This window comes from Isoptericola luteus (genome assembly GCF_020297055.1).
GTDB classification, from domain to species: domain Bacteria; phylum Actinomycetota; class Actinomycetes; order Actinomycetales; family Cellulomonadaceae; genus Isoptericola; species Isoptericola luteus.
The window spans coordinates 1-57,671 of sequence record NZ_JAIXCQ010000016.1 but is presented as its reverse complement, the minus strand read 5'-3'; the positions used below and the strand labels follow the sequence as shown (position 1 = coordinate 57,671).

The following is a 57,671-nucleotide window of genomic DNA, read 5'->3' as shown; positions in this document are numbered from 1 at the left end:
GTCTCCACGCTGATGCCGACGAGCTCGAGGCCCTTCGGGTCGAACGGGTCGACGTCGTTGGCCAGCACCGGCACGGACACCGGCTTGCCCTGGTGCGCGTCCGGGACGGTGTCCGGGTTCGCCTTGGCGAGCGGACGGGTCGACGCGACGACGGTCACCCGCAGCACGCCGTCCACGGCCGGGTTCTCGCCGTCGCTCACCGTGTAGGCGAGGTCGAACCCGGTGCCCTTGACGACGTCGGGTGAGGCCTGCAGGGTCACGACTCCGCCTGACTGCCCGAGCGTCAGCCCCTCGGGCGCGGCGCCCATGGAGAAGGTCAGCGGGTCGTCGTCGACGTCCGTCGCGAACCGCGACAGGTCGACCGTGCTCTCCTCGCCCGCCGCGACGCTCGCCGTCGGCGTGCCGGGGGTGGGCGGCAGGTTCTCGGGCGGCAGCACGGTGATCGGCACCTGCACGGTGACGACCCGCTGTGCCGCGTCCTTCTTCTCCCCGAGGCCGTCGGTGACCTGGACGCTCACGGCGGCCGGGCCGACGTAGTCGGGCGTGGACGTGTACACGAGGTGCTGCGCGTCGCGGACCACGACGCTGCCGGCGACGGCGCGGGCGCTGCCCGCGTCGGCGATGGCGACCTTGCCGCCCTCGGCGACGGTGACGGCGTTGCGCAGGTCGACCGTGAGCGGCTCGCCCGAGATCACCTCGAGCGGCACGAAGCTGGACTTGAGCAGCGGGGGCGGGCCGAGCAGCTCGTCCTCTTCCTCCTCCGGCTGCTCCGCCTGCGGCGTCTCGAGCTTCTTGGACGCCGGCACCTGGAGGAACGCCTTGCCCACCAGCCCGTCGACGTCGGTGACCGTGTACGTGAGGATCTGGCGCGCGTCCGTCAGGCGCACCTTCACCTCGCCCTCGTCGCCGACGGTGGCCGTGCTGCCCTCGACCTCGACCGTGAGCTCGGTCGCGGCGCCGTCCGGGTCCTCGTCGTTGCGCAGCACCGGCACGGTCAGGCTCGTCATCTGGGGCGTGACCTCGGCCGGCGCGACGATGTCGTCGCGCGCGATCGGCGGCAGCAGCGGTGCGTCGGCCGAGACCTCCAGGGTCACGGTGCCCGTGGCGCGGGCCGCCCACACGTCCTCGATGCCGTAGTAGAAGCTCGAGGTCCCCTCGTCGGAGGGGGTCTGGAGCACGATCCGGTCCTCGACGACCTCCGGGTCCAGCGGCTTCGTCGCCTCGATGGCGCCGGGAACCAGCCCGATCTGGTCGCCGTCGGCGTCGGAGTCGTTGCGCAGCGCAGGCACGGAGACCATGCGGTCCGGGCGCGCGGTGACGATGTCGTCCGCCGCCACCGGCGGGTGGTTCTCCGCGCTCGGCGGGGAGATGCCGATGCGCACCGTCCCCGTCGCGGTCTCGCCACGGGAGTCGACCACCGCGTACTTCAGGGTGTCCTGCCCGGTCGCGCCGGCGGTCGACCGGAAGTCGATGTACTGCCCCTCGGCGATCTCCGCGATGCCCTTCACGGGCGGCTGCACGATGTTGACGAGCTGGACGGAGTCGCCGTCCGGGTCGATGCCGTCGAGCGGCACCTGGACGCGCACCTTGCCGCCGGAGAGCACGCGGGCCTGGACGTCGCCCGGCATCGGTGCCCGGTTCTTCTCCCCGTCGCGGACGTGGATCGTGACCTGGGCGGAGTCCTCCTGCCCGTTCGGGTCCTGGACCTTGTAGATCGCGTAGGCGGTGGTCGCCTCGGCACCCGCCCGGAAGCGCAGCCGCCCCTCGGAGACGAACAGGTCGCCCTGACCCGCCTCGACCGTCTGCTCGAGCTCGTCGTCGAGCGTGAGCTCCAGGCCGTCCGGGTGGGAGTCGTTCGCCAGCACGGGGATGTTCACGTAGTCGCCGGCGTGCACCACGACCTCGTCGGCGACGGCGTTCGGCGGCCGCAGCCGGTCCGGCGCCGGGACGGGCAGGACGCGGACCTCGCCGGTCGCCGTGTCGTCGCCGTTCGAGACGGTGTACGTCAGGGTGACGGGCTCGGCGAGCCGCCGGGTCTCGGTGATGCGGAGCATCTGGTGCCCGAGCGTCGCCACGGTCACGCCCGCGTCGTCCGGCACGTCCACCGACTGCACGACGAGCACGCCGCCCGCCGGGTCGGAGTCGTTGGCGAGCACGTCCACCAGGACGGAGCCGCCCGCCGGCAGCAGCGCCGTGTCCGAGACCGCCACCGGCGGCCCCTTCGCGTCGTCCGGGTCGACGACGTCCACCCGCACGACGCCGGTCGTGGCGCTGGGACCGTCGGTGACGCGGTACAGCACGTCGTACGACCGGGCCTCGGTCGCCACGAACGTGAAGGTGCCGGCCTCGACGTTCTCGGTGATCTCCGCCGGCTTGGCCTCGCTCACGTCGGCGAGACGCAGCTCGTCGCCGTTCGGGTCCGAGTCGTTCTTCAGGGGCTTGACGGTCACCGGCTCGCCGGCGGTCACGACGACGTGGTCGCCGACGGCGATCGGCGCCTCCTGGGTGTCGCCGACGACGTCGACCCACAGGGTGCCCTCGGTGGTCGCGCGGCCGTCGCTCACCGTCAGCGTCACCTTCTTGCGCCCGGTGGCCGTGCCCTCGTCGCGGAACTCGATGCGACCGTCGGGGGTGGCGCGGACCTCGTCGCCCTTGGACGTGGAGGTGGCCGTCGCCAGGTAGAGGTCGTCACCCTCGGGGTCGCGGAAGAACGGGAGCACCCGGATCTCCGCGCTGCGGCCCAGGCCCACCTTCAGCACCGGCTCGCCCGTCGCCTCGGGGCCGGAGTTCTCCGCCCACGGGACGACGCGCACGTCGACGGTCGCGTCGTCCTCGCCGCCGCGCCCGTCGGTCACCGTGTAGCCGAAGGTGACCTTGCCCGTGGCGTCGTCCGGCACGACGGCCTGCAGCGCACGGCCGCCGACCACGCTCTGGATCGCCATCTCGGTCGGGGCGTCGTCGCCCAGCTCGGCCGTGATGACGTCGCCGTCCGGGTCCAGGTCGTTGGCGAGCACGTCCAGCACCGTCGAGCGGCCCGCACGCACGCCGAAGGAGTCGTCCTTGGCCTCCGGCGGGTCCTGCTTCTCGCGGTCCACGACCGTCTGGTCGACGAGCTCGGGGGTGTCGTCGTCGGCGTTCTCGTCCTCGCCGTCACCCTCGGCGGGGAGCTGGACGTCCCAGTCGTCGACCTTCTCGTACTCGTCGAGCGCCATCCAGACCGTGCCCGCCGACAGGTCGTTGAGCACGACGGCGTCCCGGTTGGTGCGGTACTCGAGCTGGGTGCGGTCGTCGATGCCCTCGAGCACCCGGTCGACGTCGCGGTCGGTGCCCTCGCAGTCGCGCACGATCTGGCCAGACGTCGACCAGGCGCCGTACAGGCAGCCGCCGAGCTGGACCGGCGCGGCAGGCACGCCGGTCGCGCGCCGCGAGACCTGGGCGCCGCCGTCGAGCGGCTGGCGCACCAGCGCGCTGCCCGTCGCGTACGCGACCATGGCCGAGTCCTGGCCCGGATGCTGCAGGCGCGCGCCCTGCGCGTCGGCCACGTCGACGACGTCGCCGCCGGGCAGGCGCATCTCGCCGCTGCTGCGGTCGAGGATCACCAGGTCGTCGCCGACGGTCGTCAGCACGACGTCGTCGCCCTCGTCGAGAAGCTCCAGCGTGGCGTGCTCGGGCTTCTCGCCCGGGCGCACCGTCCACAGCATGTCGGTGCTCGGCACCACCGCGTAGACCGTGCCCTCCTGCGACGTCACGACCTGCGCCTCGTCGCCGAGCTCGAGCGTGGGTTCGTCCTTCTCGACGTCGAGGCCGGGGAGCAGCTCCACGCTGCGCACCCACAGGAAGCCGGACTCGTCGTCGAGCACCGCCACCCGGCCACCGCCCAGGGAGAGCTCCGCACCGGCCGGCACGGACGTGCCCGAGGAGAACTTCAGCCGCGCCACGTCGACGAGGTTCGCGGTGCTCGTCCCGTCGTCCGCGACGAGCACCTGGCTCGCCTGCTGGTCGACGTCGAAGTCGGCGCTGCCCGCGAGCAGCGTGCCGTCCAGCGCCTTGGCCTCGGTGTTGAACCGGCCGACCAGCGCCGCGGAGGACTTGGTGACCCACACCCCGGAGTCGTCGAGGTCGGCGTCGGCCGTCGCCTCGCCGTCGTAGAGCACGGCCGCGGCCACCAGACCGAGGGACAGCGACAGCACGACCGTCGTCGAGACAGCCGTACGACGGTCGCGTCGCAGGCGCGAGAGCAGGCCCAATGGTCCCCCAGTAGTGTTCGCGACCGGCAGCCGGGCTGCTCCTCGCCCGACGTCAACGGCGCGGTCGCAGGGCACAGGATAGCCAGAATTCCCTCTGGCAGGGGAGACGTTCACACCAGGGGGGCATGGGGAGAGGTCCCCATGCCCCCCGGTGAGCCCCCTGGTCGGGCCCTCACCAGGTGATGCGGTTGGTGGTCCCGATGCTCGTCCTGATGTAGGCCTGGTTGCCGGGCTGGCCGTAGTAGCACCAGGCCTCGAGCTCACCGAGGTTGCCGTTCGCGTCGGTCCGCGCCGCGCTGCCGTTGTGCATGTTGGTCTGCGTGTAGTTCGAGAACTGCCCGTCCTGGTCGTGGCACGTGTACGTGAACGAGGTGTTCGGCGGCGCGTCCCGGATCGTGAGCGTCAGCCACTTGCACGACGAGTGGCTGCACCCCGACTCCCCGTTGGCACTGCTGCCCTTGCCCACCGTGAACACCGGCTGCGGCCGGGCGGCCGAGGTACCCGACGCGCACCGCTGCGCCGACTGGCCCTCGCTGTCGGTGGCGGTGACGCAGATCTGCTTCGTGTCCGAGTAGCCCGCGGACACGGCCTGCCCGCCGCTGCTCGCGGCGCTGCTGCTGATCGCACCCGACACCTTGACGGTGATCGGACGCCCGTTGGTGCTGGTCGACCAGGAGAACGTCACTTTCTGGTCCTGTCCGCTCGCCGCGCTGACGCTCGGCGCCGGCACCGGGCCGAACGGCGTCACCGCGTTCGACCAGGCCGTCCAGTCGGAGCAGCCCGCGGCGTTGCACGCCTGCACGTGGAACCGGTACGCCGTCCCGTTCGACAGGCCTCCGTAGGTCGCCGAGGTCGCCGTGGTGGTGGTCGAACCGCCCCGGTCGGTGGCGACGGTGTACGTCACCGGGTTGCCGTTGTCGTCCGCAGCCCCCCACGAGACGTTCGCCGCGCCGCTCATGCCCTTGCCGACGCTCGCCGACGGCGCACCCGGCACGGTCGGCTTGCCGTACGGGGTCACCGCGGCGGACTGCGGGCTCGTGCCGCCCTTCCCGGCCTTGTTCTCCGCCGTTACCGCGTAGGTGTAGGACGACTTCGTGTCGAGGCCCTCGAGGTCGAGCGAGGCGGTCGTCGTCGTCAGCGTCCGGGACCTGGTCCCGTTGACGAACTCGTCGACGTCGTACGTCTTGACCGCGTCGCCGTTGTCCGCGGGCGGAGCCCACTCGACGTGCACCTGGCCGCCCAGGGCGGACTCGACGCGCGTCGCGCTGGGCGCGGCGGGCGCGTCCGGCGGGCCGGCCGGGATCTCGCTCGTCGACCAGGCGCCCCACTCGGACGGGTCGGGCGCACGGTTGGTCGCCTGGATCCGGACCTTGTAGGCCGTGCCGTTGGTCAGGCCCTCCCACACGATCCGCTGGTCCGTGACACCTGCCTTGAGGGACTCGCCGTTCACCGGGGTGGGCGAGATCTCGAGGTCCACCGACTCGATCGCGGACCGGTCGGTGTACGTCGCGTTCTTCCAGGTGACCGTGAGCTGGCCGTCGCCGAACGTCAGCGTCGGGGCCGCGGGCGGCTCCGGCTTCTCGTCCGGGCGTGCCTCGGCCGACGCCGGCGAGGCCTTCGAGTCACCGACGACGTTCGTGGCCTGCACCGTGAACGTGTAGGTCACGTCGTTGGTGAGCCCTTCGAGGGTGCACGTCGTGGTCGCGCACTCGAACGTGTCCCCCATCGACGAGGTCACGGTATAGCCCGTGATCTCGGCGCCGTTGTTCTGCGGCGGTGTCCAGGACAGCACGACCGTCTGGGAGCGCACCTCCTCGACCGCCGGCGTCGCCGGGGCCTCGGGCGCGCCCAGCACGTTGATCGTCACCCGGCCCTCGACCTCGCGGTCGGGGTCCTGGGTGGCGTCCTGCACCGTGTAGCGCACCACCATCGTGCCGACGAAGTCGTCCTTCGGGGTGACGACGACCTGGTCGCCGTCCACGACCGTGCCGCCCCGCCCCGTCTCGATGATCGGCTGCCCCACGATCTTCAGCGGAGCGCGGTCGGCGAACGGGTTGGAGTCGTTGGCCAGCACCGGCACGGAGACGGCCTCGCCCTGGTGGGCGCCGTCGACCCGGTCGTCCACGGCGCGGGCCAGCGGCCGCGTGGAGGCGACGACCTCGACGCTGACCTCGCCGTCGACCGGGGCGTGCTCGTCGTCGGTGACCGTGTAGGGCACGCGCAGGACCGTGCCCTGGGGCACGTCCGGCTGGGCCTCGAACGTCACGCGGGAGCCCGCGAGCGTCGCGCCGAGCCCGCCGGGGAGCGTCCCGAGCTCGAACCGCAGGTCGTCCTCGTCGGGGTCCGTGGCGAAGCGGCCCAGGTCGACGGTGTTCTCCTCGCCGGCCGCGACCTGGCCCGAGGGGCTGCCCGGCGTGGGCGGCAGGTTCTCCGGCGGCAGCACGGTGATCGGCAGCGTGAGCAGCGCGACCGCGCCCTCGGGGTCGTCGACGGAGGTGCCGTCCGTGACCTCGAAGGTGACGGCGGCGGGGCCGTCGTAGTCCGCCCGCGGGGTGTAGGTCATCGTCGTGGTGCCGGTGACCTCCACCCTCCCCTCGGTCGCGCTGACCTGGTCCTCGGTGGTCAGGCGCGGGGTGCGGCCCTCCACCACGAGCACGTGGTCGGTGATGTCGATGTCGAGCGACTCGCCCGCCAGCACCTCGAGCGGCGCCTGGCCGGGCTTGAGGATCGGCTCGGCCGACTCCATGCCGGGCACGACGACGAACGCCTTGGCCGCGAGCCCGTCCTGGTCGGTGACCGTGTAGGTCAGCACCTGGCGGGACGGGGCCAGGGTGACGGTGAGCTCGCCGTCCGGCGTCACCGTGGCCGCGTCGCCCGCCACCGTGACGGCGAGGTCGTCGGCGGCGCCGTCCGGGTCCTCGTCGTTGTCGAGCACGGGCACCGTGACCGTCGTCGCGCCGAGGATGTCGGCCACGGGGACGGAGTCGTCCCGCGCGACCGGCGGGAGCAGGGGCGCGTCCTCCGCGACGGTGACGCTCACCGACCCCGACGCACGGGCGGCGTAGGTGTCCTCGATCGCGTAGAAGAACGTGGTGGTGCCGTCGTCGCCCGGCGTCTGCACCACGATGCGGTCCTGCGACACCGAGGCGTCCAGGTCGTCGCCGCCCTCGATCGCCCCGGCGACGAGGCCGATCGTGTCCCCGTCGGGGTCCGAGTCGTTCGCGAGCGCGGGCACCGCGACGCGGCGGTCGGGGCGCACCGTGACCTCGTCGTCGCCGGTCACGGGCGGCTGGTTCGTCGCCGGCGGGCGGGCGATGCCGACCCGCACCAGGCCGGTGGCGACCTCGCCGCGGGCGTCCTGCACCGTGTAGCGGAAGGAGTCCGCCCCTCGCGCGTTCTTGCCCGCCTCGTAGTCGACGAAGCCGTCGACCACCTCGGCGCGGCCCTTGGCCGGTCCCGTCGCCAGGCCGGTGAGCTGCACCGAGTCGCCGTCCGGGTCGATGCCGTCCAGCGGGATCGGGATGCGCGCGGTCGCGCCGGACAGGACGCGGGCGTCGACGTCGTGCGGCACCGGGGCCGAGTTCTCCTTGCCGCCGCGGACGTGGATCGTGACCTGGGCGGAGTCCTCCTGCCCGTTCGGGTCCTGCACCCGGTAGATCGCGTACGCCGTGCCGGGCTCCGCGCCCGCCCGGAAGCGCAGCCTGCCCTCCGAGACGAAGAGGTCGCCCTGGGCAGGGTCGACGGTCTGCTCGAGCTCGTCGTCCACCGAGAGCTCGAGGCCGTCAGGGTGGGTGTCGTTCGCCAGCACGTCGATGTTCACGATGTCGCCCACGCGCACCGTCACCTCGTCGGCGGCGGCGTTCGGCGGCTGCAGCCGGTCCGGCGGGGGCACGGGGAGCACGCGGACCTCCCCGGTGGAGTTCTCCGTGCCGTTCGACACCGTGTACCGCAAGGTCACCGCCTCGGCGATGCGGCGCGTCTCCGTGATCCGCAGCATCTGGTGGCCCAGCACCGCGACGCTCACCCCGGCGTCGTCCGGCACCTCGACGGACTGCACCACGAGCACCCCGCCCGCGGGGTCGGTGTCGTTGGCGAGCACGTCCACGAGCGTCGACCCGCCCGCGGGCAGCAGCGCGGTGTCGGCGACGACGACCGGGGCGCCGGCGGCGGAGTCCTCGTCCTGCACGTCGACGCGCACCACGCCCGTCGTCGTGCCGGGCCCGTCCGTGACCTGGTAGAGCACGTCGTAGGAGCCCGCCTCGTGCGCCAGGAACGTGAACGTCCCCGCGTCGTAGTTGCGGACGATCTCGGCCGGGGAGGCGTCGTTGACCTTCGACAGCCGCAGGTCGTCGCCGTTCGGGTCCGTGTCGTTCTTCAGCGGCTCGACCGTGACGGGCTGGCCGGCGGTCACGGTGACGTGGTCGCCCACGGCGACCGGCGGCTCCTGGTCGCCCACCACGTACACCTTGAGGGTGCCCTCGACCACCTCGCCGAGGCCGTCCCCGACGGTCAGCGTCACCTTCTTGAGCCCCGTGGACGACCCGCCGTCGCGGAACTCCACCGTCCCGTCCGGGTAGGCGCGCGCCTCGTCGCCCTGCACCGTCGGGGACGCCGTGGCCAGGTAGAGGTCGTCGCCGTCCGGGTCCCGGAAATACGGCAGCACCTTGATCCGCGCGCTCTTGCCCTGCTCCACCCGCAGCACCGGGTCGCCCGTCTGCTCGGGCTTCTCGTTGCTGGTGGGCGCCACGACCTTCAGGGTCACCGTGCCCTCGTCGTGGTTGTCGAAGCCGTCCGTCACGTCGTAGGTGAACCGCACGGTGCCCGACGCGTCGGCGGGCACGACCGCCTGCAGCGCCCGGCCGTCCAGCACGCGCTCGACGCGGAGGTCGTCCGGCTGGTCGCCCGCGAGCGTCACGGTCATGACGTCGCCGTCCGGGTCCATGTCGTTGGACAGCACGTCGAGCAACGTCGCGCGGCCAGGTCGTACGCCGAACGAGTCGTCGGCCGCCTTCGGCGGGTCCTGCTTGTCCCGGTCCACGACCGTGTTGTCGACGAGCTCCGGCTTCGCGTCCTCCGCGTCCTCGTCGTCGCCCTCGGCCTGCTCCGGGAGCTTGATGTCCCAGTCGTCGACCTTCTCGTACTCGTCGAGCGCCATCCACAGCGTCCCGGCCGTGAGGTCGTTGAGCACGACGGCGTCGCGGTTGGTGCGGTACTCCAGCCGGGTCGACTGGTCGATGCCCTCGAGCACCCGGTCGACGTCACGGTCCGTGCCCTCGCAGTCGCGCACGATCTGGCCCGACGTCGACCACGCACCGTACAGGCACCCACCGAGCTGCACCGGCGCGGCCGGCGACCCCGACGCCTGCCGCGACGTGGCCGCCCCGCCCTCGATCGGCTGGCGCACCAGTGCCTCGGACGTCGCGTACGCCACCGTGTCGGAACGCTCCCCGGGCTGCTGCAGCCTGGCGCTCTGCGCGTCCGCGACGCGCACCACGTCGCCGCCCGGCAGCCGCAGCTCGCCGCTCGTGCGGTTCAGGACCACCACGTCGTCGCCCACCGTGGTGAGCACGACGTCGTCCTCGGCCGCGAGCATGTCGAGCCCGGTGGTGTCCGGGTCCGCTCCCGGCGCGACCGTGTACATCGTCCGGCGCGACGGGACGACGGCGAACACCGTGCCCTGCGGGGACACGACCACCGTGCCGGCGCCGTGGAGCTCCACCGTCGGGTCGACCTCGTCGGTGTCGAGGAGGGGCAGACGGTCGACCGTCGTGACCCACAGCGAGCCCGACTCGTCGTCGAGCACCGCGGCACGGCCACCGCCGGCCGCCACCGTCGCCCCCGCGGGCACCTTCGTCGTGGCGAGGAACTTGGACCGCGCGACGTCCACCACGCTCGCCTGGCTGTTCCCGTCGTCCAGGACGAGCACCTGGCCGGCCTGCTGGGCGACGTCGAACGCCGAGCTCCCCGCCAGCAACGTCGCGTCGAGCGCCTTCGCCTCCGTGTTGAACCGCCCCACGAGGCCCGCCGACTGCTTGGTGACCCACACCCCGGAGTCGTCGAGGTCCACGTCCGCGGTGGCCTCGCCGTCGTACAGCACGGCGGCCAGCGCCACCGCTGCCGACAACGAGAGCACGACCGACGTCGAGACGGCCGAGCGGCGGTTCGTACGCAGGCGCGAGAGCAGGCGCAAGGAGGTCTCCCGGAGGACGGCGACCGGCGTCCCGGCCGTGCCCGGCAGGCGACGGCGGTGCGGCCGCCACACACCCTAGCCAGATTTCACCCGCTCCAGGGGCGGCTTCGCCGCCCGGACATGGGGAGATGTCCCCATGCCCGGGCAGGACCGGCGCCGGTGCGCTCGGGCGGACGTCACCAGGTCGAGGCCCCGTACCTCTTGCCGTCGATCACCACGGCCACGCTCGTGCCCGGGTAGCCGTAGTAGCAGTCGAGCTGGAACGAGGTGTCACCCCCGAAGGACTTGTTGAACCCCGGCCCACCGGGGCTGGTCCACACCTTGCCCCCCGACATGATGATGTTGTGCCAGCCGTACTCCGTCGAGGCGGGGTTGTTGGCCGACCAGCACTCCACCCGGTGGCTGCCGCTCGGGAAGTTCTTCACCGTGACCCGGAAGTAGTTGCAGTTGCCCGACTGGCAGCCGTCCTGCACGCCCGTGGCGCCGCCACGGCTCACCGTCGCCGTCGGCGTCGGCGTCGTCCCGGACCCGCTGCGCCACGCGCCGCAGCCGGCGGCGTTGCACGCGCGGGCCTGCAGCGTGAACGTGGTGCCCGACGCCTTCTTCGTGGTGATCGTGAACGGCGTGGAGCTCTTGCTGCCGCTGCCGCTGTCGCCGGCGGTGAACCTCCACTCGATGCGCTGGACGGCCCGACCCCCGTTCGACGACGGCGCGGTGACCTTGAACTGCCCCTGGTCGGCGCTCGTGCGCGTCCACGCGACCCCGGGCGCGCTGGGGGTCGTGTACGGGGTGACCTTGCCCGACGGGCCCGCCCACGCGGAGCACCCGGCCTGGTTGCACGCGCGGACCTGGAACGTGTACCCGGTGCCGTTGCTCAGCCCCGTGTAGACCATGGAGGTGCTCGTGGTCGTCTTGGTCCCGGCGTTGTTGGCCTGCACCTGGTAGGTGACCGGGTTGCCGTTGGGGTCGGCGGCGCCCCAGCTGACCGTGGCCCGGCCGCTGGTGTTCGACCCGAGCTTCGCCGTCGGCGTGCCGGGACTCCCGGGCTTGCCGAACGGCGTGACCTCGTTCGACGCGGGGCTGGTGTCGCCCTTGCCCGCCTTGTTCTCCGCCGTGACCCGGTAGGTGTACGTGGACTTGGTGTCCAGGCCCTCGAGGTCGAGCGACGTCTGCGCCGTCTCGAGCGTCCGGGACCTGTTCCCGTTGACGTACTCGTCGACGTGATAGGTGGCCACGGCGTCGCCGTTGTCCACGGGCGCCTTCCACTCGACGTGGATCTGGCCGCCCAGCTCGGTGTCCACCCGCGCCGCACTCGGCGCCGCCGGCGCGTCCGGCGGGCCGGCCGGGATCTCGCTCGTCGACCAGGCGCCCCAGTCCGACGGGTCCGGGGCGAGGTTGATCGCCCGGATCCGCACCTTGTAGGCGGTGCCGTTGGTCAGGCCCTCCCACTCGATGCGCTGGCCAGTGACGCCCGCCTTGAGTGACTCCCCGTTGGCGGGAGCCGGCGAGATCTCGAGGTCGACCGACTGGATCGCGGACCGGTCGGAGTACACCGCGTTCTTCCACGTCACGGTGAGCGAGGAGTCCCCGAAGGCGAGGGTCGGCGCAGCCGGCGGGTCCGGCTTCTCGTCCGGGCGCGCCTCGGGCGACGCCGGAGACGCCTTGGAGTCCCCGACGACGTTCGTGGCCTGCACCGTGAACGTGTACGTCACGTCGTTCGTCAGGCCGTCCAGCGTGCAGGTGGTGGTCGCGCACCCGACGACGTCGCCCTGGCTGGAGGTCACCGTGTACCCGGTGATCTCGGCGCCGTTGTTCTGCGGCGGCGTCCAGGACAGCACGACCGTCTCGGAGCGCACCTCCTCCACCACCGGCCTGGCAGGGGCCTCGGGCACGCCGAGCACGTTCACGGTGATACGGCCCTCGACCTGCCGGTCCGGGTCCTGCGTGGCGTCCTGCACCGTGTAGCGCACCACCATCGTGCCGACGAAGTCACCCTTCGGTGTGACGACGACCTGGTCGCCGTCCGAGACCGCGCTGCCGACGCCGGTCTCCACGATCGGCTCGCCCACGACGGTCAGCGGCTCGCGCTCGGCGAACGGGTTGGAGTCGTTGGCCAGCACCGGCACGGCGACCGCCTTGCCCTGGTGGGCGTCGTCCACGACGTCGTCCACCGCGCGCGCCAGCGGCCGCGTCGAGGCCACGACCTCGACGGCGAGCGTTCCGTCGACCGGCGCGTGCTCGTCGTCGGTGACGGTGTACGGAACCGTGAGCGCGGTGCCCTTCGGGACGTCCGGCGACGCCTCGAGGGTCACCGTCGACCCGGAGAGCGTGGCGCCCACGCCGCCCGGCAGGGCGCCCAGCTCGAAGCGCAGGGCGTCGTCGTCCGGGTCCCGCGCGAAGCGGCCCAGGTCGACCGAGCTCTCCTCGCCGGCCGCGACCTCGGCCGACGGCTTGCCCGGCGTGGGCGGCAGGTTCTCCGGCGGCAGCACCGTGATCGGCAGCGTGAGCACGGCGACGTTCCCCTCGGGGTCGTCGACGGAGGTGCCGTCCGTGACCTCGAACGTCACGCCTGCGGGCCCCTCGTAGCCGGTCCGCGCCGTGTAGGTCATGGTCGTGGCGTCCGTGACCTCGACGTCGCCCTCGAGCGCCGTCACCTGGTCCGTCGTCGTGAGGCGCGGCGTGCGGCCCTCCACCACGAGCACGTGGTCGGTGATGTCGATGTCGATCGACTCGCCCGCCAGCACCTCGAGCGGCGCCTGGCCGGGCTTGAGGATCGGCTCGGCCGACTCCACGCCGGGCACGACCACGAAGGCCTTCGCGCTCTGGCCGTCCATGTCCGTGACCGTGTAGGTGATGACCTGGCGGGACCGGGTGAGGGTCACCGCCAGCTCGCCGTCCGACGTCACCGTCGCCGTGGTCGCGGACGCACCCTCGACGGCCACCTCGAGGTCGTCGGCGGCGCCGTCCGGGTCCTCGTCGTTGTCCAGCACGGGCACCGTGACCGTCGTCGCGCCGAGGATGTCGGCCACGGGGACGGAGTCGTCCCGCGCGATCGGCGGCAGCAGCGGGGCGTCGGCGGACACGGTCACGCTCACCGCGGCCGACGCCCGCGCACCGTAGGTGTCCTCGATCGCGTAGAAGAACGTGGAGGTCCCCTCGTCGCCCGGCGTCTGCACGACGATCCGGTCCTGGTCGACCTCCGCGTCGATGTCGCCGTCGCCGTCGTCCAGCCCTTCGAGCGCGCCCGCCACCAGGCCCACCCGGTCGCCGTCGGGGTCGGTGTCGTTCGCCAGCGCACGCACCGCGACGCGGCGGTCGGGGCGCACGGTCACCTCGTCGTCGGCCGCGACCGGGGACTGGTTCGTCGCAGGCGGCTGGGCGATGCCCACCCGCACGAGGCCCGTGGCGACCTCGCCGCGGGCGTCCTGCACCGTGTAGCGGAAGGAGTCGGCACCGCTGGCGTTCTTGCCCGCCTCGTAGTCGACGAAGCCGTCGACCACCTCGGCGCGGCCCTTCGCCGGTCCCGTCGCCAGGCCGGTGAGCTGCACCGAGTCGCCGTCCGGGTCGATGCCGTCCAGCGGCACCGGGATGCGGACCGTGCCCCCGGACAGGACGCGGGCATCGACGTCGAGGGGCACCGGGGCGGAGTTCTCCTTGCCGCCGCGGACGTGGATCGTGACCTGGGCCGAGTCCTCCTGCCCGTTCGGGTCGCGCACCGTGTAGATCGCGTACGCCGTGCCGGGCTCCGCGCCGGCCCGGAAGCGCAGCCGGCCCTCCGAGGCGAAGAGCTCGCCCTGCCCCTCGTCGACGGTCTGCTCGAGCTCGTCGTCCAGCGTCAGCTCGAGGCCGTCGGGGTGGGAGTCGTTGTCGAGCACGTCGATGTTGACGTAGTCGCCGGCACGCACCGTCACCTCGTCGGCCGCGGCGTTCGGCGGCTGCAACCGGTCGGGCGCGGGCACCGGGAGCACCCGCACCTGGCCCGTCGCGGTCTCGTTGCCGTTCGAGACGGTGTACTCGAGCGTCACGGCGTCGGAGATCCGTCGCGTCTCGGTGATCCGCAGCATCTGGTGGCCCAGCACCGCGACGCTCACCCCGGCGTCGTCCGGCACGTCCACCGACTGGACCACGAGCACCCCGCCCGCGGGGTCGGTGTCGTTGGCGAGCACGTCGACCAGCGTCGACCCGCCCGCGGGCAGCAGCGCGGTGTCGGCGACGACGATCGGCGCGCCGGCAGCCTCGTCGGCGTCCTGGACGTCGACGCGCACCACGCCCGTCGTCGTGCCGGGCCCGTCCGTGACCTGGTAGAGCACGTCGTAGGAGCCCGCCTCGTGCGCCAGGAACGTGAACGTCCCCGCGTCGAGGTTCCGGGTGATCTCGGCGGGCGAGGCGTCGTTGACCTTCGACAGCCGCAGGTCGTCGCCGTTCGGGTCCGTGTCGTTCTTCAGCGGCTCGACCGTCACCGGCTGCCCCGCGGTGGCCACCACGTGGTCGCCGACGGCGACCGGCGGCTCCGGCGTGTCGGCGAAGACGTCGACCCACAGGGTGCCCTCGACCACCTCGCCGAGGCCGTCCCCGACGGTGAGCGACACCTTCTTGCGGCCCGTGGCCGACCCTCCGTCGCGGAACTCCACCGTGCCGTCCGGGTAGGCGCGCACCTCGTCGCCCTGGACGGTCGCGGCGGCGGTCGCGAGGTAGACGTCGTCCCCGTCCGGGTCCAGGAAGTACGGCAGCACCTTGATGCTGGCGCTCTTGCCCTGCTCCACCCGCAGCACCGGGGTGCCGGACTGCTCGGGTGCCGCGTTCTCCTCCCACGGGACGACGGTCACCTCCACCGACCCCTGGTCCGTGCCCCCGCGGCCGTCGCTCACCTCGTAGGCGAAGGTGGCGCTGCCGCTCGCGTCCTCGGAGGTGACCGCCTGGAGCGCCTTGCCGCCCAGGACCCGCTGCACGTCGAACGCGTCCGGCGACTCGCCCTCGAGCGCCGCGGTCATGACGTCCCCGTCCTGGTCCGTGTCGTTGGACAGCACGTCCAGCACCGTCGCACGGCCGGGCCGCACGCCGTAGCGGTCGTCGACCGCCTCCGGCGGGTCCTGCTTCTCGCGGTCGAGCACGGTCTGGTCGACGAGCTCGGGCTCCGCGTCCTCCGCGTCCTCGTCGTCGCCCTTCTCCTGCTCGGGGAGCTTGATGTCCCAGTCGTCGACCTTCTCGTAGTCGTCGAGGGCCATCCACAGGATCCCGGACGTCAGGTCGTTGAGGACCACCGCGTCCCGGTTGGTCCGGTACTCGAGCTGCGTGCTCTGGTCGACGCCCTCGAGCACCCGGTCGACGTCACGGTCCGTGCCCTCGCAGTCGCGCACGATCTGGCCGGTCGTCGACCAGGCCCCGTACAGGCACCCGCCGAGCTGTACCGGAGCCGCGGCAGACCCCGACGCCTTGCGCGTCGTGGCCGCGCCGCCGTCGAGCGGCTGGCGCACCAGGGCGGCCGCCGTCGCGTACGCCACCGTGTCCGAGGACTCGCCCGGCTGCTGCAGCCGCGCGCCCTGCGCACCGGAGACGGGGACGACGTCGCCGCCCGGCAGCCGCAGCTCACCGTCCGTGCGGTCCAGGACCACCACGTCGTCGCCCACGGTCGTGAGCTCGACCTCGTCGCCCTCGTCGAGCAGCCCGAGCTCCGTCGTCACGGGCTCCGTGCCGGGCTCGACGGTCCAGAGCAGGTCACGCGCCGGGACGACGACGAACGTCGTGCCGCCCTGCGACACCACGACCTGTGCCGCCCCGTCCAGGTCGGCCGCCGGGTCGGTCTCCTCGGTGTCGAGCGTCGCCAGGCGCTCGGTCGACGTGACCCACAACGAGCCCGACTCGTCGTCGACGACGGCGACCCTGCCGCCGCCCATCGAGACCTCGGCGCCCGCGGGCAGCCGGGTCGTGGAGCGGAACTTGAGCCGGGCGACGTCCACGACGTTGGCCGCGCTGCTCCCGGTGTCCGCCACGAGCACCTGGCTCGCCTGCTGGTCGACGTCGAAGTCGGCGCTGCCCGCGAGCAGCGTGCCGTCCAGCGCCTTGGCCTCCGTGTTGAACCGGCCGACCATGCCCGCGGACTCCTTGGTGACCCACACCCCGGAGTCGTCGAGGTCCACGTCCGCGGTGGCCTCGCCGTCGTACAGCACGGCCGCGAGCACCACCCCAGCCGACAACGAGAGCACGACCGACGTCGAGACGGCCGTGCGACGGTCTGTACGCAGGCGCGTGAACAGGCCCAAGAGATCCCCCGGTGCGGTGGTCGGCGTCGACCCCCCGGCACTGACGGCGCCCGCCGCCGGAGGGCGGAGGAGGGTCGGGTCGTCTGCCAGGGTGCCAGACTCGCCCGCCCCGGGCAACGGTGGAACCACAGTTCGGGCGGAGCCCGCCGCGCGCCGCCCGCCGGGATCAGCGGGCCAGGCGCTCCACCACGGCCCCGTACACCCGGGGCAGGCGGGCCGCCGCGGGCACCACGGCGCGCCGCAGGGGGGACGTCGCGGCCGCGACCAGGCCGCCGGTGAGCAGCCGGTAGTCCCGGGTCAGGTGCGTCCAGGCGCGCTCGTACGCCCTCGCGTCGTCCAGGTGGACGACGGCGGCCCGCGCCTGCGCGAGCCCGACGCGCAGGCCCTCCCCCGTCAGGGCGTCGACATACCCCGAGGCGTCGCCGACGAGCCGCACCCGGCCCGCCGTGCGCGCCGTCGTGACCCGGCGGAGCGGGCCCGCGCCACGGACCGGGCCGTCCGGGGCGGCGCCCGCCAGCCGCGTCGCGAGCTCCGGCAGCGTCGCGAGCTCGGCGTCGAAGTCCGCCCCTGGCGGGCCCAGCAGCGCCACCCCCACCAGGTCCGGCGCCACCGGGGTCACGTACGCCTCGACCCGCGGCCCCCAGTGCACCTCGACGAGGTCGGACCACGGCGCCGCACAGTAGTGCCGGCGCATTCCGAACCGCCGCCCCCGGCCGGGACGCGGCGGGGCGTCGAGGCCGACGTCCCGCCGCACGCGCGAGTGGAGGCCGTCGCACGCCAGCAGCCAGCGTGCCCGCAGCCCGCCCGCCGTCACGCCGCCCGCGTCCTGGTCGACGGCGTCCGCCCGCCGGGCCAGGACCGTCGCCCCGGCGTCGAGGGCCGCCGCGTGCAGCGCGGCGTGCAGGCGGGTGCGCCGCACCCCGCGCCCCGGCCCGGACACGAACCGGTGGTCGGCCGTGCGCCCGTCCTGCCGGTAGGAGATCCCGGCCAGCGGCCATCCCTCGGGGTCGGCGCCGAGCCGGCGCACCGCGGCGAGCGTGCCCGGCATGAGCCCCTCGCCGCACGCCTTGTCGACCGGCGCCGACCGCGGCTCCAGGACGACGACGTCGAGACCCGCGCGCCGCGCCTCGATCGCGGCGGCCAGACCCACGGGACCGCCGCCGACGACGAGGACGTCGGCGTCGGTCATCAGCGGTCGCCGGTCCCCGCGCGGCCACCGGGGTGCGCGTCGGCGAGGCGCAGCGCACGCTCCTCGGCGGGGATGCGGAAGCCGAGCAGCAGCCACGCGTTGAGCACCGTGAAGGCGAGCGCCGTGACCCACGCCGAGTGCACGAGCGGCAGCGCGAACCCCTCGACCACCACCGCCACGTAGTTGGGGTGCGGGATCCAGCGGTACGGGCCCCGGCGCACCAGCGCCAGCCCGGGCACGACGATCACCCGGGTGTTCCACCGCCGGCCGAGGGTCGCGATGCACCACCACCGCAACGCCTGGCTCCCGAGCACGAGCGCCAGCATCGGCCACCCGAGCCACGCCAGGAACGGCCGGTCCGCGACCAGCACCTCGACGACGCACGCGACCAGCAGGCCGGAGTGCAGCGCCACCATGGGCCCGAAGTGCCCGCGCCCGGACTCCACAGCGCCGCGGGCGAACGACCAGCGGGCGTTGCGGGCCGAGACCACCAGCTCCGCCAGCCGCTCGACGCCCGTCGCCAGCACGAGCGCGACGTACAGCGCCACGCTCATGCCGGATCCCCCGCCGTCGCCGGGTCCGGTGCAGCGCCCCGGGTGTTCCCTGGCACAGGCGCCGGTACCGGCTCGGGCCCGCCGCGCAGGAGCGCCAGCTCGACGCCCACGCCCGGGCCGAACGCCATGAGCACCGCCCACCCGCCGGGCGGAGGGTCGCCGTCGGCCAGCGTCGCGGCCAGCACGTGCAGCACGGACGACGACGAGAGGTTTCCCTGCGCGGCGAGCGTCGCGCGCGTCCGCGCCAGCGCTGGCTCGTCCAGCCCGAGCGCGTCGCGGACGGCGTCCACGATCTTGGGCCCGCCGGCGTGCACCACCCAGGTGCCGACGTCGTCCGGACCCAGGTCGTGGGCGGCGAGCAGGTCCTTGACGTCCCCCGCGAGGTGCGCGCGCAGGAGCTGCGGCAGCTCGGGCGAGAGCACGATGGCGAACCCGCTGTCCCGCACGTCCCAGCCCAGGTGCTGCGCCGTGCCCGGGTACAGGCGGCTGCGCGAGCCCACGACCTGCGGCACCCGGCTGCCCGGTGGCGCGGCGACGTCGTCCCCCGCCACCACGACCGCGGTCGCGCCGTCGCCGAACAGACCGGACGACACGAGGTTCGCCGTCGAGGAGTCGTCCCGCTGGAACGTCAGCGAGCACAGCTCGACCGACACCAGCAGCGCGACCTGGTCCGGGTGGCCCACCAGGTGCTCGTGCAGGTGCGCCAGCCCGGCCGCGCCGCCCGCGCACCCGAGCCCGAACGACGGCAGGCGCCGCACGTCGGCGCGCAGGCCAAGGCGGTCCGTCAGGGTGGCGTCCAGCGACGGCGCCCCCACCCCCGTCACCGACGTGAAGAAGACGAGGTCCACGTCCAGCGGTGCGACCCCGGCGTCCGCGAGCGCCCGGCGGCACGCCCGCTCGGCGAGCGCCGCCCCCTCGCGGGCGAAGTCGGCGTTGGCGGCGCCGAACCCGGAGCGGCCCCGGTAGGCGCCGAGCGGGAGCACGAGGTGGCGGGTGCGCACCCCCGACGCCGCGTGCAGACGGCGGGTCAGGGCGCGACGCGGCCCGTCCGGGGCGAGCAGCGGGGCGATGACGTCGGCGATCCGGTCCTGGGGGTGCGCCGGCCCCGGCAGCACGGGGGCGACGGCGAGGACACGAGACATGCTCCGCATCGTGGCACCCCGCGACCGATCCCGCCCGGCCACCCACCGACCCCAGCCCTGCCGCCAGTCCTGCCGCCAGTCCTGCCGCGGCCGTGCTCGACGGCGACGGCGTGGCGCGGGGGCCAGGCGTGGGTGGCGGGGTGGGGCGGCGGCCGGGCGGCTAGGTTGCGGACATGGACGACGGACGCGGGGCCCGGACGCACGTCGGCGCGCGGGTGGGCGGGATGCTCGCCGCCACGCACCCCGCGCCCGCGGCGGTCGTCACCGCGCTGGCGCTGGTGTTCGCGGTCGGGGTCGGGCTCTCCGCAGGGCGCGCGGTGCTCGTCACGGCGGCGGTCGCCGCGGGGCAGCTCTCCATCGGATGGAGCAACGACTGGCTCGACGCCGGCCGCGACCGAAGGGCCGCACGCGCGGACAAGCCGACGGTGACCGGTGCCGTCACGGCCGGTGCACTCCGCGCGGGGGCGCTCGCCGCGCTGGCCGTGTGCGTGCTGCTGTCGCTCGCGACGGGTGTCGTGCCCGGGCTGCTGCACCTCGCCGCGGTGGCCGGCGGCTGGTCGTACAACGCCTGGCTCAAGGGCACCGCGTGGTCGTGGCTGCCCTACGCCACGAGCTTCGGGCTGCTGCCCGCGTTCGTGGTCGCCGCCGCCGGCGACGGCCGCGTCGTCGCCGGGTGGACGGTGCTGGCGGCCGCGCTGCTCGGCGTCGGAGCGCACGTGGCGAACGTACTGCCAGACCTCGAGGACGACCACGCCACCGGCATCCGCGGCCTGCCCCACCGCCTGGGGCGTCGCGGGTCGAGCGTCCTCGCGCCGGTGGTGCTGGCGGCGGGGAGCGTCGTCGTGCTGCTGGGCCCGGCGGGCGCCCCTGGGATCGCGACCGCGGTGCTCACCGGCGTCGCCCTCGTCCTCGCCGGCGGCGCGGGCGTGATCGGCGTCCTGCGCCCGCACAGCCGTGCGCCGTTCGCGCTCAGCATGGCCGTGGCCGCGGTGTGCGTCGCGCAGCTCGTGCTCGCGGCTGGTGCCGTGGCCGTCCCGGCCTGACACCGGCACGATCAGCGCCCCTGGTCGGGTCTTCCCCGGCCGCTTGTCAGGTCTGCCCAAGCCGCTGGTCAGACCGCTGGTCAGGCCGCGCGGTCCGCGAGCGCCTCGGCGAGGTCGCCGAACGCCTGCTTCACGGGTCCGTCGGGCAGAGGTGCCAGCTCGGCGGCCGCCTCGCGCGCCCAGCGCCCGGCCAGCTCGCGGGTCTCGCCGAGCACCTCGTGCGCGCGCAGGTCGGCAACGACGGCGGCCAGCGCCCCGTCGCCCGACAGGTCGCCGTCGAGCCGCTCGACGAGGGCGACGTCGGCCGCGGTGCCCTCGCCGCGCGCGACCCGCTGGCGCAGCAGCAGCACCGGCATGGTGGGCACGTGCTCCCGCAGGTCGGTCCCCGGCGTCTTGCCGGACTCGTCCCCGCTCGAGGCGATGTCGAGGACGTCGTCGGCGAGCTGGAACGCGACGCCCACCTTCTCCCCGTAGGCGCCGACGGCGTCCACGACCTCGGACCGGCAGCCGCCGAACATCGCGCCCAGGCGGGCCGACGTCGCGAGCAGGGACGCCGTCTTGTCGCTGAGCACCTGCAGGTAGTGCTCCACCGGGTCCTCGCCGTCGCGCGGGCCGACCGTCTCGTGCAGCTGGCCGAGGCACATCCGCTCGAAGGTGCGCGACTGCAGCACCACCGCCTCCGGGCCGAGCCCCGCGACGAGGGCGGACGCGCGCGCGAACAGCAGGTCACCCACGAGGATGGCCACCGAGTTGCCCCACACCATGTGCGCCGACGGTGCGCCGCGGCGCAGCGGCGCGGAGTCCATGACGTCGTCGTGGTAGAGCGACGCGACCTGGGTGAGCTCGACGACGACGGCGGCGTCGACCAGCTCCGGCCGCGCACCGTCCCCGAGCTCGCCCGCGAGCAGCGTCAGCAGGGGACGGAACCGCTTGCCGCCCGCAGCCACCAGGTGGCGCGACGCGTCGTCGGCGAGGGTGTCGGCGGAGGCCACGGCCTCGTCGAGGGCAGCGTCCACCAGGGCCATGCGCGCCGACAACCGGTCGGAGAGCGCGGGGTCGTTCAACGGGATCGCCGTGGACAACGGCGACGGCGGCGAGGGCTCCGGCCCGGAGGTCGACGCGAAGGGTGCGCGGGTCACTGTCCGAACCTATCTTTCCGTGCCCCCGAACACGGAACCGAAACGGCTCCCGGGCACGTCGCGTGTCTCACCGCACGGTGGGCGGGCCGCGGCCGCGCCCCCGGACCGGCACCCAGGGGCGCCGGTCCGGGACGAGGTGCGGTCCCCGGCGTCAGGGGCGGAACTGCGCTGCCTGCCCGGCGAGGTCCAGCGCGCCGGCGGGCAGGATGCCGAGCAGCAGCACGCCGACGGCGCACAGCGCGATGGCGACCGCCGCAGGCCCCCGGGAGCCGACGACGGTCACCACGGTGCGCGCCACCACGGCGCGGGTGGCGGTGCCGGTGAGCGCCGGCGCTCCCCCGGCCGGGCCCGTCACCGAGCCCGCGTCCTCCGCAGCCTCCACGACCGCGCCGGGCTCGTCGTCGGACGGCGGCGTGAGCACCATGAACACGATGATGCGCACGTAGAAGAACACCGACACCGCCGACCCGAGCACGCCCAGCAGGGCGAGCGGCCAGGCGCCGGCCTCGACCGCGGCGGAGAACACCCCGAACTTGGCGATGAACCCGGCGGTGAGCGGGATGCCCGCCATCGACAGCAGGAACAGGGAGAACGCTGCGGTGAGCCAGGGCGCGCGGCGGCCCAGCCCGGCCCACTGCGCCAGCGCGGTCGCCTCGCCGAGCACCACGCCGTCGTCCGTCGTGTCACCGAGCGCGCCGGCGCGGTCGTCCGACGACACGGTGCGCTCGCGCACCAGCGTGACCACGGCGAACGCCCCGATCGTGGCGAGGCCGTAGGCGAGCAGGTAGAACACCACGGCGCTCGACCCGACCTCGTCCAGCCCGACCACGCCGACCAGCACGAAGCCGGCATGGGCGATCGAGGAGTAGGCGAGCAGACGCTTGACGTCGGTCTGCACGGCTCCCACCACGCTGCCGATCACCATCGTGAGGATCGCGACCACCCACAGCGCCACCTGCACGTCGTGCCGGGTGTCGGCGTCCAACCCGTGAGCCAGGGTGAAGAGCACCCGTACCAGCGCCCCCACGGCCGCCGTCTTCGTGCACGCGGCCATGAAGCCGGTGATGGGCGTGGGCGCCCCCTGGTACACGTCCGGCGTCCACGTGTGGAACGGCGCGGCGCCGATCTTGAACAGGAGCCCGGACAGGACCAGCAGCAGCCCGACGACGACGAGCCCTCGCATCGTGCCCAGCGGCGACGTCCCAGGGTCGGCGAGCACCTGGACGACGCCCTGCAGGCGGACCGTCCCGGCGAACCCGTAGACGAGGGCGACGCCGAAGACGAACAGCGCGGACGCGAACGCACCCAGCACGAAGTACTTGAACGCGGCCTCCTGGCTGAGCAGGCGCCGACGGCGCGCCGTCGCGCACAGCACGTACAGGGGCAGCGACAGCACCTCGAGGGCCACGAACATGACGATGAGGTCGTCGGTGGCGGGGAAGAGCAGCATGCCACCGGTCGAGAACAGCAGCAGCGGATAGATCTCGGTCTGCTGCAGGCCCGCGCGGCGGGCCTCGTCCTCGTACGTGGTGCCCGGCACGGCCGCGGCCGCGGGGGCGAAGGAGTCCTGCCCGGTGGTGGTGCGGTCGGCGATCACCAGCACGCCGAGGAGCGCGCTGATCGCGATGACGGCCTGGATGCCCAGTCCGAACGGGGTAAGCAGGTATGACCCGCCCACCACGGACACGGCGCCCTCGGACACCCGCTCCCAGAGCAGCCCGACCGCGACGAGCGAGGCCACCAGGGCGGCGAGGGTGAGGGTGATCTGGGTGGTGCGGCGTGCCCGGGCCGGGACGAACGCCTCCAGCAGGACGCCGAGCACCCCCGCGCCCAGCACGACGAGCACGGGCGAGACGGCCGCCCAGTCGATGGTCGGTGCGACGAAGTCGTTCACAGCGCGCTCCCCTCGGTCGCGGGTTCGTCGGTGGAGCCTGTCGGGGCCTGCGCGGGTGGGTCGGTCTCGCCCACCAGCTCGACGGAGACCGCCCCCGGTTCCCGCACGTAGTCGAGCACCGGTCCAGGCGCGACGCCGAGCACGACGAGCGCGGCGACCAGGACGCCGGCCACCGTCTTCTCCCGGACGTCGAGGTCGCGGGCTGCGGCGAGCTCGGTGGTGAGCGCGCCCGTGAACATGCGCTGGTAGGTGAGCAGCACGTACACGGCGGCGAGCACGACGGCGGGCACCGCCACCAGCACGGCCGCGGGCCAGCGGGCGAAGGAGCCGATGAACACCATGATCTCGGAGACGAACGTCGACAGGCCGGGCAGCGACGCGGCCGACAGTCCCGCCACGAGGAACGTGCCGCCCAGCACCGGCGCGACGGCGCGCAGGCCGCCGAAGTCGCCGATGAGCTGGCTCGAGCGCGGGTGCCGCGCGATGGCGAAGCCCGCGATGAGGAACAGCGCACCCGTCGAGATCCCGTGGTTGAGCATCATCAGGCCCGAGCCGGAGACACCCAGCGACGTGAACGTGAAGATGCCCAGCACGATGAACCCGAAGTGGGACACCGACGTGTAGCCGATGAGGCGCAGCAGGTCACGCTGCCCGATCGCCAGGATCGCGCCGTAGAGGATCGAGACCACGGCGAGCACCACGACGAACGGCGCCGCCCAGCGGCTCGCCCCGGGGAACAGCGGCAGGCACAGCGTGAGCATCCCGAACGTGCCGACCTTGTCCAGGACGCAGATGAGCAGCGTCGACGTGCCGGGCGTGGCGTTCTGCGTGACGTCGGGCAGCCACGAGTGCACGCCGAACACGGGCGCCTTGATCGCGAACGCGAGGAAGAACGCGCAGAACATCAGCTTCTCGGCCGTCGGGTCGAGCGCGATGCCGGTGAGGTTCTCGGTGAGGAACGTCTGCGGGCCGCGGTCGGCCGCGGGCACCTGCAGGTACAGCGCGATGACGGCCACCAGCATGACCAGGCCGCCGGCGAGCGAGAAGAGCAGGAACTTCACCGCGGCGTACCGCCGCTGCGCCCCCTGCCCGAACGACCCGATCAGGAAGTAGGCCGGGATGAGCATGGCCTCGAAGAGCACGTAGAACAGGAAGACGTCGCGGGCCGCGAACACGGCCACCATGAACGCCTCCAGCACGAGCACGGTGGCGAGGTAGCGGCGCAGCCGCACGTGGTCCCCGCCCTGCTCGCGCCAGGCGGCCAGGATCACCAGGGGCACCAGGCCGACCGACAGCGCGACCAGCAGCAGCCCCACGCCGTCGACCCCGAGCGCGTAGCTCGCGCCGAGCGCGGGGATCCAGGCATGCGTCTCCGCGAGCTGGTGGGTGCCCGCCGCGCCGGTGTCGAAGGCGGTGAACGCCCCGACCACCAGCACGACCTCGACGAGCGCTCCGACCAGTGCGACGGTGCGGGCCACGCCCGCACCGAACCGCCCACCGCCCGTGACCGGCCCTGCGGCGGGCCGCCCGCGGCCGAGGCCGGTGAGCGCCGTCGCCGCGGCCGCCACGAGCGGCCACACGATGAGGACCGTGAGCCAGGGGAATCCTGTGGACATCGTCATCCTTCCGTCCTCAGCTCGCCAGGATCGCCACGACGAGCGCCACGAGGCCGAGGCCGCCCAGCATCGTCGCCGCGTAGGTGCGTACGTAACCGTTCTGCGTCTTGCGCAGCAGTGCGCCGAGCCTCCCGACGGCCCCCGCGAGACCCAGCCAGCCGCCGTCGACGGCGGTCCTGTCCAGGTACACGAGCGAGCGCGTGAGGTACTGGCCCGGCAGCATGACGACGGCCTCGTTCACCGTGTCCTGGTGCAGGTCGGCCCGGGCGGCCCGGACCAGCACGTTCGCCGCGGGCGCGTCGGTGGGCACGGCCGCCATCGCGTACTGCCGGAACGCGAGCGCCGCGCCGAGCAGGACGAGCACCAGGGTCAGGGTCATGAGCAGCCAGACCGGCAGGATCGGCTCGTGGTGCTCGACGTGCCCGGTCACCGGCTCGAGCCACGTGACGAAGCGGTTCCCGACGGCGAGGATGCCGCCCAGGGCCACCGACCCGACGGCGAGGATGATCATCGGCCACTGCATGAGCAGCGGCGACTCGTGCGGGTGCCGCTCGACCCGGCCCTCGTCGTCCGACCTGTCGGTGCTCCAGCGCCGACGCCCGGCGAACGTCATGAAGAACAGGCGGGACATGTAGTACGCCGTGATCCCCGCGCCGAGCAGCGCGGCCAGGCCGAAGACCCACGGCCGCCAGCCCTCGCCGACGAACGCCGCCTCGATGATCTTGTCCTTCGACCAGAAGCCCGAGAACGGTGGGACGCCCAGGATGGCGAGCCAGCCCAGGCCCATCGTGATCGCGGTGACGGGCAGCAGCCGGGCGAGGCCGCCGAAGCGGCGCATGTTCACGTCGTCGTCCATCGCGTGCATCACGGACCCGGCGCCGAGGAACAGCCCCGCCTTGAAGAAGCCGTGCGTGAGCAGGTGGAAGATCGCGAACGCGTACCCGATCGGGCCGAGACCGGCCGCGAGCATCATGTAGCCGATCTGCGACATCGTCGAGGCGGCGAGCGCCTTCTTGATGTCGTCCTTCGCGGTACCGACGATCGCCCCGAACAGCAGGGTGAGCGCACCGACGATCGCGACGACGAGCTGCGCGTCCGGTGCGGCCTCGAGGACGGGGCCCGACCGCACCAGCAGGTAGACGCCGGCGGTGACCATCGTGGCCGCGTGGATGAGCGCCGACACCGGCGTCGGGCCGGCCATCGCGTCCCCGAGCCACGCCTGCAGCGGGAGCTGCGCGCTCTTGCCGCACGCCGCGAGCAGCAGCATGAGGCCGATCGCCGTCCACGTGCCCTCGGACAGGCCGGCCCCCGCGACCGCGCCGGAGCCCGTGCTGCCGAGCACCGTGGCGAAGTCGACGGCGCCCACGCCCGCGAACATGAGCATCATCGCGGCGACGAGCCCCATGTCGCCCACGCGGTTCATCACGAACGCCTTCTTGCCGGCCACCGCGTTCTCGCGCTTGCCGTCCCAGAAGCCGATGAGCAGGAACGAGGCCAGGCCCACGCCCTCCCAGCCGACGAACAGCAGCAGGTAGGAGTCGGCCAGGACCAGCAGCAGCATCGCCGCGACGAACAGGTTGAGGTAGGCGAAGAACCGGCGGCGGTCGACGTCGTGGCTCATGTAGGCCACGGAGTACACGTGGATCAGCGTCCCGACGAACGTCACCAGCATGACGAACGTCAGCGACAGCGGGTCCACCTGGAAGCCGAGGTCCACGTGCAGCCCGCCGGCGTCGAGCCAGGTGCCCACGGTGTGCTGCGCCACGCGGTCCGCGGCCGGGGTGCCGAGCATGTCGAGCAGCATCACGAGGCCGACGACGAACGTCGCGGCGCTGGCGAGCACGCCCAGCCAGTGCCCCCAGCGGTCGCTGCGCCGGCCGGCGAGCAGCAGCAGCGCTGCGCCGATCAGCGGCAGGGCCACCAGCCAGGGGGCGAGGGAGAGAGTCTGCATCGTCGGAGGCCTCTCAGCTCTGCAGCAGGTTGACGTCGTCGACCGAGGCCGACCGGCGGGCTCGGAAGATCATGACGATGATGGCGAGGCCGACCACGACCTCCGCGGCGGCCACCACCATGACGAAGAACGCGAGCACCTGGCCCGTGACGTCGCCGTGGATGCGGGCGAACGTGACGAAGGCGAGGTTCGTGGCGTTGAGCATGAGCTCCACGCCCATGAACACCACGATCGCGTTGCGGCGCAGCAGCACGGTCGCGGCTCCCACCGCGAACAGGACCGCCGCGAGCCCGAGGTAGTTGGTGAGCTCCATCAGCGCTCCTCCCCCTGGTGTGCGTCGCGGGCGCCGTCGGCGCGAGCACCGTCGTCGTCGGCATCGGCGTCGGCGGTGAGCAGGCCGGCGTCGGCGAGCTCCCGGGCGACGAGCGACTCCTCGGCCGCGAGCACGGCGGTCGCCGAGCGGGCCTGGCCCCGGATCCGCAGCACGCGCGGGACGGAGTGCTCCAGCGGCGCGCCGTCCGGCCCCAGCGCCGGGGTGTCCATCGCGTTGTTCTGCGCGTACACGCCGGGTGCCGGCAGCGGCGTGAGGGTGCGGCCCTGCGGCAAGGCCGCCACGCGTTCCCGGGCGAGGTCACGCTGGGTCACCTTGGGGCTGATCCGGCGTCGGTGCGTGAGCACCAGCCCGGCGAGCGCCGCCGTCACCAGCAGCACGCCGACCACCTCCATCGCGAGCACGTAGTCGGCGAGGAGCACCCGCGCCAGCGCCACGGGGTTCGTGACGGCGTTGGCCTCCGCGAGCCCGACGGCGGGCGGGAACGTCGCGGCGGAGATCACACCGAGCAGCACCGCCGCCAGCCCGAGGCCGAGCAGCACCCCGAGCCACCGCTGGCCGCGGATGGTCTCCGTGAGCGAGTCGGCGGCGTCGATGCCCACCAGCATGAGCACGAACAGGAAGAGCATCATCACGGCGCCCGTGTACACGACGACCTGCACGACACCGAGGAACGACGCCTCCTGCGCCACGTACAGGATCGCCATCCCCACCATCACGAACATCACGCAGATCGCGGCGTGCACCGCGCGGCGCACGAAGATCAGGCCGAGCGCGGCCAGCGTCATGAGCGGCGCGAGCACCCAGAACAGGGCGGTCTCGCCGCCCGAGACGGTCATGCCCGCCCCCCCGCGCTGCCCGTGCCGACGTGGCCGCCGGTCGCGGCCTCACGCGTCGCGACGGCCGCCTTCGTGGCGCTGCCCCGCAGCCGGTGCCGGCTCGGGGTGGGCGGCGGCGCCTCCCCGTGCACGACGCGCTCGGCGCCCGAGAGGGTCGCGTCGTCGGGACGACGGTCGCGCACCCAGTCGAGCTGCTCCGCCGTCGGCGCGGCGACCTCCCCGCGGTAGTACTCGGTGTCGGTCGTGCCCTCCACCATGGGGTGCGGGGCGGCGAGCATGCCCTCGGCCAGCGGCGCCAGGAGGTCCTTCTTCTCGTAGATCATCCCGGCGCGCTCCGGGCCCGCGAGCTCGTAGTCGTTCGTCATGGTGAGCGCGCGGGTGGGGCACGCCTCGATGCACAGCCCGCAGAAGATGCAGCGCAGGTAGTTGATCTGGTAGACGCGGCCGTACCGCTCGCCCGGCGACATGTGGCCGCCGTCGGGCAGGTCGGCGTTGTCCGCCCCCTCGACGTAGATCGCGTCGGCGGGGCACGCCCAGGCGCACAGCTCGCACCCGATGCACTTCTCCAGGCCGTCGGCGTACCGGTTGAGCTGGTGGCGGCCGTGGTAGCGCCGCTGCGGCGGCGTCTTCGTGCGCGGGTACTGCTCGGTCACGGTGGGCCGGAACATCGACGAGAACGTCACGCCGAAGCCTGCGACCGGGGCGAGCAGCTCCCCCAGCGGGCCCTTCTTCGGGCGCAGCGGCTCGTACGGCTTGTCGGTCATCGCGTCTCCTCGGATCGGTCGACGGCGGTGGTGTCTGTGGCGCTCCCGGTGTCGGTGGCGCCCACGGCGGCGGGCGGGACCCGGCGCCGGGCCCGCGGCGACGGCGGCAGGGTCTGCCCCGGCAGCGGGGGCACGGGGTAGCCCCCGGCGAAGGCGTCGAAGCCCGCGCCGTCGGCCCCCGAGGCGCCGTCGGCGCCCTCCTCGGCGCCGGGCGGCGCGCCCCGCCGGTCCGGCCACAACCACAGCAGGCCGACCACGAGGGCTCCCGCGACGACGACGCCGGTGATGAGCTGGGTGCGGGTCACGCCCGCCAGGCCGAGGTACTGGAAGACGCTGAGCACCACGACCCAGGCGAGGGCGACCGGGATGAGCACCTTCCAGCCGAACACCATGAACTGGTCGTAGCGCAGCCGCAGCAGCGTGCCGCGCACCCACACGAACACGAACATGACGGCCCAGAGCTTGACGAGGAACCACAGCACCGGCCACCAGCCGGTGTTGAGCGCGCCGTCGGCGACCGCGGACAGCGGCCACGGAGCCCGCCAGCCGCCGAGGAACAGGGTGGTCGCCACGGCGGAGACGTTGAGCATGTTGATGTACTCCGCCAGGAAGAACCAGGCGAACTTCATCGACGAGTACTCGGTCATGTAGCCGGAGACGAGCTCGCCCTCGGCCTCGGGCAGGTCGAACGGCAGGCGGTTCGTCTCGCCGATCATCGAGATCACGTAGACCACGAACGCAGGCAGCAGCGGCAGGAACCACCAGATGCCCGCCTGCGAGGCGACGATCTGCGACGTCGACATCGAGCCGGCCATGATGAAGACGCTCACCAGGGACAGGCCCATCGCCAGCTCGTAGGAGATCACCTGCGCCGTCGAGCGCACCGCGCCGAGCAGCGGGTAGGTGGAGCCCGACGACCAGCCGCCGAGCACGATCCCGTAGACGCCCAGGGACGCGCACGCCAGCACGTACAGCACGGCGACCGGGAAGTCGGTGAGCTGGGCGGGGGTCGAGTAGTCGGTGAACGGGATGGTCACCTCGGGCCCGAACGGCACGACGGCGAACACCAGCAGCGAGCAGAACACCGAGATCATCGGTGCCAGGAGGTAGACCACCCGGTCCGCCCGCGTGACGTTCACGTCCTCCTTGAGCAGCAGCTTCATGGCGTCCGCGAGCGACTGGAGCAGGCCGAACGGCCCGTGCCAGTTGGGGCCGGGACGCACCTGCATGCGTGCCACGACCTTGCGCTCGAACCAGATCGCGAACAGCACGCTGGTCAGCAGGAAGACGACGATGAGCACGGCCTTGATGGCCGAGACCCAGAGCCAGTCGTTGCTGAAGTCGGCAGCGACCCCGGGGATCATGCGACACCTCCGTCGTCGTCGCGTGCGGTGGTCCCGAGCGGCCCGGCGGCGCCCACCGGCGACGGCGGGGAGATGCGCACCAGGTCGCCGGGCACCGCGCCGAGCTCCTCGTGCACCCGGCACCCGCGCGACGCCAGCGGCAGCCACACCACGTGGTCGACCATCTCGGTGATCGCCACCGGCACCGTGATCGTGCCGCGCTCCGTCGACACGGCGACGTGGTCGCCGTCGTACACGTCGACGCTCGCCGCGGTGGCCGCGGACATGCGGGCCACGGGACGCTTCGCGGTGCCGGCGAGGAACTGTTCGCCGTCCTGCAGGGCGCCGTCGTCGAGCTGCAGGTGCCAGCTCGCGAGCACCGCCGAGCCCACGGGGACCGACGGTGGCTCGTGCCTGTCGCCGTCCGGCTCCGCGGCGCGCGGCCCACGGAACGCGGGCAGGGCGCCGATCGCCTGGTGCGCCGCGAGCGGCGTCGCGGCACCGAGGTCCACCCCGGCCTGCGCGGCGAGCGCGTCGAGCACCCGGTGGTCGGGCAGCGCGGCGGACTCGAGCGCCTGCCCGAACGCACGCACGCGTCCCTCCCAGTTCCAGTACGACCCGGCGCGCTCGACGGGCGGCGCGACGGGCAGGACGACGTCCGCGAGCTCGGTCGCGGCGGTGCGCCGCACCTCGAGGGAGACGACGAACCGAGCCGCGCCGAGGGCGCGGCGCGCGTGCACGGGGTCGGGCAGGTCGGCGAGCTCCAGGCCGCCGACCAGTGCCCCCGCGAGCTGGCCCACGGACAGGGCGTCGAGGATCTCCCCGGCGTCGCGGCCCGCCTCGGCGCCCAGCGCCTCGGCGTCCATGCCCCAGGCCGCGGCGACCTCGCGGCGTGCCGCGGCGTCGGTGACCGGACGACCACCGGGCAGCAGGCCCGGGAGCAGGCCGGCCTCCACGCCGCCGCGCTCTCCGGCGCGGCGCGGGATCCACGCGAGCCGTGCGCCGGTCGCCGCCGCGAGCCGCACGGCGGCGGAGTACGCGCCCGGCGAGGACGCGAGCCGCTCACCCACGAGGACGACAGCGCCCGGCTCCGCCAGCGCGCCGGCCACGGTACCGAGCATCTCGGCGTCCGCGGCCGCGGGGACGAGCCCGCCGCCGGCCTGCGTGGCGAGCGTGCCGAGCCACTCGGCCTCGGTGCCCGGTGCGGCCGGCAGCAGCGTGCCGTCCAGCCGGGCCAGGCCTCGGCTGGCGAACGGCGCCACGGAGAACACCCGCAGCCCGTGCGCGCGCACCGCCTTGCGGAGCCGCAGGTAGGTGACCCCGGCCTCCTCCTCGGCCTCGAGGCCCGCGAGCAGCACGGCCGGCGCCTGCTCGAGGTCGGTGAACGTCACGCCCATCCCCGTACCCGCGACGGCGTGGGCGAGGAAGGCTGCCTCCTCGCCGGAGTGCACCCGGGCGCGCTGGTCGACGTCGTGCGTGTGCAGCACCGTCCGGGCGAACCGCGACCACGCGAACGCGTCCTCGACGGTGAGACGCCCGCCGGGCAGCACCCCGACACCGCCCGCGGCCCGCGCCTCGGCGAGCCCTTCGGCCGCGAGCTCGAGAGCCTCCGCCCACGAGGCGGGCCGCAGCTCGCCGCGGTGCACGACCTGGCCCTCCTCGTCCAGCGTCCGGTCGCGGACCAGCGGCGTCGTCAGCCGGTCGGGCGCGGACTGCCAGGTGAACGCGAAGCGGTCCTTGTCGGTGATCCACTCCTCGTTCACCACCGGGTCGTCGCCCGACAGCCGTCGCAGCACCACGCCCCGACGGTGGTCGACGCGGATCGCCGAGCCGCACGAGTCGTGCTCGGAGACGGCCGGCGTCGACACCAGGTCGAACGGGCGGGACCGGAAGCGGTACGCCGCACCGGTGAGCGCCCCGACCGGGCAGATCTGCACCGTGTTCCCCGAGTAGTACGACGCGAACGGCTGCCCCGACGTGTCGGGCAGCGCCCCGCCGACGGTCGCCTCCGCGGCGGCGCCCTGGGACGTCGGCGGCGCGAAGTCCAGCACCGACTCGTCGAACCGCCCGATCTGCTGGTGCGACCCGCGCTCCTGCAGGGCGATGAACGCGTCGCCCGCGATCTCCTCGCTGAACCGCGTGCAGCGCTGGCACAGCACGCAGCGCTCGCGGTCGAGCAGGATCTGGGTCGACACCGCGATGGGCTTGGGGAACGTGCGCTTGACGTCCTCGAACCGCGTGTCCGGGCGGCCGTTGCTCATCGCCTGGTTCTGCAGCGGGCACTCACCGCCCTTGTCGCACACCGGGCAGTCGAGCGGGTGGTTCATGAGCAGCAGCTCCATGACCCCGTGCTGCGCCTTGTCCGCCACGGGCGACGTGCGCTGGGTCTTGACCACCATGCCGGGCGTGACCGTCATCGTGCACGAGGCCTGCGGCTTGGGCATCGCCCGCACGTTGCCCTCGCGGTCCGGCATCGCGACCTCGACGAGGCACTGCCGGCACGCGCCCGCGGGCTCGAGCAGCGGGTGGTCGCAGAACCGTGGGATCTCGATCCCGACCTGTTCCGCGGCGCGGATGATCAGCGTGCCCTTGGGCACGGTGACCTCGAGCTCGTCGATGGTGAGCGTGACCGTCTCGACGGGCTTGTCGACCGGGCCGCCCGTGGCCGACGTGTCCGTGGTCGCCGTCATCAGTGACCTCCCACACCGGCGAGGGCCGGGGTCCGGGGCTGCTTGGGTGTGTACGCGAACAGCGCGCTGGCACTCGGGTCGAACGGGCACCCGCGCCCGCCGAGGTGCGCCTCGTACTCGTCGCGGAAGAGCTGGATCGAGCTCGTCACCGGCGACGTCGCACCGTCGCCGAGGGCGCAGAACGCGCGGCCGAGGATGTTGTCGCACAGGTCGAGCAGCAGGTCGATGTCCCGCTCCTCGCCCTGGCCGGCCTCGATCCGTCGCAGCACCTGCTTGAGCCAGTAGGTGCCCTCGCGGCAGGGGGTGCACTTGCCGCAGGACTCGTGCGCGTAGAAGTCGGTCCACCGGCTCACCGCCCGCACGACGCACGTGGTCTCGTCGAAGATCTGGAGCGCGCGGGTGCCGAGCATCGACCCGGCGGCACCGACGGACTCGTAGTCCAGCGGGGTGTCGAGGTGGTCCGCCGTGAACAGGGGCGTCGACGACCCGCCCGGGGTCCAGAACTTCAGCTCGTGCCCCGCGCGCACGCCGCCCGCCTGGTCGAGCAGCTCGCGCAGCGTGATGCCGAGCGGCGCCTCGTACTGCCCGGGCCGGGTGACGTGGCCGGACAGCGAGAAGAGGCCGTGGCCCTGCGACTTCTCGGTGCCCATCGAGGCGAACCAGTCGACGCCGTGCTTCATGATGCCCGGCACCGACGCGATGGACTCGACGTTGTTCACGACCGTCGGCCGCGCGTACAGGCCGGCGACGGCGGGGAACGGCGGCTTGAGGCGCGGCTGGCCGCGCTTGCCCTCGAGCGAGTCGAGCAGCGCCGTCTCCTCGCCGCAGATGTAGGCGCCGGCGCCGGCGTGCACCGTGACGTCGAGGTCGAATCCCGAGCCCTGGATGTCCTTGCCCAGGTACCCGGCGTCGTAGGCCTCCTGCACGGCGGCCAGGAGCCGGCGGTACACGTGCACGACCTCGCCGCGCACGTAGATGAACGCGTGGTGGCAGCCGATGGCGTAGCTGGTGATCACCACGCCCTCGATCAGGTGCTGCGGGCTGGCGAGCATCAGCGGGATGTCCTTGCAGGTCCCCGGCTCCGACTCGTCCGCGTTGACGACGAGATAGCGCGGGCCGCCGTCCGGCGGGGGCAGGAAGCCCCACTTCATCCCCGTGGGGAACCCGGCACCGCCGCGCCCCCGCAGCCCGGAGGCCTTGACGGCGGCGACGATGTCGGCCGGGTCCATCCCGAGGGACGTCCGCAGCCCCTCGTACCCGCCCGCGGCCTCGTACGCCCCGAGCGTCCAGGACCGTTCCGCGTCCCACGTGTCGGTGAGCACGGGCAAGAGCTCAGTCATCCTGACCCTCCTTCTCCGGCTCGGGGTTCACGGCCCCGCTCGACGGCGAGCGCCCCGGCTCGTCGTCCTCCGGCGCCACGGGCTCCCGCTCGGCGCTCGACTGCTCCCCGCCGGTCTCGGGTGCGACCTCTGCCGCCCCGTCCTGGCCGGCCGACGTCGTCGGCCCGTCGTCCTGGCGCGGGCCGGAGTCCCCCGCGCCCTCGGGACCCGAGTCCACCGCTTCGGCGGCCCGGGCCAGGCGCAGACCAGCGAGCGACGGCTCCCCCGCCCCCACACCCTCGCCCGCGCGACCGTCGTCGAACCCCGCGAGCACGCGGCTCACGTGCTTGAACGAGCACACCTTCGCCGCGCCGCGGGTGGGTGCGACGTCCTCGCCGGCGCGCAGCCGGTCCGTGAGGTCGGTCGCCGTCTCCGGGGTCTGGTTGTCGAAGAACTCCCAGTTGACCATCACGACCGGCGCGAAGTCGCAGGCCGCGTTGCACTCGACGCGCTCGAGGGTGATGGCGCCGTCCTCGGTGGTCTCGTCGTGCCCGACGCCGAGGTGGTCGCTGAGCTCGTCGAAGATGGCGTCGCCGCCCATGACCGCGCACAGCGTGTTGGTGCACACTCCCACGGTGTAGGTGCCGTTGGGGTGCCGCTTGTACTGGGTGTAGAACGTGGCGACGGCGCTCACCTCGGCCGGGGTCAGCTCGAGCTGCTCGGCGCAGAAGAGGATCCCGTCGCGGCTGACGTACCCGTCGACCGACTGCACCAGGTGGAGCATGGGCAGCAGGCCCGACCTCGGGTCCGGGTAGCGGGACCTGATCTGCGCCGCGTCGGCCTCGAGCGACGCCAGCACCTCGGCGTCGTACCTCGTGGCGGAGCGTGCGCTCGCGGGCTCGGCAGTCATCGGTCCACCCCTCCCAGCACCGGGTCCAGGGACGCGACCGCCACCACGACGTCGGCCACCTGGCCGCCCTCGCACATGACCGACACGGCCTGGAGGTTGTTGAACGACGGGTCGCGGAAGTGCGCCCGGTACGGCTTGGTCCCACCGTCGGAGACGGCGTGCACGCCGAGCTCGCCGCGCGGGTGCTCGACGGTCTGCCACGTCTGCCCGGCAGGCACCCGGAAGCCCTCCGTCACCAGCTTGAAGTGGTGGATGAGCGCCTCCATCGAGTTGCCCATGATGTGGCGGATGTGGTCCAGGGAGTTGCCCTGCCCGTCGTCGCCGACGGCGAGCTGGGCGGGCCAGGCGATCTTCTTGTCCGCCACCATGACCGGCGCGCCGGTGGTGTCGCGCAGCCTGGTGAGGCACTGCTCCACGATCCGCAGCGACTGGTAGCACTCCTCGATCCGCAGCACGACGCGGGCGAAGCAGTCGGCGTCCGTGGAGGTCGGGACGTCGAAGTCGTACGTCTCGTAGCCGCTGTAGGGGAACGCCTTGCGCACGTCGTACGGCAGGCCCGCGGAGCGGAGCACCGGGCCGGTGACGCCGAGCGCCATGCACCCGGTGAGGTTCAGCACGCCGACGTCGACGAGGCGGCCCTTGAAGATCGGGTTGGCGAGCATGAGGTCGCCGAGCTGGCCGAGGTAGTGGCGGATCTTCGGCAGGGCGTCACGGACCTGGTCCTCGAAGCCCTCGGGGGTGTCCTGCGCGACGCCGCCCGGGCGCACGTACGCGTGGTTCATCCGCAGCCCGGTGGCGGCCTCGAACAGCCGCAGGATCTCCTCGCGGGCGGTGAACCCGATGGTCATGATCGTGGTCGCGCCCATCTCGTTGCCGCCCGTGCCCAGACACACCAGGTGGGAGGCGATCCGGTTGAGCTCCATCATGAGGACGCGGATGACCGACGCCCGCTCGGGCACCTCGTCCGTGACACCCAGCAGCTTCTCCGTGGCCAGGCAGAACGCCGTCTCCTGGAAGAACGGGGCCAGGTAGTCCATCCGGGTGCAGAACGTGGTGCCCTGCGTCCAGGTGCGGAACTCCATGTTCTTCTCGATGCCGGTGTGCAGGTAGCCGATGCCGCATCGTGCCTCGGTGACGCGCTCGCCGTCGATCTCGAGCATGAGACGGAGCACGCCGTGGGTGGACGGGTGCTGCGGGCCCATGTTGACGACGATGCGCTCCTCGCCGATGGCCTCGCGAGCGATCTCGTCCCAGTCGCCGCCGGAGGCCTCGAACCCGGGGACGCCCGGGTCGAAGTCGTCCGTCGCCGGCTTCGTGGAGTGGAAGGTTCCAGTGGTCACGAGTACTGCCTCCTCGTGTCCGGCGGCGGCACCGTGGCGCCCTTGTACTCCACGGGGATGCCTCCGAGCGGGTAGTCCTTGCGCTGCGGGTGGCCCGGCCAGTCATCCGGCATCTCGATGCGCGCCAGGCCGGGGTGGCCGTCGAAGACGATGCCGAAGAAGTCCCAGGTCTCGCGCTCGTGCCAGTCGTTGGTGGGGTACACCGACGTCGTGGACGGGACGTGCGGGTCCGCGTCGGGGCACGCGACCTCCACGCGAACCCGCCGCCCGTGGGTCACCGACGTCAGGTGGTAGACGGCGTGCAGCTCGCGGCCGACGTCCTCCGGGTAGTGCACGCCGGAGACGCCGAGGCTCAGCTCGAACCGGAGGTCCTGGTCGTCGCGCAGCGCGCGGCACACCGCGACCAGGTGCGCCCGCGCCACGAACAGGGTCAGCTCGGCGTGCTCGCTCGGGGGGTCGGTCTGCGGGCTGACGACGACGCGCTCCACGGCGTCGTCGAACGTCACGCCCGCCTCGCCCAGCACCTCGGCCAGGACGTCCACGGCCTCGTCGAACCACCCGCCGTAGGGGCGGGTCGCCGCACCGGCCATGACGACCGGCCGCACGAGCCCGCCGTACCCCGACGTGTCGCCGGAGCCCTCGGGTCCGAACATCCCGCGCCGGACCCCGACCACCTCGGGGGCCGCGGCGGCGCCCTCGACGGGCGAGGTCGCCTCAGGCACCGTCCCCGGTGCCGCCACGGTGCCCGGCGACGTCACCGCGGCCGGCGAGCCCGAGGCGCCCGACGTGGCGGCGCGCTCGTCCTTGTCCGTCATCGCAGCAGCCCCTTGAGCTCGAACGTCGGCGTCGCCTCCAGCGCCGCGGCCTCGGCGGCGGCCGCCGCCTCGCGGCGGTTCACACCCAGCGGCGCGTCCTGGATCTGCTGGTGCAGGGCCAGGATCGCGTTGATGAGCATCTCCGGCCGCGGCGGGCAGCCGGGCAGGTAGATGTCCACGGGGAGGATGTGGTCGACGCCCTGCACGATCGCGTAGTTGTTGAACATGCCGCCGCTGGAGGCGCACACGCCCATCGAGAGCACCCACTTGGGCTCGCTCATCTGGTCGTAGACCTGGCGCACGACCGGGGCCATCTTCTGGCTGACCCGGCCGGCCACGATCATGAGGTCGGCCTGCCGGGGCGACGCGCGGAACACCTCCATGCCGAACCGCGACAGGTCGAAGCGGGACGCGCCGGCCGCCATCATCTCGATGGCGCAGCACGCCAGCCCGAACGTCACCGGCCACACCGACGCCTTGCGCAGGTAGCCCGCCAGGTCCTCGATCGTCGTCAGCAGGAAGCCCGACGGCGCCTCTTCCAGCCCCATGTGCCCAACCCCTCGTCAAGAGATGCGCCGCCGTTCGTGCGGCACCGTTGCCGTGCGTTCCCCGGGGGAGCCCGGGGGCGGGTCGTCAGACCCAGTCGAAGCCGCCGCGCCTCCACTCGTAGACGAACGGCACCGTGATCAGCGCCAGGAACGCCAGCATCGCGACGAGCCCGAAGCCGGCCAGGACGGCGAAGTCCACCGCCCACGGGTAGAGGAACACCACCTCGATGTCGAACACGATGAACGTCATCGCCACCAGGTAGTACTTGATGGGCAGCCGCCCGCCGCCGTCGGCGAGGGGCGTGGGCTCGATGCCGCACTCGTAGGCGTCGAGCTTGGCGCGGTTGTACCGCCGAGGGCCGATGACGGCGCTCGCCGCGACGCCCCCGAGGGCGAGCACGGCGGCCACCCCCATGAGGATCAGTACCGGGACGTACGGATTGGTCATCGCCTCTCCCTGCCCTGCGCTCGCATTCCGACCACTTCCTTGTGCTCGTCGTGACTCATGCCGCCGGGACCACCCTGGTGAGCCCCGCGATGACCCGGTCCACCCAGTCACCGCCGCGCGGCTCGTAGCAGTCCGACAGCAGCTTGAGCACGAACCGCATGACCACCGGCCGCGGCAGCCCGTACTTCACGCACGCGCGCATGATCTGCGGGTGCTCGATCAGCTGCACGAACCAGCGCCCGAGCGTGTAGTACCCGCCCAGGTCGGCCCGCATCCGGTCCGCGTACGTCGTCAGGGTCGCCTCGCGGGCGTCGTCGCTGGCGCGGGTGCGCGCCTGGGCGATCGCGTCGGCCGCGACCCGGCCGGCCTGCAGGCCGTAGGCGATGCCCTCGCCGTTGAAGGGGCTGACCATGCCGGCGGCGTCGCCGACGAGCAGCGCGCCGTCGCGGTACAGCGGTCCGCGGTTGAACCCCATCGGCAGTGCGGCGCCCCGGATCGGCCCGACCTGGTTCTCCGGGCGGAAGCCCCACTCGTCGGGGGTGTTGCGCACCCACGTCTCGAGCAGCGCACGGTAGTCGTTGCCGGCCGCGGACTGCTTCGCCGGTGTGGAGCTCACGGCGCCCAGGCCCACGTTGGTGGTGCCGTCGCCGAGGGCGAAGATCCAGCCGTAGCCGGGCAGCAGGTTGGAGGCCCCCGGGGCACCGTCCCACAGCTCGAGGTGGGACTCCATCCACGGGTCCTCGTGCCGCGTCGTCGTCCCCGCCGCGGTCTGCGTGCGGAAGTACGTGCGGACCGCGGTGCCCAGCGGGCGGTCGTCGCGGCGCGTGATGCCGAGCGCCGTCGCGAACCGGGAGGAGACGCCGTCCGCCGCGACGACGACGGGTGCGCGGTAGGTGGTGGTGACACCGTCGGCCCGGCCGCGTGCGTCGAGCGGCTGGGCCTCGACGCCCACGACCCTGCCCGTGCGCTCGTCCAGCAGCGGAGCGGTCACCTTGGTGCGTTCGAGCAGCTTGGCGCCGCTGGCCTGGGCGTGCTGCGCCAGACGGTGGTCGAGCGTCATGCGGGAACGAGCCATGCCGTACCCGGGGTAGCTCACGATGTCCGGCCAGGCCAGCTCCCAGGAGCGGCCGCCCGCGACGACGCGCAGGCCCTCGTTGCGGATCCAGCCGTCCTCTTCCTGCGTGGCGACGCCCATGCGGGCCAGCTCGCCGACGGCGCGGGGCGTGAGCCCGTCCCCGCAGACCTTGTCGCGGGGGAAGGACGCCTTCTCGAGCAGGAGCACGTCGAGGCCCGCGCTGGCGCACCAGTGCGCGGTGGACGTCCCGGCCGGGCCGGCGCCCACCACGATGACGTCTGCGTCGTCATCACGGCCTGCTCGCACGTGCACACCTCCGCTCCCTCGAGCGCCCCGGCGACGGTGCCGGGGTCGACTTGTGAACCCGATCACAACTCTCGCGAGCACTCTAGTCACGTTCGGTGGCCGATGTGTAGGAAGGCTTGCCTTCCCTCCGCCAGGACGGGCGGGAGCAGGCCGTCGGCGTACCCTGGAGCCGATGTCCGCCACGCCTCTGCCCGCGCCCCGCCCCACCCCTGGCGACCCGGCCGGCACCCCCGACGTCCCGACCGGCAGCACGCGGGCGAACCGCCCCGAGCCGCTCCCGCTCGTGGTCCGCACCACCCGGATCGACGACCTGGCGGGCGGCCTCACGGCCCTCGTCGACCTGCTGCCCGGCGCGCACCCGCTGAGCTGGGTGCGGCGCGGGGACGGGATCGTGGGCTGGGGCGAGACGCTGCGCTTCGACACCTTCGGGCCCGGTCGGTTCGCCGACGCGGAGGACGCCTGGCAGGCGACCCTGCGGCGCGCCGTCGTGCGCGACGACGTCCGGCTGCCCGGCACGGGACCGGTGGCGTTCGGGACGTTCGCGTTCGACGACGCGGGCCAGCTCGACGACCAGTACGGCGACGACGGCGCCTCCCGCCCCGACGGCTCGCTCGTCGTGCCGCGCGTCGTCGTCGGACGGCGCGGCGACGTCACCTGGATGACGACGATCTGCGCGGCCGGCTCCCTCGACTCGGCCCCGGGCACCGACGCCCTGCGGCGCGAGACCGTGACGCCCGTCGCGTCCCCCGGCCGCGTCGACTTCGCCGACGGGGCCGTGGCCGCCGCGGACTGGCCCGCCGTGGTGCGCGAGGGCGTCGCCCGCATCCATGCGGGCGAGCTGGAGAAGGTCGTGCTCGCCCGTGACGTCGTGGCGCGCACCGAGCACCCCGTCGACCCGCGCTGGCTGCTGCGCCGCCTTGCCGACCGCTACCAGGCGTGCTGGACGTTCTCCGTGGCCGGCATGGTGGGCGCCACCCCGGAGCTGCTCGTGCGCAGCGAGAAGGGCCTGGTCACCTCCCGGGTGCTCGCCGGCACCATCCGCCGCGAGCAGGGCATGTCCGACGACGACGCCCTCCTGCACGCCGCCCAGCTCGCCCGCTCCTCGAAGGACCTGGAGGAGCACGAGTACGCGGTGCGCTCCGTCGCGCGGGCGCTCGAGCCGTTCTGCAGCTCCATGAACGTGCCCGACGCGCCGTTCGTGCTCCACCTGCCGAACGTCATGCACCTGGCCAGCGACGTCACGGGCGTGCTCGACCGGGCGACCCGGACCGCGGGCGCGCCGTCGTCCCTCACGCTCGCCGCGGCGCTGCACCCGTCGGCCGCCGTCTGCGGTACCCCCACCGTGGTGGCGCGCGACCTCATCCGCGAGATCGAGGGCATGGACCGCTCGCGCTACGCCGGCCCGGTCGGCTGGGTGGGGGCCGACGGCGACGGCGAGTGGGGCATCGCCCTGCGCTCGGCCGAGCTGTCCGACGCCGACCCGCACCACCTGCGCCTGTTCGCCGGCTGCGGCATCGTCGCGGCGTCCGACCCGCACTCGGAGCTCGCCGAGTCGGAGGCCAAGCTCGAGCCCGTGCGGTGGGCGCTCGAGGGCTGAGGCCCACCGAGAACGACGGCCGGTCCCGCCGGGACGTCGGTCGGACGTCAGGGCAGGACCGGCCGGCCGGCAGCCTGGGTGGGGCTACTGCTTCCAGACGGTCTCGCGGAAGTCGGACCACACCTGGACGTCGGACGTGGCGCCCATCAGCCCGATCCGCGCGTCGACCAGGCCGAGGAGGATCTCCACCAGCGACGCGCCGCCCGCGATCTTCTCCCCCAGCTCGACGAGGTCGTCCCCGTCGGGGAGGTTCGCGTGGATCGTGGAGATGTACATCTGCGCGTTGCCCTCCATCGACACGTAGTCGGCATTCGTGACCGTGCCCCCGACGGAGTCGCCGCTGTAGGCGTACGTCTTGAGCCAGAACCCGGGCACCTTCACCGAGTCCACGGAGAGGCGCAGGGCGTCGCGGCGCGGTCCGTCGTTCGTGACCGGGACGTTGACGACGTCGATCCCGTTGATCCCCGTGAGCGGGAGCTGCAGGTCGCGGGTCTCCAGGTCGCCGTCGAGGGAGAAGACGTTGCCGTCCTCGCGCGTGCCGCAGTCGCCCGGCAGCGAGACGTTGATGTCGTACTCCCCGCCGAACGTGATCCGCGCGCACGGCCCGAGCTCGAGCGCCGCCGCCTCGGTGACCTCCTCCTGCGCCTGCTGCTCCGACGGCTCCGTGTCGTCGGCCTCGTCGGCCTCCTCGCCGCCGTCCTTCTCGCCGTCGGACTTCTCGCCGTCGGCCCCGCCCGAGTCGGGCTCGCCGGCGTCCGACGACCGCGGGTCGTCCGTCTCGCCGTCGGCCGCCGCGTCGTCGCCCTCCGCCGGGTCGTCGTCCGCGGACGGCGAAGGGCTCGGAGTCGCTTCGGCGTCGTCCTCGTCGTCGCCGCAGATCCAGTCGAGCCAGCCGAGCGGGTCCCAGCACGAGGAGGCGGACTGCACCTGCGCGGGCACGACGCCGGCCGTCTCGACCGCCGTCGCGCCGGTGCCGCCGACCGCGAGCACGGCCACCGCGGCGACGACCGCCGCGTGCCGTCCGCCCCGCACGGGTTCCTCCGCGGGCGCCAGCAGGTCCTCGACGCCCACCTCGGTGCGGGCCTCGTCCGGCTCCGGGAGCGGGCCCGCCGCCCTCTCGACGTGCCCCGGGGTTGCCACGTCGGCACCGTCGTCGGCACCGTCGTCGGCCCGCTGCGGAGCGGAGGCCGACGCCTGCTCGCCCACGGGCATCCACGAGACCGCGAGGATCCCGCCGACGACGCCCAGGACCATGCCGACCCCGAACCCGCCGAGGTTGACGCCCAGGAGCGAGTAGACCGAGATCGCCAGGGTGATGACGCCGTAGAACACGCGGAACTGCGGCTGCGTCGTCAGCAGGACGCCGAGGAGCACCAGTGCCACCGGCAGCAGCGTCGACTGCATGCCCTCGATGCCGAGTTGGATCTCGATGTCGTCGAGCTCGAGGCGGCCGGAGAACCACAGGCCGAGGCCGGCCAGGACGGTCAGGACGCCGCCCCAGAAGGGCCGGCCCCGGCGCCACGCGGCGAACCGCTGACGTCGCGTGGCCGGCTCGTCGGGGGACGACCGAGGGGTCGAGGTGTTCTCGTCGCTCACGCCAGGACTCCCCGCCCGATCAGAAGCACGCGGTGCCGTCGGAGATCTTCAGGTGCAGGTCCGTGAGCTTGAAGACCGCGGCCGACGTGCTCGACGAGACCTGCTTGAGGTTGTCGATGTTCACGGCGTCGGAGTCCATCGCGAAGTCGCCCTGGTGGCCCTTCGCCTCGGTGCTCACCGTCGAGGCGTCCACGCCGATGCGGATCTTGTCGAACGTGGCCGTCCCGCGCAGGTCGCTCATGCCGATCTGCAGGTCGGTCGCCTCCACCGGGTGCTTCGGGTCGGTGCCCGCCGAGATGAGCAGGCCGATGGGCGCACCCGGCACCGTCACGGACTGGCACAGGTTGTACAGCTTGGCGTCCTTGATGTTCGCGACGGCGACGTCGTGCTTCTTGCCGTCGGCGTCCTTCTGCGTCCCGGCGTACTGCGAGAAGCCGGTGCCCTCGAGCTTGTCGGCCGAGATCTTGAACTGCTGCCCCGAGATCGCCATCGATACCGGTACGGCCCCCTGGGCCACGCCACCCATGAGGACCCCGATGACGGCCACCGTCGGGATCGTGGCGAGCATGGCACGCCCGCGGCGCGTGCGCGTCAGTGCGCTGAGCTTCATTTCCCCTCCAGACGAACGGGCGACCTCGGTGTCGCCTGGAGCGACGGTACGCACGTACTGAGGCACCGTCAATAGTGGTCGGCGGTCGGACGGCACCGCCGGGCGCGCCCCGGACCCCCCTATGCTCCGTACATGGCTGGCCCGCGACGCACCCGTCTGAGTCCCGACGAACGTCGCCAGCAGCTCGTCGCGCTCGGCGTCGCCGCCCTCGCGGACCGGCCCCTCGAGGCCGTGACCGTCGAGGAGCTGGCCGCCCAGGCCGGCGTCTCCCCCGGCCTGGTGCACTACTACTTCGGCAACCGCCAGGGCCTGCACTCCGCCATCGTGCGCACCGCCCGCGACGCGATGCTGCACGCCACCGAGCCCCGCGGCGACCTGCCGCCGCAGGAGCGGCTGCGCGACACCCTGGACCGGTTCGTCGACTTCGTCCGCGACCACCACGCGACGTTCTACTCGATCGTCCGCGGGGCGGCGAGCGGCGACGAGCAGGTGCGCACCACGGTCCAGCACGCCAGGGACGTGCTCGCCGGGCACCTGCGCGACGTGTTCGAGGAGATCGGCGTGCCCCCTTCCCCCCTGCGCGAGGCCGCCCTGCACGCGTGGATCTCGTTCGCCGAGCAGGCGCTCGTGGAGGCCGCCACCGACCGGCAGGTCGGTCCGGGCGAGCTCGCCGGGTTTCTCGAGCGCAGCGCGCTCGGCGTCGTCGCCGCGCTCCATCCGCCGGCTTCTGCCGACGACTGACCCCGCGCCCGGACCGCCGGCCCGGTCCGACTCCGCTCCGTCCACCCGCCGGGACCACCCGCCGTCGAGCCGCCGCCACCGACCCGCCGCCGCTGACACGTCGGCCCCGCACCGGCGGGACGGGGGATGTCTCGTCCGGTGCGGGGCCGCCGGCACGGCGGCAGGCGCCGCGCCGACCGCACGATGCCGTGCGGTGCGCCGAGGGCACAGGGGGCGGTGACCCTCGGCGGTCAGGTGGTCAGGTGGTCAGCTGCCGCCCTGGAGAAGGTCCTCGAGCCAGTCCGGCAGGTTGTTCGGCGACGAGGGGTCGGAGCCCTGGGAGCCTTCGTCCTGCTGCTCCTGCTGGCCTTCCTGGCTCGGGGCCTCGCCCGTCGAGGCGGTCTCCTCGCGCACCGCCAGCGTGACGTCGACGCTCTGCGACCTGCCGTCCCGCACGTACGTCAGGGCGACCTTCTGGTCGGCACTCTTCTCGCGCACGTGGGCGGTCAGGGACTCGGCCCCGTTCACCGGGTCGTCGTCGATCGCGACGATGACGTCGCCCGCCTGGATCCCGGCCTCCGCAGCCGGCGAGCCGGACGTGACCTCCATGACCTCCGCACCGCGGCGCGTGACGCCGTCGGCGGTCGCCGTGGCGTCCTGCATGCTGACGCCGAGGAATGCGTGCTCCGCCGTACCGTTCTCGATGAGCTGGTCGGCGATGTCGACCGCCAGGTTCACCGGGATCGCGAACCCGAGGCCGATCGACCCCGACTGGCCGCCCATGCCGCTCGAGAGCGTGGCGATCGACGACGTGATGCCGATGACCTGCCCCTGGGCGTTGAACAGCGGCCCGCCGGAGTTGCCCGGGTTGATCGCCGCATCGATCTGGATCGCGTTCGTCACGACCTGGGTGCTGCCGTCCTCGCCCGAGGCCGAGACGGGCCGGTCGACGGCGGACACGATGCCCGTGGTCGCGGTGTTCGCCAGCCCGAGCGGGTTGCCGACGGCGAGCACGGCATCGCCCACGGTCACGTCGTCGGAGCTGCCCATGGCCGCCGGCTGGAGATCGTCCGGCGGGTCCTGGATCTGCACGACGGCGAGGTCCGTGGTGGGATCCGTGCCGACGATCTTCGCCTCGTACAGCCGGCCGTCGGACAGCGACACCTGCACCGTGTCGGCGCCGTCGACGACGTGGTTGTTGGTGACCACGTGACCCTCGTCGTCGATGAGGACGCCGGACCCCTCGGAGCTGCGGGTCTGGATCGCGACGACGGACGTGGCGACCGCGTTCGTCACGGCCTCCCAGTCCGGGTTGCTGTTCGTGGAGCTCGACACCGGCGCCTCGTCGGTCGAGCGCGCGGGACCGACGTCGGCGAGCGACGACGTGCCGCCCTCGTCGAACGCGCCCGTGAGGGCGGCGGTGCCGCCGCTGGCCAGGACGGCCCCCGCGAGGGCCGCGACCGTCACCGGCAGCCAGACCGACCGCCTCGCCGGGGTCCGGGGACCACCGTGCGGGCCGGGCCGGCCCGGGATGCCCGCGCCGTGGCCGGCCGCGTACGGGTACGGCTGCTGCGCGGAGCCGTGCTGCTGGGGGTGCGTGGACTGGGCGTGCGGGGACGGGCCGTACGGCGCCTGGCCCTGCGCCGGCTGACCGTACGACGCCTGCCCGTAGGGGGCACGGCCGTAGGGCGCCCGGCCGTACGGCGTCTGCTCACCCTGCTCGGGCCGTCCGTACGGGGGCTGCTGGCCGTACGGGGGCTGCTGGCCGTGCGGCGGCCGCGACGTCGGCAGCTGCTGGGTCGGCTGCTCCCGCGGGTGGTCGCCGCCCGGCGCCTCGGGCCGAGGGACCCGCGCCGTCGGGTGCTCGCTCAGCTGTTCGGTGGGGTGCTCGGCGGGATCGTCGCCGGACGACGACGCGTCCCGCTCCGCGGAGACCTGCTCGGGGGTGCTCGCGGCGTCCTGCTCCGGCGTGGCCCCGGCGCCGTTCGCGGCAGCCTCGGATCCCTCGGCGCCGGACGGGTGCTGCGGTCCGCCAGTGTTCTCGGTGCTCATGGTGCCCTCCTCGACGTGTGGCCCCAGAACACCATCGCATCCTGGCGCCACCCTTGGCCCAACCTGAGAGTTCCCTGCAAAAGCTGGAGATCAGCCGTCAGAGCGCGCGACCCACGGCCTCGGCGACGGCACGGGCCAGGTCCTGCGCTCCCGCCAGCCGGTCCGTGCGGGGCACGCGCACCTCGATCACCTGGATCCCGCGGGTGGGCGCCCGCAGCGCGTGCCGCAGCGACCCGACGTCGAGCACCAGCTGGTGGTCGACGCCGTAGCCGGCGCAGAGCTGGGCGAGGTTCGCCCCGTGCGGGGTGCCGAAGACCCGTTCGAACGTGGCCGCGGCGCCCGGCGAGGAGGCGGCGAGCGCGCCGTGCTCGAGCGTCGCGAAGATCGAGCCGCCGTCGTCGTTGACCACCACGATCTCCAGGTCGACGCCCGGCTCCTGCGGGCCGCGCAGCAGGCCGCCGACGTCGTGCAGGAAGGTGAGGTCCCCGACGAGCGCACGGGTGCGACGACCCTGGCGCGCCGCCGCGTGGGCCACGCCGAGCGCCGTCGAGACGGTGCCGTCGATGCCGGCCAGTCCCCGGTTCGCGACCACGTCCGGCAGGTCCCCGGACTGCGGGTGGTCGAGCCCGAGCACCAGCTCGAGGTCGCGCACCGGGTTGGACGAGCCGACCACCAGGACGTCGTTGGGCCCGAGCACGCCCGCGACCGCGCGGGCCACCGCGAGCGCCCCGTGCGGCGCGGCAGGCAGCCCGCCGCCCACCGCGGCGTCGCCCGAGGCGGTGGCGAGGACGTCGGCTGCCGCGGCGCCGGCGGCGCGCCACCGCGCGACGAAGCTGCCGTCGCCCGGCCCCGGCCTCCCGGTCGGCTCGGTCGGCTCGGTCGGCTCGGTCGGCGGGGCGGACCAGCGCTCCCCGAGCGCGGGTACCACGGCGGCGGCGTTACGGACGGCGTCGGGCCACGGCCCCCCGCCCGGCGCGACGACGGTGACGGCGACGTCCGGCCGGGCGAGCAAGCGCTGCACGGGCCGCGAGAGCGTGGGCCGCCCGAACACCACGACCTGCTCGACGTCGCGGGTCAGCTCGTCGACCCCCAGGACGAGGCGGTAGCCGGCGATCGCGTTCGGCCCGCCGCACGCTCCGGACGACGGCTCGGCCAGCAGCGGCCAGCCCTGCGCCTCCGCGACCGTGCGCGCCTCCGGCCCCGCCCCGTCGCCCGCGACGACGAGCGTGCACGCGGCCCGCCCGGGCAGGACGGGATCGGCGCCGGGCCCGCGTGCCGGCGGGACCACCACGGTCCGGCGGGACCCCTCGGGCCAGGCGTCGCCGCCCGGCGGCTCGTCCCCGTCTCCACCTGGCCCGGTCGGTCGCCCCTGCCGGGACCACGCCTCGTCCCCGCTCAAGGACTCGAGCGGGGCCGAGGGATGCAGCGGGTCGCGGAAGCCGAGGTTGAGGTGCACGGGCCCGGGGCGCACGTCGCGCAGGCCGAGCGCGGCGGCGAGGGCCCGCCCGCTGACGGCGACCAGGTCGCGGAGCTCGCCGTCGCGCCCGTCGGGTGCCGGCACGTCGGCGGCGAACCGCACGGCGGAGCCGAAGATGCCCACCTGGTCGGTGGTCTGGGAGGCGCCCGTCCCCCGCAGCTCGTGCGGGCGGTCGGCGCTGATCACGACCAGCGGCACACCCGCGTGGTGCGCCTCGAGGACGGCGGGGTGCAGGTTGGCCACCGCCGTGCCCGACGTCGTCACGACCGCGACCGGCACTCCCCGCCCCTGCTGCGCCGACCACGTGGTCGGCGTCGCGAGAGGGTCACCTGCCGGTCCCGCCCCCGTGCTCGGCGAGGGGGTGCCGCGAGCCAGTCCGAGGGCGAGGAAGCCCGCCGACCGCTCGTCCACACGCACGTGCAGCGTGAGCCGCCCGGCGTCGGCAGCCTCGGCCAGCGCGTAGGCGAGCGGTGCGGACCGGGACCCCGGGGACAGGACGACGTCGCGCACGCCCTGCCGCACGAGGTCGGCCACGAGCGTCCGCGCCGCCGCGACCGACGGCGGGACGGACGCCCCCAAGGACGGCCCTGGGCGGGGAGGGCTGGCCGGCGTCGTCATGCGGGCACCTTCTCGAGCTGTGCGGCGAGGCGCACGTAGCGCGCGAGCCAGCGGTCACGGGTGTCGTCGTCCGGCGCCGTGAGGGCGAGCGCGTCCGCGTCGGGCGCGGGCCGGCGCACGGCGATGGCGCCGTCCACCGGAAGCAGCGGTTCCGCGACGACGTCGCGGGTCAGCAGCTGCGCGGTGGCCAGGCCACAGGCGTACGGCAGCTCGGGCAGCGCGGCGGCGAGCGCCACGCCTGCGGCGAGGCCGACCGACGACTCCAGCGCGGAGGACACCACGACGGGCAGCCCGACCCGCTCGGCAAGGTCCAGGCAGGCACGCACGCCACCGAGCGGCTGCACCTTGAGCACGACGACGTCCGCCGCGTCCTCGCGGACCACCCGCAGCGGGTCGGAGGCGCGACGGATCGACTCGTCGGCAGCGATCGGCACGGCGACGCGCAGCCCGCGGCGGACGGCGGCGAGGTCGGCGACGCCCGCGGAGGGCTGCTCGACGTACTCCAGCCCGCGGGCCTCGGCGTCCAGGACGGGGATGCGCGCCAGCGCCTCGTCCACCGTCCAGGCACCGTTCGCGTCCACGCGGATCGCGCCGGCCCCCGGCCCGAGCAGCTCGTCCAGGGCCGCACGGACGGCGGCCACCCGCTCGGCCTCGGCCGCGAGCGGCTCGACGTCGCCCGGTCTGCCACCGACGGCGGGGCCCCGCTGGGCGACCTTCACCTTGGCGGTACGGCAGCCCCCCGAGGCCAGGACGATCTCTCGCGCACGCTGCGGCCCGACGGCGGGCACGGTGACGTTCACGGGGACGGCGTCGCGCACCGCCGCGGGGAAGCCGAGGTCGGCCGCCTCTCGGGCGGCGCGCAGCCAGGGGGCGGACTCCACGTCGTCGTAGTCCCAGAACGGGGAGAGCTCGCCCCAGCCGGCGTCGCCGCGCAGCAGGACGCCGTCGCGCGCGTCGAGGCCGCGGAATCGGGTGGTCAACGGGGTGCGGTACACCAGTTCGCGGAGCGGCTGCACCCGCTCAGGCTAGCCCGCGTCGCGCACGACTTGCCGACGTCGTGGATTCTTCGGTTCCCGGGCCGGGTCCGGAAGAATTCGCGACGTCACCGTCGACGCAGGAGCATCCCGACAAGCTCGCGGGCGTGGCCCACGGGGTCGCGGCCCTCGCTCAGGGCGCTCACCGCGGCCCCGTCGACGACCGCCACCACCAGCGGCGCCGGGACCGTCAGCCCCAGCGCGGCGACCAGGCCCGCCACCGCGGCGTCCAGCCGGTCGCGCCCCGCGGCGTACGCGGCCACGAGCGCCGGGTGCCGGCCTGCGCCCACGAGGTGCTCGTACGTGCCCAGCACGGCGGGCGCGCCCCCGGGCGGCAGGACGGCGTCCGCGAGCAGTGCCGCCGCCCTCCCGCCGTCGGCGCCCCCGCTGCCCGCGCCCGCGGCTTCGGCGCGCCCGGCGGCCGGGTGCCCTGCCGACGACGCGCGCGCGGACCGGGCCACCCGCTCGGCGTGCTCAGCCCACCCGTCGGCGACGACGGCCCCGGCCGCGGCGAGCAGGTCGTCGCGTCCGGAGAAGTAGTAGGTCGTGGCGGCCAGGGGCACGCCGGCCGTCGCCGCGACGGCACGGTGCGTGACCGCCGCCGGGCCGTCGTCGAGCAGCAGCCGTGCCGCCGCCCGCACGATCGCGTTCCGGCGCGCGGCTCCCCGTGCCTGCACGTCAGTGCCCCGCACCCGAGACGTTGAGCCCGACGATGCCGGCGACGATCAGCAGGATCGAGATCACCTTGAGCACCGTGACGGGCTCGGACAGGAACGTCATCGCGAGCGTCGCGGTGACGACGGCCCCGACTCCGGTCCACACGGCGTACGCGACCCCGACCGGCAGGGTTCGCAGCGCTAACGCCAGGCCGCCCATGCTGGCGGCCAGCAGCACGACGAACGTGACGCTCGGCCAGAGCTTCGTGAAGCCCTCGGACGCCTTGAGGCTGAGCGCCCAGCCTGCCTCGAGCAGGCCGGAGAGGATGAGAACGGTCCAAGCCATGGTGCACCTCCGCGCGTGCGCCGGGTGGCACTCTCCGCCGTCGCGCACGCAAAACTAGTACGACCGTACCAGTTTCGACGCGGATAGGGTGTCGACGTGAGCAGCGCACCGATCCCCACCGAGCTCCCCCCGCAGGTCTCGCAGACCTTCGACCCCACCCGCTGGCGCAAGGTCGCCGGGTTCGAGGGGCTCACCGACCTGACCTACCACCGCGGCGTCGAGCGCGACGCCGCGGGCGCCGTCGTGCGCGACCTGCCCGTGGTGCGCGTCGCCTTCGACCGGCCCGAGGTCCGCAACGCCTTCCGCCCGCACACCGTGGACGAGCTCTACCGCGTCCTCGACCACGCGCGGATGACGTCGGACGTCGGCACGGTGCTGCTCACCGGCAACGGCCCCTCGCCCAAGGACGGCGGCTGGGCCTTCTGCTCGGGCGGCGACCAGCGCATCCGCGGCCGCTCGGGCTACCAGTACACGACGGCTCCCGACGGCGGCGGGGAGGCCGTGACCGCCGACGCCGTCGACCCCGCCCGCGCCGGGCGCCTGCACATCCTCGAGGTGCAGCGCCTGATGCGCACCATGCCCAAGGTCGTGATCGCCGTCGTCGACGGGTGGGCCGCGGGCGGAGGGCACTCGCTGCACGTCGTCGCCGACCTGTCCATCGCCTGCCACGAGCACGGGAAGTTCAAGCAGACCGACGCCGACGTCGGCTCCTTCGACGGCGGCTACGGGTCGGCGTACCTGGCCCGGCAGGTGGGCCAGAAGCGCGCCCGCGAGATCTTCTTCCTCGCCCGGGAGTACTCCGCCGACGACGCCGAGCGCTGGGGCGGCGTGAACGAGGTGGCCGAGCACGACGACCTCGAGAACCTCGCCATCGAGTACGCGCGCATCATCGCCGGCAAGTCGCCGCAGGCGATCCGCATGCTGAAGTTCGCGTTCAACCTGCCCGACGACGGCCTGATGGGCCAGCAGGTGTTCGCCGGGGAGGCGACGCGCCTCGCCTACATGACGGACGAGGCCGTCGAGGGCCGCGACGCGTTCCTCGACAAGCGCGACCCTGACTGGTCGGCGTTCCCGTACGCGTTCTGAACGTCCCCGCGCAGGTCACCGGGCCGGTAGCCTCCGGTCATGCCTCCGAAGTCGCGCCGCTCCGTCCGGCTGGCGTCGTTCGAGCTGGTGCCGGACGACGAGCCCGGGACCCCCGACGACGCTCCCCCGGCCCCGGACGACGACCCACGGGTCGTGGACGTGCTGCGCGCCCGGGCCGCCGCGCTCTGGTCCCGGCTCGCAGCCCGCTGGCGCCGGCTGTCCCGGCGCCAGCGGGCCGCCGTCGCGGGCGCGACCTGCCTCGTCCTGGTCGGGGCCACCACCGCCGTCGTGCTGCCCGGCCGGCTCGAGGAACGGGGCGACCGGTGGCGCGCGGCCGCCGTGGCAGGCCTGCCGGGTTCCGTCGCCGACCTCTCCGCGCCGCTGGCCCGCACCTGGGACCTCGACGCGGGTGTCGACGAAGGCTTCGGTAGGGACCTCGGCGGGGACGCCGAGCCCGCCGTCGCCCTGTCGGACGGTGGCATGGTCGTGACCGGACGTGTCACCGTCGCCGCGATCGACGCCGCGACCGGCGCCCAGCGGTGGGCGTACGACGCCGTGGCCATGCCGACGTGCGGGCCCGGGCAGGGCGGCCTCGACCTCGTCACCGCGCGCGTCGACATGGTGACCTGCCTCGACGGCGGGACGCAGGACCGGACGGCCGTGGTGCTCGACAACCGTGGCGTGGTGCTCGGCTCCCGCCCGCTGGGACCCGTGACCGATTCCCGGAACCGGCAGCACTCCGAGGGGCCTCTCGTCTGGCCGGCCGCCGACGGCACGATCGCCGTGGTGGAGCAGAGCAGCGAGGTCATCGTCCCCATGACCGAGGACACCCCCGGCGAGAAGACCCTGCGCGCCCTGCGGGCGGCCGGCTGGGAGGACCCGACGCTGCGCGTGGAGGACGCGATCACCGGCGAGGTGCTGGCCGAGGCCACGGTGCGCCTCCGTGCGCACGACCTCGCGGGGTGCGGCGTCACCGAGACCGGCGGCGCCCCCGAGCTGAGCCTGCTCCCCTCCGTCTCCACGTCGCCGTCGCTCACCGTGCTGCGGGTGTGCGACGTCGCGGCCGCGGTGACGGCCGACGGCACGGTCCTCGACCTGCCCTCGAACGTCGTCCGGACCGCGCAGCTCCCCACGGGCGCCGCCGTCCTGCACGGCACGACGAGCACCTACCTCGATGACGCCGGGGCGACGGTTGCGACCGCGCCCGGCCCCGGGTCGCTGCTGCAGACCGACGACGACCCCGACGGACCGCTCCTCTCCGCGACGTTCATGGAGGGCGGCAGCGGGACGGTCACGGCCACCGACCGGGCGGGCGGGCGGCTCTGGGCGACCCCCGTCGAGGGGCTCGGCACCGTCCTGGCCCGGGTCGCGGGCACCGTCGTGGTCAGCGCGCACGCCGACGTCGTCGGCCTCGACGCAGCCTCCGGGCGGGTGCTCTGGACGGTGCCGGGAGTGCTCGACGTCGCGGACGGCACGGTCACGCACCACGCGGGGACCGTCACGGACGGCACGCGGCTCCTGGTCGCGGTGGTGGACGAGCGCGGCGCACGACCCCGGCTGGTGGCGCTCGACCTGCGCGACGGCAGCACGGTGTGGGAGGGCTCGCCCGGCGAGGGCGGCTTCAGCTGGCTGTTCGCCGTCGACGGTCATCCGGTGTACCTCGCACAGGACTGGACCACGGTGCGCGGCCTGGGCTGAGCCCCGTGGACCGCAGGGCCGCGGCGGGGCCGGACGGTCAGGAGACCGACCAGCTCCCCGTGCCGCGGGGCACCAGCTCGATCCACGTGCTGCCCGGGTCGAGCTCGACCGGCTCGCCGTCGTGCGTGAGCTCCACCGGCGCGTGCAGGTCCTCCTTGGACCACTTCACCGTCAGCACCTTGCCGCCCGCGGCGAGCACGCCCTGGCCGGAGCCCACGAGCTGCGTCTCCGGGACGGGCGCGCCGCCCGGGTCCTTGTAGGCGGTGTTCACGATCACCGTCGACATCGCGAGCACGTTGCGCGCGGCGTGCCGCGTGCCGTCCGAGGACACGGACTCCTGCGAGCCCTCGCTGCGCAGCCACGTGCCACTGTCCGCGTCCCAGTCCCACACCGAGCGCTGGGCGGGCGAGAGCACGACGTCGAGCGTGCCCGCCTTCTTCCCGTCGGCGCTCGCGGTGCCCTCGCCCGGGGCGTCGGCGTAGTCGAACTGGGCGGGCGGCGGGACGCTCCGTTCGCCGTCGGCCTGGTCGAGGAACGCCTGCATGTCCCCGACGACGTTGTGCGGCGCGTAGCGGCTCCGGTCACGGCTGAACCCCGCGTCGCCACGGTCCATGATCACCGACTGCGTCCCGGACGCCTCGACCGCCTCGATGAACGGCGGCTGCGCCCCCGAGTAGGCGAGCAGCCCGTCGAGGGGCGCCACGATCGCGGGGTCCATCGGGCGCACGGAGCGCACCGGTTCCACGACGTCGGGGATCGCGGAGTGGTAGACCGCGACGAACCGGCTGACGCCGCCCTCGACGACCTCCTCCCACACGATGTCGGCCGCCTCGAGGCCCGTCTGCGGCCGCGCCACGGGGGCGTTCTCGATCTTCACCGCGAGCGCCGGGCGCTCCGCCACCTGATCGGCCGTCACCCCGGTCAGCGGCCACGTCACGGGCACCTCGGGGCTCGGCGGCGCGGACTTGTCGACCGCCGGGTCCGGCGTGACGGTCGTCGAAGGCGTCGGACCACCGGACGAGCAGGCCGCGAGCGCGAGGACGGCGACGACGCCGAGCACCGCGGTGGAGCGTGCGCGACGCAGGCTGGGAACGGTCATCGAGGCCTCCAGGGCACGGTCTCGTGCGCCCACCGCGGTGTGCGCCCGGTCACAGGACGCCATCACCCTACGACGCGCACCCTGCCGGACGGCGGACCTCAGCGCACGTCCCACGACCCGCCGGCGCGCTGCCCGGCCCGCGTCGCAACGGCGGCAGGGCGGCGGTGCCTACGCTGGGCCCGTGCGCCATCCCGTGTCCCCGCCGGTGCCCGAGCTCGTCGCGGCCGTGCGCCGCGCGCTCGACGGCGGCCCCGCCGTCGTCCCCCTGCCCCGCGTCACGCGCGGCCCGCTGCCGGCCGGGACGGCGCTCGTCGTGCGCACGTCCGGCTCCACCGGCACCCCGCGGGAGGTGGCGCTGAGCGCCGACGCGCTGCGGTCGTCCGCCACCGCGACGCACGAGCGGCTGGGCGGTCCCGGTCGCTGGGTGCTGACCCTGCCGCCCACTCACGTGGCAGGGCTGCAGGTGCTGGTGCGCGCCGTGCTCGCCGGGGCACCGCCCGTCGCGGCGCCCGACGCGCGGTTCACCCCGGACGGCCTCGCCGACCTGCTCGAGCCCGCCCTGCACGGCGCGGGTGGCGCCCCGGTGTACCTCTCGCTCGTGCCCACGCAGCTGCACCGGGTCGTCGCCGCGGCGTCGGACGGCGAGGGGAGGCCGCTGCGCACGCTCGCGGGCTGCGCGGCGGTGCTGGTGGGCGGTGCGGCGACGTCGCCGGCGCTTCTGGCGCGGGCGCGCGACGCCGGGGTCCGCGTCGTCACCACCTACGGGATGTCCGAGACCGCGGGCGGGTGCGTGTACGACGGCCTGCCCCTGCGCGACGTGCGCGTCCGGCTCGCCTCCCCGGACCCGTCGGAACCGCCCGTGGCCCGGGCGGGGAGCGGGGCGGGCGGCGACCGGGTGGGCGTGATCGAGCTCGGCGGCCCGACCCTCGCCGCCGGCTACGTCGGCGACGCCGCCGCGTCGGACGCCGCGTTCCGCACGGACCATCGCACCGGCGAACGGTGGTTCCGCACCAGCGACCTCGGGCGCCTCGGGCCCGACGGCGCGCTGGCGGTGCTCGGCAGGGCGGACGACGTCGTCGTCACCGGGGGCGAGAACGTAGCGCCCGCCGCTGTGGAGGCGCTGCTGGGCGAGCTGCTGGGCGGCGAGGCGTGCGTCGTCGGCGTGCCGGACCGGGAGTGGGGGCAGGCCCTCGTCGCCGTCGTCGCCGCCACCTCTCCTTCGGCAACGGGCGGGAGGGGGCTCGAGCCCCTCGGTGACGCCCGCCTCGCGCGGGTACGGGCCGCCGTCGCGACTAGGCTGGGCCCGCCGTCCGCGCCCCGCCGCGTGTACCGCGTGCCCGCGCTGCCGTTGCGCGGTCCCGGCAAGGTGGACCGCCGCGGCGTCGTCGACCTCGTCCGCGAGCACGAGTCCCACGACTGAGCACGCTCGCGACCACGGAGGACGGAGAACGATGGCCACGACGAGCGAGTGGGTGGCGGGTGCCCGCCCCCGGACGCTTCCCGCGGCGGCGGCGCCGGTGCTGATCGGCTCGGGCGCCGCCGCGCAGGTCGACGCGTTCGCGTGGCTGCCCGCTCTGCTCGCGCTCGGCGTGGCGCTCGCCCTGCAGGTGGGCGTCAACTACGCCAACGACTACTCCGACGGCGTGCGGGGCACGGACGTGGACCGCGTCGGGCCGATGCGGCTCACCGCGTCGGGCACCGCTCGCCCTGGCCGGGTGAAGGGTGCCGCGTTCGGCGCCTTCGGGCTGGCCGGCGTGCTGGGGCTGGCGCTGTGCGCCGTCAGCGGGCACTGGTGGCTCCTGGCCGTGGGCGTCCTGTGCGTGCTGGCGGCCTGGTTCTACACCGGCGGACGCACCCCGTACGGGTACCTCGGGCTCGGCGAGGTCGGCGTGTTCGTGTTCTTCGGGCTGGTCGCGACGCTCGGCACCACGTACACGCAGGCGGACCGGGTCACCTGGCCGTCGGTGCTGGGGGCCGTGGGCGTGGGGCTGATCGCCTGTGCGCTGCTCATGGTGAACAACATCCGCGACATCCCCACCGACGTCGGCGCCGGCAAGCGCACCCTGGCCGTCCGGCTCGGCGACCGCCGGGCGCGCCGTGTCTTCGCGGCGTGGATCCTGCTGCCCGTGGTGCTCGGCATGGTCTGTGCGGCGTGGTCGCCGTGGGCGATGCTCGTCACGGTGCTGCTGGCGCCGGGCGTGCTGCTCGTGATCCCGGTGATCGCCGGGGCCCACGGGCCGCTGCTCGTGCGGGTGCTCGCCGGGACGGGGATGTTCGAGCTGGCGTACGGCGTCCTGCTGGGGCTCGGCCTCGCCCTCTGACGGAGGCCCGGAACGGGGCGCCGGGCCCAGGGCGTCGCGACCGCCGGGCGAGGTGACGGGCTCAGCCCGCGGGGTTGTCCCGGTCCACGTTCTCCCGGTCCACGTTCTCCCGGTCGACGACGGAGTCCTCGAAGTCGGTGTCCGCGTCGTGCCCCGTGCGCGCGCCCTGACGGCGCTCCGCACGCTCGGCGAGCCAGGCCGCGGCGGCGTCCCGCGGCCGCCGCAGGGCGAGGTAGGAGACGGCGAAGGCCACGACGAGCGCGAACAGCACCAGGAGCCAGCTGCGCATGCTCAGCAGGTAGCCGAGCCCGAGCGCGCCGACGAAGATCAGGATCCGCCACAGGGTGTAGAGCACGAGAGGCACGGGTCCAGCGTAGGCCCGATTCTCGGGGGCTCTCACCGGCGGACTACCCTGGGGTCATGCGAGTGGTCCTGCCTCTGATCGTGGTCGCGCTCGACCTGTATGCCCTCCTGGACCTCGCGGGGTCAAACGAGGAGGACCGTGGCGGCCTTCCCCGCTGGCTGTGGGCCGTGATCATCGTCCTGCTGCCGATCTTCGGTGCCCTGGCGTGGATCGTCATGCGCCGCGCGGCGCACCGCTCGGGCGGGGGCGGCACCGGACGCAACGGCCGTCCCGGGCGCGGGCCCAAGCGTCCGTCCGGTCCCGTCGCCCCGGACGACGACCCGGACTTCCTGTGGAAGCTGGAGCAGGACCGCCGTCGCCGTGAGCGGGACAAGGGCGGCAGCGGCGAGGGCACCTCCTCCGACCCGCCGAGATAGAGAGGCTCCCCGCCGAGATAGAGAGGGG

39 protein-coding genes (1 of these 39 running past the window's edge) are annotated in these 57,671 nt (G+C 74.0%); 8 read left to right on the top strand and 31 right to left on the bottom strand.

What is annotated here, in order from left to right:
• The 6 genes from LEP48_RS17145 to LEP48_RS17120 form a co-directional block, all read right to left on the bottom strand.
• A protein-coding gene (locus LEP48_RS17145) for an Ig-like domain-containing protein (RefSeq protein ID WP_225566793.1) crosses the window boundary here: on the bottom strand, positions 1-4,190 show its 5' portion. It extends 1,816 nt beyond the left edge of the window; the window shows 4,190 of its 6,006 coding nt (coding positions 1-4,190); its start codon is at positions 4,188-4,190; the stop codon falls past the left edge of the window.
• A gap of 229 nt (positions 4,191-4,419) precedes the next feature.
• Entirely contained in the window at positions 4,420-10,437 is a 6,018-nt protein-coding gene (locus tag LEP48_RS17140) for an Ig-like domain-containing protein (protein WP_225566792.1), read from the bottom strand.
• A 176-nt stretch (positions 10,438-10,613) separates the two neighbouring features.
• Positions 10,614-16,640: an Ig-like domain-containing protein gene (locus LEP48_RS17135; RefSeq protein ID WP_225566791.1), complete on the bottom strand. Its 6,027-nt coding sequence runs from the start codon at positions 16,638-16,640 to the stop codon at positions 10,614-10,616.
• 223 nt (positions 16,641-16,863) lie between these two features.
• Positions 16,864-17,886: an NAD(P)/FAD-dependent oxidoreductase gene (locus LEP48_RS17130; protein WP_225566790.1), complete on the bottom strand. Its 1,023-nt coding sequence runs from the start codon at positions 17,884-17,886 to the stop codon at positions 16,864-16,866.
• On the bottom strand, positions 17,886-18,440 hold the full coding sequence (locus LEP48_RS17125) for an isoprenylcysteine carboxyl methyltransferase family protein (RefSeq protein ID WP_225566789.1): 555 nt from the start codon (positions 18,438-18,440) through the stop codon (positions 17,886-17,888). Before LEP48_RS17125 ends, LEP48_RS17130 begins: the two co-directional genes overlap by 1 nt.
• Complete coding sequence (locus LEP48_RS17120) at positions 18,437-19,582, bottom strand: type III polyketide synthase (protein ID WP_225566788.1); 1,146 nt, start codon at positions 19,580-19,582, stop codon at positions 18,437-18,439. The genes LEP48_RS17125 and LEP48_RS17120 overlap by 4 nt, the downstream gene beginning before the upstream one ends.
• A 173-nt stretch (positions 19,583-19,755) precedes the next feature.
• Here LEP48_RS17120 and LEP48_RS17115 point away from each other — a divergent pair, with 173 nt between their 5' ends.
• On the top strand, positions 19,756-20,625 hold the full coding sequence (locus LEP48_RS17115) for a UbiA family prenyltransferase (protein ID WP_225566787.1): 870 nt from the start codon (positions 19,756-19,758) through the stop codon (positions 20,623-20,625).
• A gap of 80 nt (positions 20,626-20,705) precedes the next feature.
• Here the strand turns inward: LEP48_RS17115 and LEP48_RS17110 are convergent, their stop codons facing one another.
• The 16 genes from LEP48_RS17110 to LEP48_RS17035 all read right to left on the bottom strand — a co-directional run bounded on the left by LEP48_RS17110 (position 20,706) and on the right by LEP48_RS17035 (position 39,953).
• Positions 20,706-21,650: a polyprenyl synthetase family protein gene (locus LEP48_RS17110; protein WP_225566810.1), complete on the bottom strand. Its 945-nt coding sequence runs from the start codon at positions 21,648-21,650 to the stop codon at positions 20,706-20,708.
• A 265-nt stretch (positions 21,651-21,915) separates the two neighbouring features.
• Positions 21,916-23,658, bottom strand: coding sequence for an NADH-quinone oxidoreductase subunit NuoN (gene nuoN / locus LEP48_RS17105; RefSeq protein WP_225566786.1), 1,743 nt, complete (start codon positions 23,656-23,658; stop codon positions 21,916-21,918).
• Complete coding sequence (locus LEP48_RS17100; RefSeq protein ID WP_225566785.1) at positions 23,655-25,274, bottom strand: NADH-quinone oxidoreductase subunit M; 1,620 nt, start codon at positions 25,272-25,274, stop codon at positions 23,655-23,657. The genes nuoN and LEP48_RS17100 overlap by 4 nt, the downstream gene beginning before the upstream one ends.
• A gap of 16 nt (positions 25,275-25,290) precedes the next feature.
• Positions 25,291-27,225 (bottom strand): NADH-quinone oxidoreductase subunit L, encoded by a 1,935-nt coding sequence (gene nuoL / locus LEP48_RS17095; RefSeq protein WP_225566784.1) that lies wholly within the window; start codon positions 27,223-27,225, stop codon positions 25,291-25,293.
• Positions 27,226-27,238: 13 nt separating this feature from the next.
• Positions 27,239-27,538: an NADH-quinone oxidoreductase subunit NuoK gene (gene nuoK / locus LEP48_RS17090; protein ID WP_225566783.1), complete on the bottom strand. Its 300-nt coding sequence runs from the start codon at positions 27,536-27,538 to the stop codon at positions 27,239-27,241.
• Positions 27,538-28,395: an NADH-quinone oxidoreductase subunit J gene (locus LEP48_RS17085; RefSeq protein WP_225566782.1), complete on the bottom strand. Its 858-nt coding sequence runs from the start codon at positions 28,393-28,395 to the stop codon at positions 27,538-27,540. Before LEP48_RS17085 ends, nuoK begins: the two co-directional genes overlap by 1 nt.
• Entirely contained in the window at positions 28,392-29,159 is a 768-nt protein-coding gene (gene nuoI / locus LEP48_RS17080) for an NADH-quinone oxidoreductase subunit NuoI (RefSeq protein ID WP_225566781.1), read from the bottom strand. The genes LEP48_RS17085 and nuoI overlap by 4 nt, the downstream gene beginning before the upstream one ends.
• Positions 29,156-30,523, bottom strand: a complete 1,368-nt coding sequence (nuoH, locus tag LEP48_RS17075; protein ID WP_225566780.1) for an NADH-quinone oxidoreductase subunit NuoH — start codon at positions 30,521-30,523, stop codon at positions 29,156-29,158. Before nuoH ends, nuoI begins: the two co-directional genes overlap by 4 nt.
• Positions 30,520-33,192 carry an NADH-quinone oxidoreductase subunit G gene (locus tag LEP48_RS17070; RefSeq protein ID WP_225566779.1) on the bottom strand — a complete coding sequence of 891 codons (2,673 nt, stop codon included), beginning with the start codon at positions 33,190-33,192 and terminating at the stop codon, positions 30,520-30,522. Before LEP48_RS17070 ends, nuoH begins: the two co-directional genes overlap by 4 nt.
• Positions 33,192-34,532 carry an NADH-quinone oxidoreductase subunit NuoF gene (gene nuoF / locus LEP48_RS17065; RefSeq protein ID WP_225566778.1) on the bottom strand — a complete coding sequence of 447 codons (1,341 nt, stop codon included), beginning with the start codon at positions 34,530-34,532 and terminating at the stop codon, positions 33,192-33,194. The genes LEP48_RS17070 and nuoF overlap by 1 nt, the downstream gene beginning before the upstream one ends.
• On the bottom strand, positions 34,525-35,421 hold the full coding sequence (gene nuoE, locus LEP48_RS17060; RefSeq protein ID WP_225566777.1) for an NADH-quinone oxidoreductase subunit NuoE: 897 nt from the start codon (positions 35,419-35,421) through the stop codon (positions 34,525-34,527). Before nuoE ends, nuoF begins: the two co-directional genes overlap by 8 nt.
• Positions 35,418-36,761, bottom strand: coding sequence for an NADH-quinone oxidoreductase subunit D (locus LEP48_RS17055; protein WP_225566776.1), 1,344 nt, complete (start codon positions 36,759-36,761; stop codon positions 35,418-35,420). The genes nuoE and LEP48_RS17055 overlap by 4 nt, the downstream gene beginning before the upstream one ends.
• Positions 36,758-37,576 (bottom strand): NADH-quinone oxidoreductase subunit C, encoded by an 819-nt coding sequence (locus LEP48_RS17050; RefSeq protein WP_225566775.1) that lies wholly within the window; start codon positions 37,574-37,576, stop codon positions 36,758-36,760. The genes LEP48_RS17055 and LEP48_RS17050 overlap by 4 nt, the downstream gene beginning before the upstream one ends.
• Positions 37,573-38,124 carry a NuoB/complex I 20 kDa subunit family protein gene (locus LEP48_RS17045; RefSeq protein ID WP_225566774.1) on the bottom strand — a complete coding sequence of 184 codons (552 nt, stop codon included), beginning with the start codon at positions 38,122-38,124 and terminating at the stop codon, positions 37,573-37,575. The genes LEP48_RS17050 and LEP48_RS17045 overlap by 4 nt, the downstream gene beginning before the upstream one ends.
• A gap of 85 nt (positions 38,125-38,209) precedes the next feature.
• On the bottom strand, positions 38,210-38,572 hold the full coding sequence (locus LEP48_RS17040; protein WP_225566773.1) for an NADH-quinone oxidoreductase subunit A: 363 nt from the start codon (positions 38,570-38,572) through the stop codon (positions 38,210-38,212).
• Between the two features lie 55 nt (positions 38,573-38,627).
• Positions 38,628-39,953, bottom strand: a complete 1,326-nt coding sequence (locus tag LEP48_RS17035; protein ID WP_225566772.1) for a geranylgeranyl reductase family protein — start codon at positions 39,951-39,953, stop codon at positions 38,628-38,630.
• Between the two features lie 172 nt (positions 39,954-40,125).
• Here LEP48_RS17035 and LEP48_RS17030 point away from each other — a divergent pair, with 172 nt between their 5' ends.
• Entirely contained in the window at positions 40,126-41,550 is a 1,425-nt protein-coding gene (locus LEP48_RS17030; RefSeq protein ID WP_225566771.1) for an isochorismate synthase, read from the top strand.
• Positions 41,551-41,634: 84 nt separating this feature from the next.
• On the opposite strand, the gene LEP48_RS17025 is transcribed toward LEP48_RS17030, so the two are convergent.
• Positions 41,635-43,146 carry a DUF6114 domain-containing protein gene (locus LEP48_RS17025; protein ID WP_225566770.1) on the bottom strand — a complete coding sequence of 504 codons (1,512 nt, stop codon included), beginning with the start codon at positions 43,144-43,146 and terminating at the stop codon, positions 41,635-41,637.
• Between the two features lie 19 nt (positions 43,147-43,165).
• Positions 43,166-43,756 carry a DUF6230 family protein gene (locus LEP48_RS17020; RefSeq protein ID WP_225566769.1) on the bottom strand — a complete coding sequence of 197 codons (591 nt, stop codon included), beginning with the start codon at positions 43,754-43,756 and terminating at the stop codon, positions 43,166-43,168.
• A gap of 132 nt (positions 43,757-43,888) precedes the next feature.
• Between LEP48_RS17020 and LEP48_RS17015 the strand changes: the two genes are divergently transcribed.
• A complete protein-coding gene (locus LEP48_RS17015) occupies positions 43,889-44,497 on the top strand; it encodes a TetR/AcrR family transcriptional regulator (RefSeq protein ID WP_225566768.1) in 609 nt (202 codons plus the stop codon).
• A gap of 246 nt (positions 44,498-44,743) precedes the next feature.
• Here LEP48_RS17015 and LEP48_RS17010 read toward each other — a convergent pair whose 3' ends face one another.
• The 5 genes from LEP48_RS17010 to LEP48_RS16990 all read right to left on the bottom strand — a co-directional run bounded on the left by LEP48_RS17010 (position 44,744) and on the right by LEP48_RS16990 (position 50,659).
• Positions 44,744-46,528, bottom strand: a complete 1,785-nt coding sequence (locus LEP48_RS17010) for a S1C family serine protease (protein WP_225566767.1) — start codon at positions 46,526-46,528, stop codon at positions 44,744-44,746.
• Between the two features lie 97 nt (positions 46,529-46,625).
• Entirely contained in the window at positions 46,626-48,623 is a 1,998-nt protein-coding gene (gene menD, locus LEP48_RS17005) for a 2-succinyl-5-enolpyruvyl-6-hydroxy-3-cyclohexene-1-carboxylic-acid synthase (protein WP_225566766.1), read from the bottom strand.
• Positions 48,620-49,639: an o-succinylbenzoate synthase gene (locus LEP48_RS17000; RefSeq protein ID WP_225566765.1), complete on the bottom strand. Its 1,020-nt coding sequence runs from the start codon at positions 49,637-49,639 to the stop codon at positions 48,620-48,622. The genes menD and LEP48_RS17000 overlap by 4 nt, the downstream gene beginning before the upstream one ends.
• A gap of 86 nt (positions 49,640-49,725) precedes the next feature.
• Positions 49,726-50,349: a TetR/AcrR family transcriptional regulator gene (locus tag LEP48_RS18635; protein WP_308010051.1), complete on the bottom strand. Its 624-nt coding sequence runs from the start codon at positions 50,347-50,349 to the stop codon at positions 49,726-49,728.
• On the bottom strand, positions 50,336-50,659 hold the full coding sequence (locus tag LEP48_RS16990; protein ID WP_225566764.1) for a DMT family transporter: 324 nt from the start codon (positions 50,657-50,659) through the stop codon (positions 50,336-50,338). Before LEP48_RS16990 ends, LEP48_RS18635 begins: the two co-directional genes overlap by 14 nt.
• 96 nt (positions 50,660-50,755) lie before the next feature.
• Between LEP48_RS16990 and LEP48_RS16985 the strand changes: the two genes are divergently transcribed.
• Positions 50,756-51,745 carry a 1,4-dihydroxy-2-naphthoyl-CoA synthase gene (locus LEP48_RS16985; RefSeq protein ID WP_225566763.1) on the top strand — a complete coding sequence of 330 codons (990 nt, stop codon included), beginning with the start codon at positions 50,756-50,758 and terminating at the stop codon, positions 51,743-51,745.
• Between the two features lie 39 nt (positions 51,746-51,784).
• Positions 51,785-53,443: an outer membrane protein assembly factor BamB family protein gene (locus LEP48_RS16980; protein ID WP_225566762.1), complete on the top strand. Its 1,659-nt coding sequence runs from the start codon at positions 51,785-51,787 to the stop codon at positions 53,441-53,443.
• Positions 53,444-53,480: 37 nt separating this feature from the next.
• On the opposite strand, the gene LEP48_RS16975 is transcribed toward LEP48_RS16980, so the two are convergent.
• Entirely contained in the window at positions 53,481-54,542 is a 1,062-nt protein-coding gene (locus tag LEP48_RS16975) for a DUF3048 domain-containing protein (RefSeq protein ID WP_225566761.1), read from the bottom strand.
• 181 nt (positions 54,543-54,723) lie between these two features.
• On the opposite strand from LEP48_RS16975, the gene LEP48_RS16970 reads away from it, so the two are divergent.
• Complete coding sequence (locus LEP48_RS16970) at positions 54,724-55,962, top strand: AMP-binding protein (protein ID WP_225566760.1); 1,239 nt, start codon at positions 54,724-54,726, stop codon at positions 55,960-55,962.
• 31 nt (positions 55,963-55,993) lie between these two features.
• Positions 55,994-56,863, top strand: coding sequence for a 1,4-dihydroxy-2-naphthoate polyprenyltransferase (locus LEP48_RS16965; protein WP_225566759.1), 870 nt, complete (start codon positions 55,994-55,996; stop codon positions 56,861-56,863).
• A gap of 61 nt (positions 56,864-56,924) precedes the next feature.
• Here the strand turns inward: LEP48_RS16965 and LEP48_RS16960 are convergent, their stop codons facing one another.
• Positions 56,925-57,227 (bottom strand): DUF4229 domain-containing protein, encoded by a 303-nt coding sequence (locus LEP48_RS16960; RefSeq protein WP_225566758.1) that lies wholly within the window; start codon positions 57,225-57,227, stop codon positions 56,925-56,927.
• 56 nt (positions 57,228-57,283) lie between these two features.
• On the opposite strand from LEP48_RS16960, the gene LEP48_RS16955 reads away from it, so the two are divergent.
• Entirely contained in the window at positions 57,284-57,643 is a 360-nt protein-coding gene (locus tag LEP48_RS16955; RefSeq protein ID WP_225566757.1) for a PLD nuclease N-terminal domain-containing protein, read from the top strand.
• Positions 57,644-57,671 lie beyond the last annotated feature (28 nt).

Excerpts from the sequence above, each read along its gene's own strand:
- LEP48_RS17130 (WP_225566790.1), bottom strand. The coding sequence starts at position 17,886 with ATGACCGACGCCGACGTCCTCGTCGTCGGCGGCGGTCCCGTGGGTCTG.
- LEP48_RS17125 (WP_225566789.1), bottom strand. The coding sequence starts at position 18,440 with ATGAGCGTGGCGCTGTACGTCGCGCTCGTGCTGGCGACGGGCGTCGAG.
- LEP48_RS17120 (WP_225566788.1), bottom strand. The coding sequence starts at position 19,582 with ATGTCTCGTGTCCTCGCCGTCGCCCCCGTGCTGCCGGGGCCGGCGCAC.
- LEP48_RS17115 (WP_225566787.1), top strand. The coding sequence starts at position 19,756 with ATGGACGACGGACGCGGGGCCCGGACGCACGTCGGCGCGCGGGTGGGC.
- LEP48_RS17110 (WP_225566810.1), bottom strand. The coding sequence starts at position 21,650 with ATGGCCCTGGTGGACGCTGCCCTCGACGAGGCCGTGGCCTCCGCCGAC.
- LEP48_RS17100 (WP_225566785.1), bottom strand. The coding sequence starts at position 25,274 with ATGTCCACAGGATTCCCCTGGCTCACGGTCCTCATCGTGTGGCCGCTC.
- nuoL (WP_225566784.1), bottom strand. The coding sequence starts at position 27,225 with ATGCAGACTCTCTCCCTCGCCCCCTGGCTGGTGGCCCTGCCGCTGATC.
- nuoK (WP_225566783.1), bottom strand. The coding sequence starts at position 27,538 with ATGGAGCTCACCAACTACCTCGGGCTCGCGGCGGTCCTGTTCGCGGTG.
- LEP48_RS17085 (WP_225566782.1), bottom strand. The coding sequence starts at position 28,395 with ATGACCGTCTCGGGCGGCGAGACCGCCCTGTTCTGGGTGCTCGCGCCG.
- nuoI (WP_225566781.1), bottom strand. The coding sequence starts at position 29,159 with ATGACCGACAAGCCGTACGAGCCGCTGCGCCCGAAGAAGGGCCCGCTG.
- nuoH (WP_225566780.1), bottom strand. The coding sequence starts at position 30,523 with ATGATCCCCGGGGTCGCTGCCGACTTCAGCAACGACTGGCTCTGGGTC.
- LEP48_RS17070 (WP_225566779.1), bottom strand. The coding sequence starts at position 33,192 with ATGACGGCGACCACGGACACGTCGGCCACGGGCGGCCCGGTCGACAAG.
- nuoF (WP_225566778.1), bottom strand. The coding sequence starts at position 34,532 with ATGACTGAGCTCTTGCCCGTGCTCACCGACACGTGGGACGCGGAACGG.
- nuoE (WP_225566777.1), bottom strand. The coding sequence starts at position 35,421 with ATGACTGCCGAGCCCGCGAGCGCACGCTCCGCCACGAGGTACGACGCC.
- LEP48_RS17050 (WP_225566775.1), bottom strand. The coding sequence starts at position 37,576 with ATGACGGACAAGGACGAGCGCGCCGCCACGTCGGGCGCCTCGGGCTCG.
- LEP48_RS17045 (WP_225566774.1), bottom strand. The coding sequence starts at position 38,124 with ATGGGGCTGGAAGAGGCGCCGTCGGGCTTCCTGCTGACGACGATCGAG.
- LEP48_RS17040 (WP_225566773.1), bottom strand. The coding sequence starts at position 38,572 with ATGACCAATCCGTACGTCCCGGTACTGATCCTCATGGGGGTGGCCGCC.
- LEP48_RS17030 (WP_225566771.1), top strand. The coding sequence starts at position 40,126 with ATGTCCGCCACGCCTCTGCCCGCGCCCCGCCCCACCCCTGGCGACCCG.
- LEP48_RS17020 (WP_225566769.1), bottom strand. The coding sequence starts at position 43,756 with ATGAAGCTCAGCGCACTGACGCGCACGCGCCGCGGGCGTGCCATGCTC.
- LEP48_RS17015 (WP_225566768.1), top strand. The coding sequence starts at position 43,889 with ATGGCTGGCCCGCGACGCACCCGTCTGAGTCCCGACGAACGTCGCCAG.
- LEP48_RS17010 (WP_225566767.1), bottom strand. The coding sequence starts at position 46,528 with ATGAGCACCGAGAACACTGGCGGACCGCAGCACCCGTCCGGCGCCGAG.
- menD (WP_225566766.1), bottom strand. The coding sequence starts at position 48,623 with ATGACGACGCCGGCCAGCCCTCCCCGCCCAGGGCCGTCCTTGGGGGCG.
- LEP48_RS16990 (WP_225566764.1), bottom strand. The coding sequence starts at position 50,659 with ATGGCTTGGACCGTTCTCATCCTCTCCGGCCTGCTCGAGGCAGGCTGG.
- LEP48_RS16980 (WP_225566762.1), top strand. The coding sequence starts at position 51,785 with ATGCCTCCGAAGTCGCGCCGCTCCGTCCGGCTGGCGTCGTTCGAGCTG.
- LEP48_RS16975 (WP_225566761.1), bottom strand. The coding sequence starts at position 54,542 with ATGACCGTTCCCAGCCTGCGTCGCGCACGCTCCACCGCGGTGCTCGGC.
- LEP48_RS16965 (WP_225566759.1), top strand. The coding sequence starts at position 55,994 with ATGGCCACGACGAGCGAGTGGGTGGCGGGTGCCCGCCCCCGGACGCTT.
- LEP48_RS16955 (WP_225566757.1), top strand. The coding sequence starts at position 57,284 with ATGCGAGTGGTCCTGCCTCTGATCGTGGTCGCGCTCGACCTGTATGCC.